This is a genomic window from Paenibacillus sp. FW104-T2 (assembly GCF_058789975.1).
On the sequence record NZ_JBYTCE010000007.1, the window covers coordinates 57,672 to 114,816 of the forward strand.

General features: G+C 49.2%; 57 protein-coding genes and 1 riboswitch (1 of these 58 running past the window's edge). Of the genes, 36 read left to right on the forward strand and 21 right to left on the reverse strand.

What is annotated here, in order from left to right:
* Positions 1–260 precede the first annotated feature (260 nt).
* From AC3WQ3_RS10875 to AC3WQ3_RS10915, 9 genes are all read left to right on the forward strand, one after another.
* On the forward strand, positions 261–1,655 hold the full coding sequence (locus AC3WQ3_RS10875) for a transcriptional regulator (RefSeq protein WP_154896499.1): 1,395 nt from the start codon (positions 261–263) through the stop codon (positions 1,653–1,655).
* A 469-nt stretch (positions 1,656–2,124) separates the two neighbouring features.
* Positions 2,125–2,316 (forward strand): aspartyl-phosphate phosphatase Spo0E family protein, encoded by a 192-nt coding sequence (locus AC3WQ3_RS10880; RefSeq protein WP_127539102.1) that lies wholly within the window; start codon positions 2,125–2,127, stop codon positions 2,314–2,316.
* A gap of 299 nt (positions 2,317–2,615) precedes the next feature.
* Positions 2,616–4,448, forward strand: coding sequence for a cache domain-containing sensor histidine kinase (locus AC3WQ3_RS10885; protein ID WP_492472265.1), 1,833 nt, complete (start codon positions 2,616–2,618; stop codon positions 4,446–4,448).
* Positions 4,441–5,217 (forward strand): response regulator transcription factor, encoded by a 777-nt coding sequence (locus tag AC3WQ3_RS10890; RefSeq protein ID WP_127539104.1) that lies wholly within the window; start codon positions 4,441–4,443, stop codon positions 5,215–5,217. The genes AC3WQ3_RS10885 and AC3WQ3_RS10890 overlap by 8 nt, the downstream gene beginning before the upstream one ends.
* Positions 5,218–5,345: 128 nt before the next feature.
* The gene (locus AC3WQ3_RS10895; RefSeq protein ID WP_492472266.1) at positions 5,346–6,638 is read left to right on the forward strand and encodes an ABC transporter substrate-binding protein; all 1,293 of its coding nucleotides are present in this window, start codon (positions 5,346–5,348) and stop codon (positions 6,636–6,638) included.
* 32 nt (positions 6,639–6,670) lie between these two features.
* Entirely contained in the window at positions 6,671–7,363 is a 693-nt protein-coding gene (locus tag AC3WQ3_RS10900; protein WP_492472267.1) for a hypothetical protein, read from the forward strand.
* A gap of 11 nt (positions 7,364–7,374) precedes the next feature.
* The gene (locus tag AC3WQ3_RS10905) at positions 7,375–8,310 is read left to right on the forward strand and encodes a carbohydrate ABC transporter permease (protein WP_492472268.1); all 936 of its coding nucleotides are present in this window, start codon (positions 7,375–7,377) and stop codon (positions 8,308–8,310) included.
* Entirely contained in the window at positions 8,294–9,148 is an 855-nt protein-coding gene (locus AC3WQ3_RS10910; RefSeq protein WP_492472269.1) for a carbohydrate ABC transporter permease, read from the forward strand. The genes AC3WQ3_RS10905 and AC3WQ3_RS10910 overlap by 17 nt, the downstream gene beginning before the upstream one ends.
* Before the next feature lie 30 nt (positions 9,149–9,178).
* Positions 9,179–10,534, forward strand: coding sequence for an FAD-dependent oxidoreductase (locus tag AC3WQ3_RS10915; RefSeq protein WP_492472270.1), 1,356 nt, complete (start codon positions 9,179–9,181; stop codon positions 10,532–10,534).
* Between the two features lie 107 nt (positions 10,535–10,641).
* Here AC3WQ3_RS10915 and AC3WQ3_RS10920 read toward each other — a convergent pair whose 3' ends face one another.
* The 4 genes from AC3WQ3_RS10920 to AC3WQ3_RS10935 form a co-directional block, all read right to left on the reverse strand.
* Positions 10,642–11,292 (reverse strand): amino acid ABC transporter permease, encoded by a 651-nt coding sequence (locus AC3WQ3_RS10920; protein ID WP_095291616.1) that lies wholly within the window; start codon positions 11,290–11,292, stop codon positions 10,642–10,644.
* A gap of 56 nt (positions 11,293–11,348) precedes the next feature.
* Positions 11,349–12,071, reverse strand: coding sequence for an amino acid ABC transporter permease (locus tag AC3WQ3_RS10925; RefSeq protein ID WP_183525781.1), 723 nt, complete (start codon positions 12,069–12,071; stop codon positions 11,349–11,351).
* 104 nt (positions 12,072–12,175) lie between these two features.
* Positions 12,176–13,018: a transporter substrate-binding domain-containing protein gene (locus AC3WQ3_RS10930; RefSeq protein WP_336783818.1), complete on the reverse strand. Its 843-nt coding sequence runs from the start codon at positions 13,016–13,018 to the stop codon at positions 12,176–12,178.
* Positions 13,019–13,057: 39 nt separating this feature from the next.
* A complete protein-coding gene (locus AC3WQ3_RS10935; RefSeq protein WP_336783817.1) occupies positions 13,058–13,786 on the reverse strand; it encodes an amino acid ABC transporter ATP-binding protein in 729 nt (242 codons plus the stop codon).
* A 460-nt stretch (positions 13,787–14,246) separates the two neighbouring features.
* Here AC3WQ3_RS10935 and AC3WQ3_RS10940 point away from each other — a divergent pair, with 460 nt between their 5' ends.
* A complete protein-coding gene (locus AC3WQ3_RS10940; RefSeq protein WP_336783816.1) occupies positions 14,247–15,860 on the forward strand; it encodes a glycoside hydrolase family 28 protein in 1,614 nt (537 codons plus the stop codon).
* 168 nt (positions 15,861–16,028) lie between these two features.
* On the opposite strand, the gene AC3WQ3_RS10945 is transcribed toward AC3WQ3_RS10940, so the two are convergent.
* The gene (locus AC3WQ3_RS10945; protein WP_127539113.1) at positions 16,029–16,880 is read right to left on the reverse strand and encodes a helix-turn-helix transcriptional regulator; all 852 of its coding nucleotides are present in this window, start codon (positions 16,878–16,880) and stop codon (positions 16,029–16,031) included.
* A gap of 212 nt (positions 16,881–17,092) precedes the next feature.
* On the opposite strand from AC3WQ3_RS10945, the gene AC3WQ3_RS10950 reads away from it, so the two are divergent.
* On the forward strand, positions 17,093–17,551 hold the full coding sequence (locus AC3WQ3_RS10950; protein WP_095361613.1) for a cupin domain-containing protein: 459 nt from the start codon (positions 17,093–17,095) through the stop codon (positions 17,549–17,551).
* Positions 17,552–17,659: 108 nt separating this feature from the next.
* Here AC3WQ3_RS10950 and AC3WQ3_RS10955 read toward each other — a convergent pair whose 3' ends face one another.
* A complete protein-coding gene (locus tag AC3WQ3_RS10955) occupies positions 17,660–18,487 on the reverse strand; it encodes an aldo/keto reductase (RefSeq protein ID WP_336783815.1) in 828 nt (275 codons plus the stop codon).
* Between the two features lie 355 nt (positions 18,488–18,842).
* Here AC3WQ3_RS10955 and AC3WQ3_RS10960 point away from each other — a divergent pair, with 355 nt between their 5' ends.
* From AC3WQ3_RS10960 to AC3WQ3_RS10975, 4 genes are all read left to right on the forward strand, one after another.
* On the forward strand, positions 18,843–20,099 hold the full coding sequence (locus tag AC3WQ3_RS10960) for a DUF445 domain-containing protein (RefSeq protein WP_336783892.1): 1,257 nt from the start codon (positions 18,843–18,845) through the stop codon (positions 20,097–20,099).
* 345 nt (positions 20,100–20,444) lie between these two features.
* Positions 20,445–20,726 (forward strand): hypothetical protein, encoded by a 282-nt coding sequence (locus AC3WQ3_RS10965; protein ID WP_154896511.1) that lies wholly within the window; start codon positions 20,445–20,447, stop codon positions 20,724–20,726.
* Between the two features lie 18 nt (positions 20,727–20,744).
* Positions 20,745–22,079: a Tle-like phospholipase domain-containing protein gene (locus AC3WQ3_RS10970; RefSeq protein WP_336783814.1), complete on the forward strand. Its 1,335-nt coding sequence runs from the start codon at positions 20,745–20,747 to the stop codon at positions 22,077–22,079.
* A 56-nt stretch (positions 22,080–22,135) separates the two neighbouring features.
* Positions 22,136–22,408, forward strand: coding sequence for a hypothetical protein (locus tag AC3WQ3_RS10975; protein ID WP_153976645.1), 273 nt, complete (start codon positions 22,136–22,138; stop codon positions 22,406–22,408).
* A gap of 106 nt (positions 22,409–22,514) precedes the next feature.
* On the opposite strand, the gene AC3WQ3_RS10980 is transcribed toward AC3WQ3_RS10975, so the two are convergent.
* The 4 genes from AC3WQ3_RS10980 to AC3WQ3_RS10995 form a co-directional block, all read right to left on the reverse strand.
* Positions 22,515–23,297: a YcnI family copper-binding membrane protein gene (locus AC3WQ3_RS10980; RefSeq protein ID WP_336783813.1), complete on the reverse strand. Its 783-nt coding sequence runs from the start codon at positions 23,295–23,297 to the stop codon at positions 22,515–22,517.
* A 30-nt stretch (positions 23,298–23,327) separates the two neighbouring features.
* The gene (locus tag AC3WQ3_RS10985; RefSeq protein ID WP_336783812.1) at positions 23,328–25,022 is read right to left on the reverse strand and encodes a copper resistance CopC/CopD family protein; all 1,695 of its coding nucleotides are present in this window, start codon (positions 25,020–25,022) and stop codon (positions 23,328–23,330) included.
* A gap of 179 nt (positions 25,023–25,201) precedes the next feature.
* A complete protein-coding gene (locus tag AC3WQ3_RS10990) occupies positions 25,202–25,858 on the reverse strand; it encodes a response regulator (protein ID WP_336783811.1) in 657 nt (218 codons plus the stop codon).
* 1 nt (position 25,859) lies between these two features.
* Positions 25,860–26,690, reverse strand: coding sequence for a sensor histidine kinase (locus tag AC3WQ3_RS10995; protein WP_492472271.1), 831 nt, complete (start codon positions 26,688–26,690; stop codon positions 25,860–25,862).
* Positions 26,691–26,978: 288 nt separating this feature from the next.
* On the opposite strand from AC3WQ3_RS10995, the gene AC3WQ3_RS11000 reads away from it, so the two are divergent.
* A complete protein-coding gene (locus tag AC3WQ3_RS11000; protein ID WP_167301679.1) occupies positions 26,979–27,146 on the forward strand; it encodes a hypothetical protein in 168 nt (55 codons plus the stop codon).
* Between the two features lie 142 nt (positions 27,147–27,288).
* On the opposite strand, the gene AC3WQ3_RS11005 is transcribed toward AC3WQ3_RS11000, so the two are convergent.
* The 3 genes from AC3WQ3_RS11005 to AC3WQ3_RS11015 form a co-directional block, all read right to left on the reverse strand.
* The gene (locus AC3WQ3_RS11005; protein ID WP_492472272.1) at positions 27,289–29,121 is read right to left on the reverse strand and encodes a bifunctional diguanylate cyclase/phosphohydrolase; all 1,833 of its coding nucleotides are present in this window, start codon (positions 29,119–29,121) and stop codon (positions 27,289–27,291) included.
* Between the two features lie 251 nt (positions 29,122–29,372).
* Positions 29,373–30,005, reverse strand: a complete 633-nt coding sequence (locus AC3WQ3_RS11010; protein WP_336783808.1) for a DUF5317 domain-containing protein — start codon at positions 30,003–30,005, stop codon at positions 29,373–29,375.
* A gap of 247 nt (positions 30,006–30,252) precedes the next feature.
* Positions 30,253–31,695, reverse strand: coding sequence for a hypothetical protein (locus AC3WQ3_RS11015; RefSeq protein WP_492472273.1), 1,443 nt, complete (start codon positions 31,693–31,695; stop codon positions 30,253–30,255).
* Between the two features lie 276 nt (positions 31,696–31,971).
* Here AC3WQ3_RS11015 and AC3WQ3_RS11020 point away from each other — a divergent pair, with 276 nt between their 5' ends.
* The 6 genes from AC3WQ3_RS11020 to AC3WQ3_RS11045 all read left to right on the forward strand — a co-directional run bounded on the left by AC3WQ3_RS11020 (position 31,972) and on the right by AC3WQ3_RS11045 (position 38,036).
* On the forward strand, positions 31,972–33,003 hold the full coding sequence (locus AC3WQ3_RS11020; protein ID WP_239305261.1) for a BMP family lipoprotein: 1,032 nt from the start codon (positions 31,972–31,974) through the stop codon (positions 33,001–33,003).
* A gap of 103 nt (positions 33,004–33,106) precedes the next feature.
* Positions 33,107–34,606, forward strand: a complete 1,500-nt coding sequence (locus AC3WQ3_RS11025) for an ABC transporter ATP-binding protein (RefSeq protein WP_336783806.1) — start codon at positions 33,107–33,109, stop codon at positions 34,604–34,606.
* Positions 34,603–35,670 (forward strand): ABC transporter permease, encoded by a 1,068-nt coding sequence (locus AC3WQ3_RS11030; RefSeq protein ID WP_492472274.1) that lies wholly within the window; start codon positions 34,603–34,605, stop codon positions 35,668–35,670. Before AC3WQ3_RS11025 ends, AC3WQ3_RS11030 begins: the two co-directional genes overlap by 4 nt.
* The gene (locus AC3WQ3_RS11035; protein WP_095291641.1) at positions 35,654–36,577 is read left to right on the forward strand and encodes an ABC transporter permease; all 924 of its coding nucleotides are present in this window, start codon (positions 35,654–35,656) and stop codon (positions 36,575–36,577) included. Before AC3WQ3_RS11030 ends, AC3WQ3_RS11035 begins: the two co-directional genes overlap by 17 nt.
* A gap of 23 nt (positions 36,578–36,600) precedes the next feature.
* Positions 36,601–37,272 carry a sulfite oxidase-like oxidoreductase gene (locus AC3WQ3_RS11040; RefSeq protein ID WP_336783804.1) on the forward strand — a complete coding sequence of 224 codons (672 nt, stop codon included), beginning with the start codon at positions 36,601–36,603 and terminating at the stop codon, positions 37,270–37,272.
* A gap of 2 nt (positions 37,273–37,274) precedes the next feature.
* Complete coding sequence (locus tag AC3WQ3_RS11045) at positions 37,275–38,036, forward strand: nucleoside phosphorylase (RefSeq protein ID WP_492472275.1); 762 nt, start codon at positions 37,275–37,277, stop codon at positions 38,034–38,036.
* A gap of 104 nt (positions 38,037–38,140) precedes the next feature.
* On the opposite strand, the gene AC3WQ3_RS11050 is transcribed toward AC3WQ3_RS11045, so the two are convergent.
* Positions 38,141–39,031: a LysR family transcriptional regulator gene (locus AC3WQ3_RS11050; protein ID WP_154896521.1), complete on the reverse strand. Its 891-nt coding sequence runs from the start codon at positions 39,029–39,031 to the stop codon at positions 38,141–38,143.
* A 194-nt stretch (positions 39,032–39,225) separates the two neighbouring features.
* On the opposite strand from AC3WQ3_RS11050, the gene AC3WQ3_RS11055 reads away from it, so the two are divergent.
* From AC3WQ3_RS11055 to nfsA, 12 genes are all read left to right on the forward strand, one after another.
* Positions 39,226–40,116, forward strand: coding sequence for a DMT family transporter (locus AC3WQ3_RS11055; RefSeq protein WP_336783801.1), 891 nt, complete (start codon positions 39,226–39,228; stop codon positions 40,114–40,116).
* Between the two features lie 137 nt (positions 40,117–40,253).
* Entirely contained in the window at positions 40,254–40,805 is a 552-nt protein-coding gene (locus tag AC3WQ3_RS11060; RefSeq protein ID WP_492472276.1) for an HXXEE domain-containing protein, read from the forward strand.
* 39 nt (positions 40,806–40,844) lie between these two features.
* Positions 40,845–40,997 carry a hypothetical protein gene (locus AC3WQ3_RS11065; RefSeq protein ID WP_492472277.1) on the forward strand — a complete coding sequence of 51 codons (153 nt, stop codon included), beginning with the start codon at positions 40,845–40,847 and terminating at the stop codon, positions 40,995–40,997.
* 123 nt (positions 40,998–41,120) lie between these two features.
* A complete protein-coding gene (locus AC3WQ3_RS11070) occupies positions 41,121–41,462 on the forward strand; it encodes a hypothetical protein (protein WP_492472278.1) in 342 nt (113 codons plus the stop codon).
* Positions 41,463–41,548: 86 nt separating this feature from the next.
* Complete coding sequence (locus tag AC3WQ3_RS11075; protein ID WP_095291650.1) at positions 41,549–41,731, forward strand: hypothetical protein; 183 nt, start codon at positions 41,549–41,551, stop codon at positions 41,729–41,731.
* A 110-nt stretch (positions 41,732–41,841) separates the two neighbouring features.
* The gene (locus tag AC3WQ3_RS11080; RefSeq protein WP_492472279.1) at positions 41,842–42,324 is read left to right on the forward strand and encodes a GNAT family N-acetyltransferase; all 483 of its coding nucleotides are present in this window, start codon (positions 41,842–41,844) and stop codon (positions 42,322–42,324) included.
* A gap of 137 nt (positions 42,325–42,461) precedes the next feature.
* Positions 42,462–42,857: a metal-sensitive transcriptional regulator gene (locus AC3WQ3_RS11085; protein WP_336783891.1), complete on the forward strand. Its 396-nt coding sequence runs from the start codon at positions 42,462–42,464 to the stop codon at positions 42,855–42,857.
* A 51-nt stretch (positions 42,858–42,908) separates the two neighbouring features.
* The gene (locus AC3WQ3_RS11090) at positions 42,909–43,109 is read left to right on the forward strand and encodes a copper ion binding protein (protein WP_336783797.1); all 201 of its coding nucleotides are present in this window, start codon (positions 42,909–42,911) and stop codon (positions 43,107–43,109) included.
* A 159-nt stretch (positions 43,110–43,268) separates the two neighbouring features.
* Positions 43,269–45,794 (forward strand): heavy metal translocating P-type ATPase, encoded by a 2,526-nt coding sequence (locus tag AC3WQ3_RS11095; RefSeq protein WP_492472280.1) that lies wholly within the window; start codon positions 43,269–43,271, stop codon positions 45,792–45,794.
* A 251-nt stretch (positions 45,795–46,045) separates the two neighbouring features.
* Entirely contained in the window at positions 46,046–47,206 is a 1,161-nt protein-coding gene (locus AC3WQ3_RS11100) for a YhgE/Pip domain-containing protein (RefSeq protein WP_336783795.1), read from the forward strand.
* Between the two features lie 215 nt (positions 47,207–47,421).
* The gene (locus AC3WQ3_RS11105) at positions 47,422–48,015 is read left to right on the forward strand and encodes a TetR family transcriptional regulator (RefSeq protein ID WP_492472281.1); all 594 of its coding nucleotides are present in this window, start codon (positions 47,422–47,424) and stop codon (positions 48,013–48,015) included.
* On the forward strand, positions 48,012–48,755 hold the full coding sequence (nfsA, locus tag AC3WQ3_RS11110; RefSeq protein ID WP_492472282.1) for an oxygen-insensitive NADPH nitroreductase: 744 nt from the start codon (positions 48,012–48,014) through the stop codon (positions 48,753–48,755). The genes AC3WQ3_RS11105 and nfsA overlap by 4 nt, the downstream gene beginning before the upstream one ends.
* A gap of 68 nt (positions 48,756–48,823) precedes the next feature.
* On the opposite strand, the gene AC3WQ3_RS11115 is transcribed toward nfsA, so the two are convergent.
* The 6 genes from AC3WQ3_RS11115 to AC3WQ3_RS11140 all read right to left on the reverse strand — a co-directional run bounded on the left by AC3WQ3_RS11115 (position 48,824) and on the right by AC3WQ3_RS11140 (position 53,646).
* Positions 48,824–49,630 carry a TatD family hydrolase gene (locus AC3WQ3_RS11115; protein ID WP_492472283.1) on the reverse strand — a complete coding sequence of 269 codons (807 nt, stop codon included), beginning with the start codon at positions 49,628–49,630 and terminating at the stop codon, positions 48,824–48,826.
* A gap of 100 nt (positions 49,631–49,730) precedes the next feature.
* Positions 49,731–50,636: an ABC transporter ATP-binding protein gene (locus tag AC3WQ3_RS11120; RefSeq protein WP_492472284.1), complete on the reverse strand. Its 906-nt coding sequence runs from the start codon at positions 50,634–50,636 to the stop codon at positions 49,731–49,733.
* 43 nt (positions 50,637–50,679) lie between these two features.
* On the reverse strand, positions 50,680–51,438 hold the full coding sequence (locus tag AC3WQ3_RS11125; RefSeq protein WP_183525705.1) for an ABC transporter permease: 759 nt from the start codon (positions 51,436–51,438) through the stop codon (positions 50,680–50,682).
* Positions 51,438–51,728 carry an MTH1187 family thiamine-binding protein gene (locus tag AC3WQ3_RS11130; RefSeq protein WP_095291668.1) on the reverse strand — a complete coding sequence of 97 codons (291 nt, stop codon included), beginning with the start codon at positions 51,726–51,728 and terminating at the stop codon, positions 51,438–51,440. The genes AC3WQ3_RS11125 and AC3WQ3_RS11130 overlap by 1 nt, the downstream gene beginning before the upstream one ends.
* A 29-nt stretch (positions 51,729–51,757) precedes the next feature.
* Positions 51,758–52,798 (reverse strand): ABC transporter substrate-binding protein, encoded by a 1,041-nt coding sequence (locus AC3WQ3_RS11135; protein WP_336783789.1) that lies wholly within the window; start codon positions 52,796–52,798, stop codon positions 51,758–51,760.
* Positions 52,799–53,007: 209 nt separating this feature from the next.
* Positions 53,008–53,120: riboswitch (TPP riboswitch) on the reverse strand.
* Positions 53,121–53,259: 139 nt separating this feature from the next.
* A complete protein-coding gene (locus AC3WQ3_RS11140) occupies positions 53,260–53,646 on the reverse strand; it encodes a VOC family protein (protein ID WP_336783890.1) in 387 nt (128 codons plus the stop codon).
* 171 nt (positions 53,647–53,817) lie between these two features.
* Between AC3WQ3_RS11140 and AC3WQ3_RS11145 the strand changes: the two genes are divergently transcribed.
* On the forward strand, positions 53,818–54,318 hold the full coding sequence (locus AC3WQ3_RS11145; protein ID WP_492472285.1) for a DUF2798 domain-containing protein: 501 nt from the start codon (positions 53,818–53,820) through the stop codon (positions 54,316–54,318).
* 230 nt (positions 54,319–54,548) lie between these two features.
* Here the strand turns inward: AC3WQ3_RS11145 and AC3WQ3_RS11150 are convergent, their stop codons facing one another.
* Positions 54,549–55,781: an MFS transporter gene (locus tag AC3WQ3_RS11150; protein ID WP_492472286.1), complete on the reverse strand. Its 1,233-nt coding sequence runs from the start codon at positions 55,779–55,781 to the stop codon at positions 54,549–54,551.
* Between the two features lie 376 nt (positions 55,782–56,157).
* Here AC3WQ3_RS11150 and serS point away from each other — a divergent pair, with 376 nt between their 5' ends.
* Positions 56,158–57,145 carry the 5' portion of a serine--tRNA ligase gene (gene serS, locus AC3WQ3_RS11155; protein ID WP_492472287.1) on the forward strand. Its footprint extends 308 nt past the window's final position, so 988 of the gene's 1,296 nt are visible here — the first part of the coding sequence; it begins with the start codon at positions 56,158–56,160; the stop codon falls past the right edge of the window.

Below are 57,145 nucleotides of genomic sequence, written 5' to 3' on the forward strand. Positions count from 1 at the left end.
CTTCTCCTTGAACTGGATTGGCCAGTCTGTGTTGTGTAATCCTATGGAAATAGTAGGATATTATGAATTGAACTTACTGTAACATGTCCGTTTCGATTCTTCTAATGGATTTTTTCTATAAGACGAAATATATTCAATATAAATGTCTAAATGTGCAGGAAATTGCCACGATTTTTATTGACCGCTGTAAAATTTAGGATTAAAATTGTACTTATCATAGAAATTCAAATTTCTGGATTTTCATTGTGGAGGTGGGAGACATGGAACCTACAACTACGATACGCTCAAATATTGAGGATTACATCAGGAAACAGGGGTATACCCTTCAATACTTTGCTGATATATCGGGGGTTAACGCCGGAACGTTAAGTGCAATTATCAAAGGTACACGGCCGATCGCCATGGCTCAATTGGACCTCATCACCCAGGGCATGAAGCTGGAAGAGGGACACTTCTACGAAATATATGGTGCTGAATGTTTTGTGGAGTCCGCACCGCACTGGAGAAGGCTCGAGCCGTTCCTGCAACGCTGCGCTGAGTTGGACAAGCTGGACTGCATACAGAGGGTAATTCAGCAAGTGACGGATGACCGCTCCTATGTGTCCGAATTGTTCGAACTTGCAGAATATATGCTCGAACGTGATCAGAAGAAGGCTGCGCGAATGCTGTACGAATGTGTCGCCGAGTGTGAGAAGTACCAGCACTCCGAACGTCTTGCACTATGCCATTATCGTATCTTCACCTTGTCTCTTGGCCAGGACCAGCATGAGAATCTCAGGGCCGCAGTTCACTTCGAGCCGTATATTAACCGGCTGGATGAAGAGCGACAGCTGGACGCAATCAGGGAATTGGCTAATACATATAGTGGATTGCGCCACTGGGATAAGGTATTTCAATTAGCTGGTGAACTAGAGCAGCGAGTTGGATTTTTGGAACAATATCAAACGAAGAAAAAAGGTTTAGATAACCATAGAGTTTCCAAGCACCCTCTATTCACCTATAGATCTTATGCGCACTTATTGATGTCTAATGTGTGGGGCGAGCGGGGAAATTACGAAAAGGCTTTGAATCTTACAACGCTGTACTCCAATGTTGTTGTTGATGACCCTACAGCAGAGGATCTAATATTTATTAAAAGATTTAAGGATTGGGCGGAAGTTAATTCCTACCTTTATAAACTGATGTTGGGTGATTACGAAGCCTTAAATTCCTATTTGGATTTTATCGATGAAGACGAAAATGAAACACTTCTTGGGTTGGTTAAGGTTATGGAAGCTGCAAATCTATACAATTTGAATGTAGACCACGCCCTCAGGAGGTTTGATCTATATATTCATCTTTTATATGAGGAAGGCAATCACGAAACGAGCTATGTTGTTCAAGTCAAAGATGATAGGTACACCAAGTTTTGGGCAGAATTAGCGTTTTATCAGCTATCTAAGGAAAGATATGAAGAAGGATTTAGGAGTCTAATGACTTGTTTGGCATCAGCTCACAAAATCAAAGATGACTCTACAATCATTTACTGTGTAGGTTTATTCGAAGAATACAGGCATCAAGCGACTGAATCTGTGAAGCTAAATTATTCAAATCTTATCAAGGAGGTTTATGGTCGATATGCTAAAAAAAGCCACGTTAGTATTAATGCTGTTTAGTTCAATCCTTTTGATTACGGGTATGATTAACCCTATGGATTCCATGAGAAGTTCTGTATCCAGTCACGGTACAGGTGGATATTAAAAAGCCTTTGATTCGTGTATAGATGTTGTTAAAATGTGGACGAGCGTTCTTTCCGAATTTAGGAAATGGACGCTCTTTTGTGAATGTATTCTAATATGAATCAATATAGGAATTGAGAGATGTTAATAGTTATCTTCCGGTAAGAGCCCGTTAATAGAAATCCATAAGTGAAAATAATCGTTTAATTCTATACAAGATGTAGAATGTGAATGCGGTTAAACACCTGAAGTTGGTTAGTCTTTAGTCTATATCTTGAATTGTTGCAAAATGCTTGGTAATGAATGAATACCTTCTGCAAATAAACTTTTTGATTTGCAAAGGAATAAAATATGAATTTTTTGGCAAACTATCCTAAAATGGTCTATAAAGAAGGGGGTGCATGCTATGAAAGGACCAAGTCAGGTTGTAGACCAGATTGAACGGAACAGGCAAGAATTAAGTCGTTTGGCGGAGCATCATGGCATGCAAGACAACAAAGTCCTTCAACAATCCATGGTACTGGACGAACTGATCAATGAATATAACCGTTTCAAATATAGAAAACAACAATATATGAACAGACAGCCGATTGCATAATGCAGTCGGTTTTTTAGTCTGAAAAAAGACGAAGGGCTATACCATCCACTGGACATTTAATGGAAACTGACTGCCCGTCTTATTGAGTGGATTCATTCAAAGAAATAGTCGACTGTAGAGCAATACAGTCGGCTTTTTTTTTGTTTTCTTTGTAGTGAGGATTTCATCTTGAAATTCCATACCAATCCCGATGTTGGCAGGATAGTCAGCCATCGTTGAAACTGGATATGATAAACGCCAATTATATCTGGCAATTTCGAAGATGATTCTCAAATGACAGGAGTGGGAGGGATCCGTGAATGGTCAAAGTACAAGGTTGTTTAAAAAGAAACTTGAACCTGCGCACCAAGCTGCTGCTATTGTTTTTGGTTCTCACTTTGCTTCCGCTGAGTTTGCAGGGGTTGGTCAACTATTACCATTTCTCACAGACAATTGACCGCAAAACGGAGCAGTTCACCATTGATATCATCCGCCAGATTAACACGAATCTGAATCGGCTGTTAAAGGACTTCGAGCGTATATCGCTCCTGCCGCTCTATGATCAGACCGTGCTGGGTATTCTGGGGAAATACAACGCGCCAATGGGAACAGCCACCTGGGCAAGATCCGACGATTACTTGAAGATGAAGCTCTATACTTCGGGTCAAGCCTATGATCGCCCGGAGATTCGCGGCATCCACCTGATCTCGAACAGTGGCATCCTGTTCTCCAATCTGGATTCCTTGGCAGTGAAGCCGGTATGGGACAGTAGGCAGGATGATTGGTTTGCAGAGCTTGGAGGCTCAGAGGGGGAATGGCGACTGCTCCCTCCGCATCATCCAAGTTATTACACAGGCAAGAATGAAGAAGCCTATATCTCCGTTGCCCGAGAGATTCGTGATCCAGGCACCCTCAAACGGCTTGGATATATTCTGATTGATATCCGGCTGGATGCCTTCCGCCAGCTGTTATCCAATCTGAATTTTGAGGAAAATGCGAGTCTCATGATTGTGGACAGCAAGCAGCGTCTTGTGTTTGAGCGAACTTCACTTGGTGGACGATCCGCGTACAATCAACTGTTACAGCATGAGCAGCTTCAAGGTTATGCCGGAAATCAAAAGGTGGTACTGGACAGGAGCCCCTATCTGTATGTACGGCATCACTCGAATTATTCCGGGCTATCGGTCATTAGTCTTACACCCATTTCTGTCATTCAAAAGGAATCAGGTGAAATGCTTACGTTCACATTTGGGTTCGCTGTTCTGTGCATGGCGGGTGTAGCCATTCTGGCGGCTCTTATATCCTATCGTGTAACAAGGCCTTTAATCAGCCTGAAGCAAAATATGATTCGCGTGGAGCAGGGTGATTTTACCCAGCGTGTGGCAAGCTTCGGCAGTGATGAATTCGGTCAGATCAGCCGGGGGTTTAACCGGATGATGGATGAGATTCACCGCTTGTTTAACGAAGTGTTCCTACTCGGTATTCGAGAGCGGGAAGCAGAGCTGTCGGCGCTGCAAAGTCAGATCCATCCTCATTTTATATACAATACGCTGGAGTCCATTAATATGATGGCCATCCGCAGGAAGCATACAGAAGTGTCCAACATGGTGACGGCGCTGGGCAAGCTGCTGCGATACACCATTGATAAGGTGGATCGGATCGTACTCCTTCAGGAGGAGTTGGCTTTTGTAGAATCTTATGTACGCATTCAACAGGTGCGTTATAACGGAAGACTGCAGGTGATTTTTGAAGTTGAAGAAGAGGTTCAGGACTGTTTGATTCCCAAGCTGATTTTGCAGCCGCTCGTGGAAAACGCAGTATACCATGGATTGGAAGGGCAGGAGGACGGGGGAATGATTTGGATATCGGCCTTGAAGTTCGATCAAGAGTTACTGCTTACCGTTCGCGATAATGGTAAAGGTCTACGCCAAGAAGAGATTGACGATTGGAACGAGTCATTCTCCCAGCTTCCCTCAAGTGAATTCCTGCGCTGTAACGCTGATGGTCAATTAGGGCTTACCAATATAGCACAGCGACTCCACCTTATTTATGGTCAAGGCGCCAGTCTGACCGTTGACGGAAGCCCCGGGCAGGGACTAGCCGCCACGATTACTATACCGCTGCAGGGGAAAGGGGATAACGTGCATGTATAAAGTTTTGCTTGTGGAAGATGAGAGGGTCATCCTCGAAGGGCTGCGGGAGTTAATTATTCGGACAGCTCCCGAGTTTCGCGTTATGGGTGAAGCTTCTGGAGGAAGAGAGGCTCTTGAATTTTTGAGAAGTGATGTGCCTGATGTGCTGATTACAGATATTCGCATGCGGGAAATGGATGGATTGACTCTGATATCCAAAGCAAGGGAAATGTATCCCGAACTGCTGATGATCATCATTAGCGGCTATGGCGAGTTTGAGTATGCACGCAGAGCAATGGAGTATGGTGTACAGAACTACCTGCTGAAGCCGGTGGAACTCCAAGAGTGGGTGACCGCCATTCAGAAAATTCAGCTGCTGCTGGACCGGAGATACGGCGTTTCGTCAAGCCAAACCCTGGATACAACGGGGGAACCCGAGTGCAGCAGTGGAGATACGCGAAAGATCATTCGGGATGTAAAGGAATATATCAGGCTTCACCCTGATGGAGATCTGCGTCTGCAGACCATAGCGGCACTTGTCCATCTGAACCCGACCTATCTAAGCCAGCTCTTCAAAAATGAAACGGGGACAACCTATTCGGAATACATCGCTGAGGCGCGCATGGAGCGGGCCAAATGGCTATTGGTTAACACCCAACTGAAAATCTATGATGTAGCGAGGTTGTCCGGTCATCAGAGTCCCAAACACTTCATGCTGGTATTCAAACAGCAGGTGGGCTGGACGGCAGGGGAATATCGGAACCGATTCGGTACGGATGAGCAGCTGTAGCACTTGACCTTCATCTAAGTCCTTGAAAAACCGTACCATTTCTATAGCTGGCGTGATTTATGAACCATTGATTCCTTCGCTATACTTTGGTTGCACGTGAACATCACTAAGCTACGAGGGGGATTTCCATGAAAAAAGCAGGACTGATGTTTATGCTCGTATTCATCATTGTTGCATTAATTGGCTGTGCAGGCTCCAATTCCGGAAGTGATCCTGAAAATGCATCCGCAGGAGATGAAGAGATTGAACTGAAGTTCATGATGTGGGGAAATCAGGCGCACATGGACGTGTATAACAAGTTGATTGATAGCTTCACACAGGAAAATCCGGGCATCAAGGTGACAATGGAATCCGTACCCTTTGCGGAATATCAGCAAAAAATCTCTGTGCTTGCAGCCGGCGGCTCGCTACCGGATATCGCCTGGGTCTCCGAGCGGATGATTCCGCAATTCAAATCCAATCACATTCTGGCAGACGTGTCCGAATTCAAGGATGATGCAGAGTTCAAATTGGATGACTATATTCCAAGTACGCTGGATCTGTTTCGGGATGGTGATCAACTGCTTGGCTTGCCGTTCTCAACCCCTCCAGTCGTCATGTTCTACAACAAATCGCTATTCGACAAGGCTGGACTTACAGACCCCAACACGCTCGCCGCTCAAGGGCAATGGACGTGGGAACGATTTGAAGAGACAGCGAAGACGATTGCCAGCAAGGATGCGACAAACCGAATCTACGGTGCCAATTTTTTTCGCGATTGGAAGACTTGGGCTGTTCTTTCCTCCTATTCCTGGTCCAATGGCAGCGGGCCATTCAACGAGGCCATGACACAGTTCACCTGGAATGATCCTTATGGTGTGCAAACCTTGGAATTGCTTGAACGGATGATGTTTACCGATGAGTCCCACCCGAAGGCGGGTGAGCAGGTGAGCTTCGATGCCGGGAATGTGGGTATGTTCTTCGACAACTACAGCTATGTGTCCAAAGCAAGAGAGATTATGGACTTCGAATGGAGTATTGCCCCGATGCCTTCAGGATCTCAGGGCAGTGTGCCCATGCTGGGTCAGGCTGGATATGCCATGTTTAATGACAGCAAACATCCCGAAGAAGCAAAGAAACTGCTGAAGTTTTTTGCTAGTGAGCAGGGAATTCAGGCCACGGCAACTTATTTTGTCCCTCCGCGGACCTCTGTACTGAATTCGGATGTTTTCATTAATCAGCCGAATAATCCTAGCAAGGAACATATTGTTCAGTCAGTGATTGATGAAATGCCTAAAGCACGCTTGATACCGGGCCATATTCGCTGGCAGGATATCGACAATGCAGTGCTGCAGGGTTTTGATCGATTATTCGCCCGCTCAGCCACACCTCAGGATAATCTGAAGCAGATGCAGGAAGAGATTCAAGGCCTGCTGCAATAATAAATAACGACTTATCGACAGGAGGCAGGGGTATGGGGAGATTGGAGGAAGCGCTGAATGGACAACACATGCTGCTTGTGGTCAGCCTGCCCGCTAATGATGCAGTACTGGCCCGGGCAGCAATTGAAGAAGGGGCTGACGCGCTAAAAGTACATTACAATGTCGGACACCGCGCCAGTGGAAATCATTTTGGTCCGCTGGATGAATACATTGAAAACTTCCGTGAAATCCGATCCCAATTTAACGGTCCGCTTGGAGTGGTCCCGTCGGGTACCCTTGATGGGACGCAACAGGAAGATGTGGCCAAGCTTTCCGGATTGGGTTTTGATTTCTATTCCATATATGCTCACCATTTACCATCCTTCATGCTGGGTGAGTTCGGTCTGGATAAAACATTCGCCATCAATGAACACTACGACCCTTCCCTGGTTAAGGAGGCAAAGCATTATGGTTTTACCGCGCTGGAGGCATCGATTGTCCCTGGAGAAGAGTATGGGACATCGCTAAGCTTCTCAGATGTCCTCCGGTATCGCCGGTTAGTTATGCAAGCAGAGCTTCCGGTGTTGGTCCCTTCCCAGAGGAGACTGGTGCAGAAAGATGTGCAAGTGCTGCACGATACCGGGGTTAAGGCGATTATGCTCGGAGCAGTCGTAACAGGTAAAACGGAGGAACAGCTGCGAAAAGCCGTAAACGGGTTTCGCAATGCCATGGACAAACTGAAGTAGAAGGAAGACGGATGAGGAGAGGAGGGCCAGAGTTGACCCATTCACGCAAGCGTTCAGGAAGAGGACCGCTCGCAAGAGAGGCCCAGATTGCAGGATGGCTTTTCGTATCTCCGATGGTTCTTGGTTTTACTCTGCTGCTGCTCTTTCCAATGGGCCTCGCATTATACATGAGTTTGACCGATTGGCCATTGCTTGGAGATCATCACTTTATTGGGCTGGATAACTACCGCGAGATCATGATAGACAAGATGTTCTGGACAGTACTGGGAAACACGGTATATTTCACAGCCGGACTTGTTCCGCTGAATATTGTGCTGGCGCTGCTACTCGCTTTGCTGTTATCCAAAAGTCTGCGTGGGATCGGAATATTCCGTACAGCCATCTTCGTTCCGGTCATGACTTCACTTATTGTGTGGGCAATTGTATGGAAGCTTATGTATGCGACAGAGTCGGGATTGATTAATCAGCTTCTGTTGATGATGGGCATCAAAGGACCAGCCTGGCTCTACAATCAGGACTTGGCGATGCCTGCGGTAATTGTCACCAGTGTGCTGAAAAATGTTGGCCTTAATATGGTACTATTCATAGCCGCAATTCAGCAGGTACCGAGATCACTGTACGAAGCGGCCAAACTGGACGGTGCAGACAGGCAGAAGACTTTTTTTCACGTGACGCTTCCCATGATTACGCCTACTGTTTTTTTGACCGTGGTGATGACGGTCATCGGCTCGCTCAAAGTGTTCGGACAGATTTATGTCATGACACAGGGGGGGCCGAGCAATAGCACCAAGGTGCTGGTCTACTATATATGGGAAAAAGCGTTCAAGCTGTTTCAGTTTGGCTATGCGTCCGCACTGGCATACGTGCTCTTTGCTATCGTACTGATCCTGACGCTGCTGCAATGGCAGCTTCGAAAGAGGTGGGTATTCAATGAAGGCGATGCCTAAGCCGTCTGTTCGTACAGCAGGGGGTGCAATCGGTACGTATTTGTTGCTGACCCTGATTTCGCTGATTATGATTGTACCGTTTATCTGGATGATATCCACGTCTTTCAAGGAGCCCCAGAGCATATTCACGTATCCACCGCAGTGGATACCGGAAACGTTCCGATTTCAGAATTATGTCGATGTTTTTCGATTGATTCCGTTTCATCGGTTCTATTTGAATAGTGTGTATATTGCTGTTGTGGTCGTGCTGGGTACGGTGTTCTTTGCTTCCCTTGCCGGATATGCATTTGCAAAAATACCATTCAAGGGCCGCAATCTGGTATTTCTCACCCTCCTGAGTGCCATGATGATTCCCCACGAGGTGACGGCAATTCCGATGTTCCTGTTCATGCGGCAGCTGGGCTGGATTGATACACATCTTCCGCTGATTTTGCTTCCGATCTTTGGGGCAGGCGGTGTATTCGGCATCTTTGTCATGCGGCAGTTCTTCATCACAGTCCCTACCGAGCTGGAGGAAGCAGCGATGATTGATGGCTGCAACAGGTTCCGGATATATGCGCGGATTATGCTGCCCATTGCCAAACCCGGCATGGCGACGCTGACGATCTTCACCTTTGTGACCATCTGGAATGAGTTTTTTGATCCGCTGATTTTCATTAACTCGCGTGAGCTGATGACATTACCGCTAGGGCTGTCCCTGTTCACGGATGAAGTGGGTACGGCCTGGCAATATCTGATGAGCGCCACAGTCATGGCAACCGTACCACTGCTGATTGTCTTTTTCATGGCTCAACGGCGATTCATTGAGGGTGTTGCGATGACAGGACTGAAAGAATAGTCGGCTAATCAATGAAAGGAGGAGTGAAAAATGAGTGAACGGATGAGCATGAAGACAGAACAAGCCGATATTGTTATTGTAGGGGGTGGCCCTGCGGGCATAGCGGCGGCCATTGCTGCCGGACGACAGGGCGTTCGTACTGTGCTGGTTGAGCGATATGGGTTCGTTGGCGGCATGTCGACTGCCGCTATGGTTTATCCTTGGATGACTTTTCACACGGAGAGCGGTGAACAGGTGATCAGGGGCATTGCTCAGGAGATCGTTGACCGACTGAAAGCGCGAGGGGGCTCTCCAGGGCATCTCCGGGATACAGTTGGTTTCGTGCATACCGTTACACCATACCATCCGGCCATTTATCAAGTGATAGCGGCCGATATGCTGCAGGAGGCAGGTGTTCGGCTGCTGTTGCACAGCTTCGTAGATGAAGTGATTGTTCAGGATAATCGGGTAGAGGCGGTTCGATTGACAAACAAGTCGGGCCGATTGGAGCTTAAGGCCAAGATATTTGTCGATACCAGTGGGGATGCGGATGCAGCTTATCTTGCCGGTGCTGCTGTCGCGAAGGGACGGGATGGAGATCATCAGTCCCAGCCCATGACCATGAAATTTCGGATGCGCGGCGTAAACCTTGAGCGTGTTAAACAGTATATTCTGGAGCATCCGGAAGATTTCTATGCCAAGACACCTTTCACAGAGCTGGATCGTATTCCGCTCACCGGGGTGAGTGGTTTTTATTCGCAATGGCAGAAGTCGGGCATTCCGATTAACCGCGATCAGGTGTTGTTTTTTACCGGGCCGGCTGAAGATGAAGTGCTGATTAACTGTACCCGGGTCCAGGGACTGGATGCTACCAATGCAGAGGATCTCACCACTGCTGAGCAGGAAGGCAGAAAGCAGGTACTCATGATTGCCGAATTCCTGCAGCGCGATGTACCTGGATTCGAGCGGGCTTCGATTTCTGCAGTTGCTCCCCAGATTGGCATACGTGAATCCAGACGGATTATTGGACATTATTCTTTGACGAGGGAAGACGTAGTTACGGGGCGAAAGTTTGACGATGTCATTGCCCGAAGTGGTTATCCCATTGATATACATGATCCTTCAGGTCAAGGCGTAGTGGCGGCTTTTATTAAAGGAGATGGGGCATACGACATTCCATATCGCTGCCTGATCTCCAGCAATATCCGAAACCTGCTGGCAGCAGGACGCTGCATCTCCACCACACATGAGGCCCATGCTACAACCAGGTTGACTCCCAGCTGCATGGCTACGGGGGAGGCTGCCGGAACATCCGCTGCATTGGCAGTGCAGCTGCAGCTTGATCCGCTGTCACTCCCGGTTGCGTTGCTGCAGAAAGAATTACGACAAAATGGAGTGGCAATATGAAATCGGAAACAATACGCAAATAATAAAGAGTCCAGTTAGACACAGATATGTGTTTAGCTGGACTCTTATGTGCATACACAATGCCTCTCGATATAGTTCTAACCGAATCAATTCATTCTTGCCTCAAGGCGCCGGGCCACGATGGAAAGGGCGTAGTTGATGACAAAATACAATACCGCTGCGAGCAGAAGCGCCGGGATGACGTAATCGAAGCTCTGACCGCCCAGGATCTGCACGTTGTGCATCAGCTCCGGCAAGGAGATGATAATGGCCAGGGACGTATCCTTCAGCAGGGAGATGAACTGACTGACCATCGGCGGCGACATGCGGCGCAGTGCCTGAGGCATAATGATGCTGCCCAGGGTCTGCATATAGCTGAGACCGGAGGAACGGGCAGCTTCCACCTGTCCGCGTTCAACCGATTTGAGACCGCTACGAACGATTTCGGCGATCATGGCGCCTTCGAATAGGCTAAGCCCAACGACGGTGGACCAGAAGACGGACATCTTAATCCCCAGCTGGGGCAGGACAATATGAATGAAGAAGATGATCAGCAGCAGCGGCAGGTTTCGAATCGTATCCACAATAACGGCGATAATCTGTGACAGGACCGGAATACGGGTATACCGGATGGTACCCAGCACGGTGCCGAGAACAAAGCTGAAGACGATTGACAGTCCTGCCACCTGCAGGGTAATCAAGAATCCATGCAGCAGGAAACGAAGGTTGGGCCAGGCATAAGCCCCGCTAAAGTCCATTGTACATCGACCTCCTTCTGTGAGTGGAGCTTAGGCTGAGTAGTGGTAGGGCTAAATCACATGGTAACCTGACCGGCCGGCTTGTTTTTCTTCGGCTTGCCCTTGCGGCCTCGTGCTTCGGCGTCGCTCTGTCCAAACCTGCGCTCCATATAATGAACCAGAAAACTGAGCGGCAGCGTTAGTACGAGGTAGAAGAGTGCAACAATGGTATACACGCTCAGCGGCTGGAACGTATCCGAATTGACCAGATCGGCAAAATACATCAGGTCCATGCCGGCAACAACGGCAAGAATGGAGGAGTTTTTGACCAGGTTGATAAATTGATTGCCGATGGATGGAAGCACGATCTTGATTGCCTGCGGCAAAATGATCAGGTTCATGGCCTGTACGTAGGACAAACCTGAAGATCTAGCGGCCTCCAGCTGTCCCCGGGGGACGGTCTGAATGCCTGCCCGGATGGCTTCTGCAATAAAAGCTGCCGTGTAGATGGTAAGACCTAGCGTACCGGAGACAAACCCGTCCAGTGAAATGCCAAGGGAGGGCAGTCCAAGGTAAAAGAAGAACACGACCAGCAGAAGCGGAATATTTCGAATGAATTCCACAAAAGCCGTACCGATCCAATTGAGCGGCTTGATGGGGGATATCCGGAAGATTGCCATGATTGCTCCAAGGATAAAACTGCCGATCAAAGCCATGATGCTTACTTGGATCGTATTGAGGAATCCCTCCAGGAAACGATCGGAATGCTTGAACAATACATCAAAATCCAATTTGCCCATGTAGGCGAAGCCTCCGTTCTCCAGATGTGAAGCGGCGACTCATGCTGTACGGGTGATTTAGTCCCTACAGATGAAAACCGCCGCTCGTTCATCGTTAATCGAGGTTACTCGGGCTTGGTGCCCAGCCATTTTTCATGTAACGTATCGTATTCACCACTGTCTTTCATGCTCTTGAGCAGGCTGTTTACTTCTTCTACAAAAGCAGTGTCGCCTTTGCGGATGGCCATTCCATATGGCTCGCTTGTGAAGTTGCCACCAACCAGCTTGTAGTTGTTGTCCGTTTGCTGCATGCCGATCAGGATGATATTATCCGTCGTCAGTGCCTCACCTTTGCCCGCTTTGAGGGCAGTGAAGGCATCCTGATAGTTGTCGAATTCCAGTACTTCGGCATCTGGAGCTTTTTCACGAATATTCTGCGCAGAGGTTGAACCTTTAACTGCGAGCACCTTCACGCCTCCAAGGCTCTCCAGTCCGGTGATGGAACTATCATTTTTTACAAGAAGGGACTGCCCTGCCTCGAAGTAAACGTCACTGAAATCCACCTGCTCCTTCCGCTCGTCCGTGATCGTCATGGTAGCGATGATGATATCGATGTCACCGTTCTGGAGCATGGGAATCCGGGTTTTGGATGTGACCTCTTTCAGCTCAACCTTGGTCTCGTCCCCAAGGATCTGTTTGGCAAGTGCCTTGGCGATATCGATATCGAATCCTTCGACCTCACCGCTTGCCGGGTCCTTCAAGCCAAAGAGCTTCGTATCATATTTGACCCCGGCAATCAGCTTGCCGCGCTCCTTAATCTGTTCAATGGTTCCTTTGGCTGCAGTATTCTCATCACCGCCACCACCACCGCTGCTGTTGGTAGCTTCTTCTCCCGTACTACAGCCGGCCAATGCCAGCGAGAGAACCAAAACAAGGACGAACGACGGCCACTTCAGCAAATTCTTCATGAGTAAAGACCCCTTTCAAAATGGAATATTCTATAATTCTCAATGATGAATTAGACGACTTAGGAACTGCTGTGCCCGCTCTTCCCGCGGGTTATCGAAAAATGCTGTGGCAGAAGCCTCTTCCACGATCCGGCCTTCGTCCATGAAGATGACACGGTCTGCCACTTCACGGGCAAAGCCCATTTCATGGGTAACGACAACCATGGTCATGCCGTTATGGGCGAGAGAGCGCATGACATCCAGTACTTCCCCGATCATTTCGGGGTCGAGCGCAGAGGTGGGCTCGTCAAAGAGCATGATTTTGGGCTCCATGGCGAGTCCCCGCGCAATAGCGACCCGCTGCTGCTGTCCACCCGACAACTGGGAGGGATAGCTGTCAGCCTTGTCGGCAATGCCAACACGGGTTAAATATTTCATTGCCGTAGCAGCTGCCTCAGCTTTGGGCTGTTTGCGTACCTTTACTGGGGCAAGTGTAATGTTATCGATGACTTTTTTGTGCGGATAGAGATTGAAGTGTTGAAATACCATGCCAATGTCGCGACGGAAGAGGTTGATGTCCACCTTTTTCTGATGTAAAGGGACACCGCTGACGACGAGTTCGCCTTCCGTAATGGTCTCCAGACGGTTGATGCAGCGGAGCAGTGTACTTTTGCCGGAGCCGGAAGGGCCAATAATGACAACGACCTCTCCTTCTTCAATGTGGAGATGAATATCTTTGAGGACATGAAAATGACCAAAGTGCTTCTGCACACCCCTAAATTCAATCAAGAGTAACCCATCCTTTCTGCAACGTTGGTTTGAAAAAGGAATAATAAGGAATAAATTGAAACTAGTTATTTAATCATACATAGTCATCCTTCTTCTGGCAATTGGTTTGTAATAAAACATGACATAAGTATGAGGTTTAATAGGGCTGTAGGCCAAAAACACGTTATATATCTGTTAAGTTGGTGAGTTGTTTGTGACGAATCCTGACAGAAAAATGAATCGAATCTCCTAGAGTTTTTACAACCTTTGGAATAGATGTATAGAGTATACTGGTGTTGATACCTATCCTATGTCCAGGGTAACGGAACAAATAACCTCAAATTCTAACGCTACATGGCAAAAAAACACAACCTTGGTCCAGATCCCGTTGATATGATGGGTGATAATACTCATTCCTGAAAGCTATGCTATGTCGATCACAGTCCAATCCCAATACAGAGAAGAGAGGATGTTCTGAACGATGAATACATACTACTCCCCATTAAGTGCAAGAGAAGGTATCCAAGCGAATACGAAATCCTATGAGGCTGCTCTACCTGACATTCCCGCTCGGGATTTCTGCATCACGGACTACGGAGCAAAAGGAGACGGCGTGACGGACAATACGGAGGTGTTCAGGCTTGCTATAGCGGCGTGTGCGGAAGCAGGTGGCGGACGAATCGTTATCCCGGCAGGAGTCTGGCTGACAGGTCCGATTGTGCTTCGCAGTCGCATTGAGCTGCACACAGAGGCGGGAGCTTTGGTTACGTTCAGTCGCGAGTTTGATCATTATCCTCTGATTGTTTCGAGCTTCGAGGGGTGGCAGGTGGTGAGATGCCAATCTCCAATTGACGGAGAATCGTTGGAGGATATCGCGATTACAGGTGAGGGAATATGGGATGGCAGCGGAGAAGCGTGGCGTCCAGTCAAACGGTCCAAGATGACCGCTTCACAATGGAGTCGATTGGTTGCTTCCGGCGGTGTTGTAGAGCATTCAGGTGAAAATGAAGAAATCTGGTGGCCTTCGGCCTCGGCCCTCGAAGGTGGCGCCATCGTCAACCGGCTTCATATGGAGCAGGAGCGTGAATTGTCCGCTTATGAGGATGCCAGAGACTTTTTACGTCCGAACATGGTCAGTTTGCGTCGCTGCAAGCGGGTGCTGCTGGATGGTCCAACATTCCAGAACTCACCTGCATGGAACCTGCATCCTTGGGCATCGGAGCATGTTACCATACGTAACGTGAGTGTACGAAACCCGTGGTTTTCTCAGAATGGCGATGGGCTGGATATTGAATCATGCCGTCATGTTGTCGTGGAGCACAGTGTGTTCGATGTGGGGGATGATGCCATCTGCCTGAAATCCGGTAAGGACGCGGAAGGCCGAGAGCTCGGTTTGCCATCTGAATATATTACAATTCGGGACTGTACCGTATATCATGGTCATGGCGGATTCGTTATTGGCAGTGAGATGTCAGGTGGTGTACGGCATGTGCGGGTATCGGATTGTACGTTTATTGGGACGGATATTGGGCTAAGGTTCAAAAGCGCCCGCGGGCGCGGTGGAGTCGTTGAAGATATTGAAATTCAGCGTATCTATATGAAAGATATCATCATGGAAGCCATCTCGTTTTCCTTTTTCTATGCGAATATGGAGGGATCAGCCCGCGGCAGCGATCTGTTTCAGGACATTAGTGAAGAGACCCCGGTGTTCCGCGATATTCGAATATCGGATGTTATCTGTGCAGGTGCAGAGATGGCTTTATTCGTAAGCGGGCTGCCCGAAATGCCTCTGGACGGTGTAGTGGTTGAAGGATATGACGTCACTGCTCGGAACGGTATACATTGTGCTCATGCGAAGCATTTGAGAATTGCCAATCTGAGAGCCCGGATTTCCGAAGGATCATTGATCCATTTACACCAGTGCAAGGGAGCTGAAATAGAGGGAATTCAGGGAAAAGGGCCTGACGGCCGGCTTCTGATTGTAACAGGACACGAGTCTGCCGGAATTGTGTGCCGGGAGGACGATGCAGATGAGGAAGGACGCCAGATTTCCATGGGTCCTGAGGTGAGAAGCGGTGTGCTCATCCGCAGATAAGAATCCTTGATACGAAAGAATAGCAAGTCGTTCGTTAATTCACCTTCAGCCGCAGTGGTGTAGCGTGTGTCTCCAGATATCATCCTGATTTTTGTGATATAGAGACACATTCATCCGGGGAGGGCTACCCACTCGGCTTCTACCTTCAACTTCCCAAGATTCCCCGTACTAGCGATGCTCTTTTCGATAGCGCAAAGGGGTGGTTCCGGTCACCTGTTTGAATGTTTTGTTGAAATGAGCCGTGTGCTCAAACCCGACCTTCTCCGCGATCAGCTGCACCCGCTCCTGGGTGGACAATAGGCGCCGCTGCGCTTCCCGCACCCGCACAACCCGTAAGTACTCACTGAAGCGAAAACCGGTAAACCGACTGAACATCCGGCTCAGATAGGATGGACTGATATAGAAACGGGCTGCCGCATCTTCCAGGGTAAGCGGTTCGTTGTAATGTCTGTTCACGTAAGCGGCAATCTCGCCGATTTTATCCTGCATTGGGTGAATTGGGCCGGGTGACATCAGGCGACTATTTTCTTCTACCCGATAGATATGGATCAGAAGCTGAGCGAGCAGGCTTCGGACAACCATCTCATAGTGAGGGCGGCGCTCCTTGCATTCGCGCAGCATCTGCCATAGCATGCGTTCCATCTCTTGCTGCTCTGATTCTGGGAGGTGAAGAAGCCTTGATCGTTCGAAAGGGAGCAGACCGCACACACCGAGTTCCATCCCGGTGGCAAACGAAGGAGAGAAACCGATAAGAATTCGTTCGAATCCGGGCCTGTTTCCTCTGGACGTTGTATGCACATCATGCGGATTAATGAGGATCAGATCACCTTTTCTCGCGGTCAGGAGCTGGCCGTTCATGGAATACACCCGTTCTCCTTCAAGCAGGTAATACAGCTCGTAAAATGAATGAGCGTGAGGCTGCGGCATGGCATTGCCTTCATGTCTGCGCATGTATTCAATGGTGAATGAATTTTCCCCAATGCGATATTTGGGTCCGATTCGATCCTCAATCATACTCATGATCAGGCTCCCTTCTACTTCGTCTGATTTACGTTTATATCCATATCATAACGGAAAATCCAGTTTGTTGTAAACGCTATCAAAAGTTTCGTTAAAATGGAATGGACCGGTTCTAAGGGTGACAAACGAACAGCGATGTTTTACAGTAGGGAGAGTGAGGCCAAACTCTGGAAGAGGGTCTCCAATATGATTTGGAAGGAAGGAAACAGGTTATGACGACACATGAATTATCGCCTCTGGTTGCTGCACTGGATATGCAGCCCCACGTTGAAGGTGGTTGGTATAAAGAAGTATGGAAGGCTTCTTATCAAATCCCGCAATCTGTTCTGCCGGAAGCTTATTCGGGCCCAAGATTCTCTGCAAGCTCGACGTACTTCCTGCTGCACCCGCATGAAATTTCCGAGTGGCACACCGTACTGTCCGATGAGCTGTGGTTGTGGCACAGCGGAAGTCCAATTGAATTGAAACTGGGCGGCAAAGGGGAAAACCCTGAGAATGAGGAAGTGCTTGTGCTTGGCATGGATCTTGCAGCAGGGCAATCGCCGCAGGTGCTTGTTCCAGCTGGGGTATGGCAAACGGCACGTCCGCTGGGAGATGAGCCTGTGCTCGTAACGTGTGTGGTTGCGCCAGGTTTCCACTATGATGATTTCAAGCTGGTTTCCAAAGGCTGATCGGTTAAAACGTTTGAACGGCAAAATCCCGATTCGGATGCAGATGCATTCGAATCGGGATTTTTTTGGTTTTCCTATATTTCATGAAGCTTGTCTAACTGACTGAGCTTAAAAGTTAAAGTTATCCGGATCCGAACCGAAGCGTTTGTTTTCGTTCAGTCCATTAATCTGTTCAACCTCATCCGCAGTCAGTTCAAAATCATATAGATCAGCATTCTCTCGAATACGCTGTGGCGTAACGGATTTGGGTATGGTCACGATGCCGTTTTGAAGATCCCAGCGCAAAATGACCTGTGCGGGGGATTTGCCGTACTTCGCTGCAATCTCCTGAAGAAGCGGGTGCTCCAGCAGATTGCCTTGGCCGAGTGGAGACCAGGCCTCAATCTGGATCTGGTGTTTATTGCAGTAGTCCCGGAGCTCCGATTGAATCAGCAGCGGGTGAAGCTCGACCTGATTCACAGCAGGTTTGATGGTGGCATCCGTCATCAGATCCTCCAGATGGTGAATCTGGAAGTTGCTTACGCCTATAGCGCGGATGCGTCCTTCCCGGTGCAGTTTCTCCAGCGCTCTCCATGTATCCTTGTATTTGCCCTTGACTGGCCAGTGAATCAAATAGAGATCAAGATATTCAAGTTCGAGTCGTTCCATGCTGGCTTCGAAGGCGGCCAATGTCGATTCATAGCCTTGGTCGCTGTTCCATACTTTGGTGGTAATGAACAGATCCTCGCGGGCAACTCCGGATTCACGAATACCTTGGGCTACACCGGTCTCGTTATTGTAGGCTTTGGCTGTATCGATGCTGCGATAACCTGCCTGAATGGCCGTTTTGACGGCTTCAACCACTTCTTCTCCATCTTTCACTTTGAATACGCCAAAACCAAGCCAAGGCATTTTGACTCCGTTATAGAGTGTCGTTGTGTCCTGCACGTTTTTCATGATCCGAATTTCCTCCCCTGTTCCTTCAATTATCTCAATATGTAATTACCCTGCTGTAAGGCAGCCAATCGTATATGATAGGCCATCTTTCCTGATTATACTAAAACCTCTTGGGGAATGGAAAAAGGTAGACAGCAATTTTACGGAAAATCAATCTGTTTTACTCTTTTTTGGCAGCTGGAGGTTTGGTTTTGGTGCTTGCGGGTGATAAGATGAAGTATACGCGATGTGGAAGCGAGAATAATGAAAAGTGCTGGTTACGGCCTTGGAATACTCACATTCGAAAAGAACGGAATATGCACGGATGGGTCCAATCGGGATCAGACGTGCGATTAATGATAAAGGAGCAAGAATGATGGCAAAACCTAAACAAACTAAAAAGGCAGCAGCCTGGTCACTCGTCGTAATGGGGGCAGGCTTTGCCGCTTCATTGCCGTTTCAGGGCAGTGTTGTAGGCAAGCTGCTGGTGGGTTCATTTGAAGCGGGATTGGTAGGGGGGCTTGCCGACTGGTTCGCTGTAACGGCATTGTTCCGCCACCCGCTCGGCATTCCGATTCCGCATACGGCCTTGCTGCCAAAGAACCGGGATAAGATGACGGAGGGCCTTGTTTCTGCGGTGGAGAACAACCTGCTCAACAAAGACAGCATTACCGAGAAAATTGCCGGTTTCAAGGCAGCGGAAATGGTACTCGACATCATGTCACGTGAACTTCACAATGATGGCGTCAAAACGATGATCGACACGCTGTGCAAACGTATTCTGGCTGGCCTGCCGCTGGAGCAGATTGCGCCGCTGGTTGCAAGCGAGATCAAATCACAAGCCGGGGCTTTCGACCTTGGACCGATTCTGGAACGGGCTTCCATTCAATTGAGTGAGCGTGGATATGACACGAAGGCATTGGACTACGGGTTGAAGCAGGCAGAAGAGTGGTTGGTGAAGCCGGAGACCATCACGTTTCTGGGTGAGAGCGGCATGAAGGCGATTAGTGGCATTCAGATGAATGGCCTTATGCAATTTGCCATGAATGCCTTCCTTGGCTATATGAATGAGGAGAAGCTTGGCAGCATTCTGCAGGGATATTTGTTTGACCAGGTGGAGGATATGAAGCGTGAGGGAAGTGCCCTCCGGTATAAGGTGTTAGGTCTGGTTCGAACTCAAGCGGTACGTCTTGCCTTGAACGAGAGTGTTCGCGGCGGATTGAACGGCTGGAAAGACAGCCTGTTGGACAGCTGGAACGCGGAAGAAACCGTGCTGAACAAGCTTACCGAACTGAGGGAAAGAGCACTCGCCGCGATGGAAGATGGAAAGTATGTGGAGACGTATGCGCTCCCTGCCATTGAGCGGGTATTGTCCGATTTGCGCTCAGACAGTGTATTACTGGATGGCATGAATGCCAAGATTGTCGAAGGCGTGACAACACTGCTGGAAAAGAATCATTCCAAGATCGGTAATCTGGTCCGTGAAAATGTTGATAAAATGGATAATGCCTCGTTGATCTCGTTGATCGAGGATAAGGTTGGACAGGATCTTCAATGGATTCGGATCAACGGTGCCGTGACCGGATTCGTTATTGGTATTGCGCTTACTGCCTTAAGGATGGTGCTGGAATAAGATTATAGGCATAGTAAATTGGAGGGCTGCCCTAATATGGGGCGGCTCTTTTGCGTGTCTGCGCAAATGCTGCAAATTTGTTGCAAAAATCAGGAAATTGGGTAATGTAACCCGAATACTTTAATGGAACCATTTAGGAAGAAAGTTATATAAAAACGATGCCGTGAGCCGATGTGGGCATGTTGATTTTGTACTATGATGCAGTTAACAAATGATTAGGGCGGATTCTAAAAGGCTGCTTAAAATTATGATCGAGGGGGGATTGGTATTCAACGTACGGGTGGGCTTAAAGGCTTCATTGCACTCATCATCATGGTTACTTTAATTTTGGGAGGCTGCAGCAATATGAAAGAAAGCGAGAAGCAAGCATTGTTCCAGGAGGCGGAAGCCAGTGTGATTCAGCACTTCAAGCAGAAATTTGAACTGGATGTCGTAATTACCAGCAAGGAACTGTTACCTGAAATGGCGGTTTCCCAGATTGGTCTGAAAGGGCATGTGAAGGACCATGAAGATCAAAGTTTCGGCATATCATACGATTACAAAAAGAAAACAACCAAAAATCTGGTCATAAGCCCGGAAATTGAAGAAGCAATCAAAGCAAAGGGCAATGACCCATACGCCAAATAAATTCAGGAGGTGTAATTATTGAGCAAACCGCCGAATATTGATGACGAGACATATAAAACATTATCCGACCTGGCCTACCAGGATCAAAAAACGGGTGATAAATTAACCGAACTTCCCGGATGGGAAGTGCTTGAAGGGACGGAAAGCAACAGATTGTCCGGCTTTGATGCCGTCACATTCTACAACCCGGAGACCAAGCAAGCAGTCATTTCATACCGCGGTACGGAGGGGAGTGCCTCTCTGGACAGATCTGTTCCCGATTTTGTTATGGATGGACGCATTGGTGGCGGCGAATTAATCCGCAAAGGCCAGCAAGAGACCAGCAAATTTGTCGATAGTCTTACACCGGAATGGCTCGACAAAGGTGTTGAGAACGTCAAGGATTTCACCGGGGTATCCAAAGTGGAAGATTGGGCCGGGGACAGAGTACGCGATGTGGAGAACTGGGCTGGCGACCGAGTGAAAGATATCGAGAAAACCGTGTCCCCAACAGGTTGGGCTAACCAGATGTATCAGGCCGAGAATTACGCGAATCATATGCAGGATAAGCATAGGGATCTGAATTTCTCGATGACAGGACATTCCCTTGGTGGGGGAAATGCACAGTATGCATCCGCGTACACAGGCATACCAGCAGTGACATTTAGCGCCCCATCCGTTATGGGTAACTTGACCCCGGAGGTACGCCGTCAGGCGGAAGCGGGTAAATTCGATGGCCAGATTACGAACTATGCGCATCCTGGCGATCTCGTAGCGAGCGGTACGCTTGGGGGATATGATCGGCATGTCGGATCAACCTATTACATCAATTCTGATTACGCGACAGCGAACGACGGTGTCAGCATCATAGACAAAGCGAAGAACTCTTTTGGCGGCGAAAACTATCACAGCCTTGATCAATATAACTTCAAGAATGGCTATATTTCCAATGAACTGTACGATCCGATTACCGGAGAGAGGATTGGTTATTCACCTCGTCTGATGGACTACTTGACTGGCTACAGCAAAAACATGGGGCCACGCCTATCGAAAACAGGTGTAGGCGGGGGAGCTGCAGGAGCTGCTTCCGGTCTGATTCAGGTAACGCCGGAAGAACTGAAGAGCGTCGCTTCCCGCTGGAAGCAAAATGCACAGCAGTGCAACGCTGAGCTCAATCAGGTGCGCAGCCGTATGGCTCAATATCTGCATACCAGCCGCAGTCGCAGACTGGAGCCCATTGTAACCCAGCTTGATGCGTCGATTAACGAATTAAGTACATGGCATATGAAGCATACGAGTCAATTCCTCGACTTCATTGATCAGAAAGCAGATGCCTTCCGCCAGGCGGATGAGAGTCCGGTTCATTTTAATTAAACAACGGAGCTGCCAGGAGATCGATAATGATATGTACATAAGGGGAGGGGATAGGCATGAGTGGACAATTGCTGGTGGAACTGAATGACCTTCGAATTGCGGAGAAGGAGCTTACACGGCTGCTTGCCCGCCTGCAGGCAGATGAGCAGGAAGCCAGAGCCCTGTATGCACGGCTGAATGACTGGAAGGGTCAGTCGGCTGACTACACCAGGCAGCAGATTGAAGGATTCTTCGCCGGGCTGTCCAGTCGAATCCATTCAATTGAACAGCAGAAGCAGAGCTTGCTGCAATATATTGAGATCATGATTCAGACGGATCAGGAACGCTAATCGTAAATTCTGAAACTATGGATGGGAAATCTCATCTAACAAGAAAGAGCCTTGGCATCTGCCAAGGCTCTTTTGTTACGTTTAACCATATTTTGAAGACTGCGTGTTATCTCTTTTTGTGGCGTGTTGCGAGTGCAATGCCCAGGAAGGACATAATCAATGCCAGAATCGATACGATCAGTGTTGCCTGCTGCAGCTTCAATGTACCCGGATCTGAATCCGTATTATTCGGCTCACCTGTAACCGTGTCGTTCAATGCATCGCCGAGCGTGGTATCATCGTCAGCCTTGGTATCGTCTGCAGCATTGTTATCTCCAGCAGCTGCTTCGTCATCGCTTGCATTGCCAGCTGTACCTGCGCTGTCATGGCCACCTGCTGCGGCTTGATTGCCTGCAGCTGCAGGATCTTCGCTAATAGCCGTAATACTGTGAGGTGTGCTGTCACTAGGTTGTCCTGTCCATTCTACGATACTGCCATCGCTATAGTATTGGAACGCATCCCAGGCTACTTCAGTTGCTGCATCCGGATTTTGTGCGACAAAGTTGAACTGTTGGAATTGTCCGGCGAGGATCCCCTCGTTATCTCCATCCACTTCCCAGGTAATCGATGTTACTTCATTTGAGCTGTTTTTCTCCGTAGTGATTTTCCATCCAGCCAGTGGCTGATATTGCTTGAATGCTACACCTTCCGGAACCTTCATCGTAATCTTGGTTGTTGGCAGATCCTTCTCGGAAGGGATCTTGATCGTGTATGTCTGCCATGCTCCGGTCTGTGCAGCCGCTGGGCTGACAGTGACGTGAGCACTCGCGAAGCCGGCGAACAGCATGAGCGCTGCAGCACCCGCCGCTATAGTGGATGTAAGTTTGGAAGTCCAGGATGTTCTTTTCAAAATAAATTACCCCTCTCTTTTTCTAAAAAATTATGGATTCGCTGTGTCGATCTCGAACTCGGTATCCAGTGAATCCAGGGATCGAGTGAGCAGGTGAACCTTGATGCTCCATCGTCCAGGCATGGAGATGTATTCTTCCGCCTGATATACGCCTGTATCGTTTTTTGGAATGGTGATTTCATAGATGCCCATGTCCATATCCAAGTGAGTCAGCGTTAAGGTGATCTGTTCCAGATCATTTACTACGCTGCCGTCAGGTGCTTTTACGCCAACCTCGAACTGATTCTCACCTGTAACATTGGGGCTGACCTGGAGCGTGATCGCTGAGCCATCGTCTGTGGTTTGCACTTCATTGAATGGACCAGCAGCTTCAGGTTGTCCGGGGGACAGATGGGTGAGTACAGCGGCCAGAGCCAGTACAACGGCACCTGTAGCTAGTTCTGCCTTAAGACTACCTGCCAGCCGGTTGCCTTTTCCATGTCTGGCCGTTCGGGCATGACGCCATGCGAATGCAATCATCACCAGCAGCAAAACGATCTTGGCGAGCAGCACGTAACCGTAAGTAGTGGTGAACAGGGACGTCAGTACAGGTTCGGGCAAAATAACCAAACTGCTATAGATCCCTGTAGCAACCAGAGCGGCTACAGCACCAATGCCCCAAGCTGCAAAGCGGCGGATAGCTCCCCAATACACCTCTCCTCGTACCTTCGGAGGCAGTTTGTCAGCCAGTGGAGGCAGACAAACTGCCATGGCTGTCAGGGCACCAATCCAGAATGCTGCTGCAATCAGGTGCACATAGTCCATGGTTATGGCAAGTGTACGCTGCTCGGCTGCAGCAGGATGGCCTGTCATAGCATGCGTGAGCAGCCATCCCAGTACAAGTACCAGTGAACCGTAAGATGACCAGATGCGGATCTTCAATGAGCGATCCCGGTCATATCCTGACAGGATTGTGACTGCAAGCAGCATCAGAATGAGCATTTGTGCCATCCAAATGAGGCCAAACGACGTTAGCTTCAAGGCACTGCCCATCAGTGCCCAGCTGAATTCATGGATAGCTACCCCTGACTCGTAAATCGTATTCAGCGGCAAACTGATGATTGCGGCAACAGAAGCTGCGGCATAGCTGATCCATAACAGCTTATAGCTGCCTGGCACCTCCATGGGCTCTCTTGCCATGGATGCCGGAGCAATCCGGAAGAGAAGGAAGGCGAGCGTGCCCAGGATGACAGACAAGGCAAGATATTGAATCCAATCGGTCAGCGACAGTATCCATTTGATTGGGCCGCCTGTTTGACCCGTGCCGGAGGTCAGGTCCGCCAGACCCGCAGGGGCACCTGACGGTTCCCCAATATGGAATACATAGGCTCCCTGAATGGGATGGCCATCAGCCGACACGGCTTTCCAGCTGACGGCATATGTACCGTTGCCAAGTCCGCTGCGCAGCCCCGTTTCAAGCACATGAGGACGCTCGGCGTCTATCTGCACGTTGCCGTCATCCGCTTGTGTACCGTCAGGTGCGGTAATTTTAATATCATAGAAGGCCGTTTGCAGCGATTCATTGAATTCCAGTGTCAAGCGCTCTGGAGCAGTGGCTACCAGCTCGTCCTCCCCTGGCGAGGCCTGAACAATATAAGCATGGGCTGAAGCCCATTGCGGCATAACCAGACAACACATGAGCAGCAGGGAAAGCATTACGGCCCAGTGCCGTTTATCCCATCTCATCGTAAAACGTCCTAAACTCAAAAAAACATCACCCTCAGGTTATAGAATTGTAGTTATTCTTCGGATGCCGATAACAATCTATACCATTATAACTTTGTCCAAAATAACGGCGTATGACTACATCGGGCTATAAAAAAACGATTATATTCCAAGAATTGTGACAAAAGCATGAATGCTTGCTACTTGCGCAGTTTTCGTCCGGCAAGGCCGCTTTCAAGTGCGTAGCGAGTCAGCTGAACACGGTTTTCGAGCTGCAGCTTCTGCAAAATATTTTTGAGATGATTTTTCACCGTTTGATCGGAAATGCCGAGCTGGTCTGCTATTTCGCGGTTCGTATACCCGGCGGATACCCACTGCAGAATCTCAAGCTCCCGTGTGGTAAGCGGGTTATCCGGCACATCTTCACTTCGGGGCGCAGGGAACTCCTGCAAAATCCGGTACGCCAGTTCCTTGCTGAGCGGTGCATCGTCTGATACGATCGCGTGCAGATATTCCAGCCAGGTGGAGGGAGCCAGGTTTTTGAGCAAATAACCCTGGGCACCCTGTTTCAGTGCTTCGAACAGATACGTTACATCGTCGGAGACCGTCACCATAACGATGATCACGTAAGGATAGCGGAGCTTGATCAGCCGAGTGGCTTCGAGACCATCCATATCGGGCATCTGTACGTCCATCAGAATAAGATCGGGCATCCACTGTTCGGTAAGTTCCAGTGCTTCCTGTCCATTTGATGCCGTACCAATGACTTCAAATAGGCTGTCTTCCGACAAAATGCTGCATATCGCTTCGCGCGCATGGGCATGGTCATCGACAACCAGTACACGTACATGTTCCATGTTAACCATCCCCTTTACCTATCGTCATTCGTGTTAAGCCGGGTTCGGAATGCAGAGAAAAGGACCAGCCCATCTGAATGGCACGCTCCTTCGTAATCCGCAATCCATATCGGTCCTTGAGGTGAAATGGATCGCCACTAACGCCTATGCCGTTATCCTGGATGCGAACAAACCAGGAGAGAGAGTTGCCCTCCGCTTCCACTTGAACATAGGAGGCCTGAGCGTGTTTGCGTACGTTAATCAGAGCTTCCCGAATGCAGGCGAGGAGCTCAACTTGTTCTTTTGGCGTAAAGAAATGACTGTCCAGTTCCCAATGAACCTGAGCTCCCGGTATCGTTTCCTGTGTTAGCGATTCGACCTGTCCCTGAAGTGAAACTCCTGTAGGCATGGCGGTATGGCCGGGCACATATCGCAGCTGGGCAATGGCCTGCCGGACATAGGTATTTACTTCGTGTACGGTCTTGCGGATTTCCTGAATTTCATGTTCGTGCCCGGTGCCGGCCATACTCCGCTCGGCTTTGTCAGTTTTGACTGACAAGAGAAAAAGGGATTGCGCAATCCCATCATGAAGTTCGCGGGCCAGCTGGTCCCTGGCCTCAAGGGCTGCCTTGGAGGCACGTTCCTGTTCCAGCGCCGCTCTTGCGCCTTCCAGCATCTTGAACAGTCGGCTCAGCAGCGTTACGCTGACAAGGTATACGATAACGGGAGTGAGCCAATTCCCCGCATCCATGGAGAGATAGGGCATTAAAAATTGATGACGTATGTATTCCCAGAGACCAACGGTTAATGTGGGAATCAGCAGGATCATCCACTTGATTTGTTTGTAGGACATGCATCCAGAACTCCTTTAATATCGACTCTTCGTACGAATCTATGCCCCATTATAACCCAACCTGTCCCTGGCACCTAGTCTGTTGATCTCGGAGGATGTATAGGTGGATACGGGAGTATATAGAAGGATATCTAAGAACGACATGTCGTGACAGAATGTCATGGAGTGTGAGGCTGGATGTATACGGGAGAGGGGAGCTGTGCCTGTTTTCCCTGAGGCGGAAGCTTCTTTATACTTATATAGAACGTGAATTCATGACAAACCATGTTAAGGAGTGAACGCAACAACATGAATCAAGAGGTATTGGAACGTCGTAGTGAGTTGCTCAAGAAGAATATTCATCAGATGCTTCTTCAAGACAATCAGCACGGAATCAGTCGCCAGGATAACATGTTTTTGCAGCAGATGATCAAAGAGCTGCATCAAACTTCACATGAGCTGAACACCACCCGTTAATTGGAATTGGTTCGTTAAGAACTGTCCTGAATTCCAAGATTGACTCATTGATGAAAATGAAAATGGCGCTATCCCCAATGGACCGGGGGTAGCGCTTTGGCATTATATAGGGATTTTGTGGACAGCCGTACGATGGCGTGCGTTAGGATAACAGCTGCTGTGCTGTCTTCTTCTGAATGTAACGGATGAAAAGCTCCGCCAGCTCAGGATCGAATTGGGAGCCTGCACATGCCCGCAGTTCGTTGATCGCTTCATCCACCGTTTTGGTTTTCTGATACGGTCGTTCGGTGGTCATCGCGTCGAATGAATCAATGACAGTCAGCATTCGGCACAAGCGGGGAATTTCACGGTCTCTTAAACCGTAGGGATATCCTTTGCCGTCAAACCGCTCATGATGCAATTCAATATACGGGATCAGATCGTTGAAACGTTCGTTGGTCATCACCATTTTTTTGCCCCAGGTGACATGTCCTTTAATCGTTTCCCATTCCTCTGCGGTAAGCTTTTCCTTTTTGTTCAGGATGGACCACGGAATCTCCAGCTTACCGATATCATGAATCAAAGCACCCAGTACAAACTGCCGTTTCTCCGCATTGTCGAGTTCCAGTAGCTCACTGAGATCCAGGGCGTATTTATATACTCTTTTGGAGTGTTTGAATGTGTCGATATCCTTGTACCTGAACAGGTTCAGTTGTTGCTCGATATCCCGCACATCCTGCACCAGGTCAATTTCATGTTCCATGCCGTCATTGCTGCCATGACGATGGACATTGTTTTTGCCTTGTTTTTTGGCATAATAGAGCGCCTTGTCAGCTTGGTCCACAAGCTGTGATTTATTGTACATATCGACCTGGTATCGTGCGACCCCGGCGGAGAAGGAGAGACAGCCATGCGGAAACACCTCGACCCCTTCAAACGGAGTATCGTTCAGCTGCTTGCGCAGTTTGTTCATAAAGGTATAGGCCTCGTCGAGCTCCATGCCTGGCATGAGCAGTGTGAATTCTTCCCCGCCATAACGAAAAGCAGTGACTCGGGTACCCTCCGTCTTGCGGTTTAGAAATTCTCCTAGCAGAGCAAGCAGACTGTCACCCTGCAGGTGACCGAAGCGGTCATTATACTTTTTGAAGTCATCAATATCGATTAGCCCCAAGGAGAGCGGGGTTCCTGCAGCACGGGCAGATGCGAGCTCGTTTTCCAGCATGTTTTCGAAGTGGCTGTGGTTAAAGAGACCGGTTCGTTGATCGGTATTTGCCTTTTCTTCAATGTTCTGGTACATCAGGAACAGCTGTTTGAACGCGTGAGATAACAGAATGCTGAGACTCAAGTAGAGCAGCAAGCCCAGAATGCCATTATGAATGACCAGTATGGTCAGCACCAGTGCCAGAATCAGTGTACATAGATAGACGAGCAGCGACTCGGTCACGAACGCACGTTTCATCTGCTGCAGAGCATCCTTGGTGGAGAAATGAAAGAATAAGCCCAGCGTGATCGTATTAATGATAAAGTATGCGGCAAGTGCTGCAAAATAAGGAAACAGGTTATACCCGTCCAGCGCTCCTGGAACACCGCCAGTCCATGTAAATATGGAAGCCGCTCCTGCAATCATAAGGCTGTAAATGCTGAAATTAACAATGTGTTTCCACCAGGCAAGCTGGCGATCCTTGATTAATAAAATGAGGGAAACGGGCAGGAGCACAGACAGGCTGAACGCACCGCCGAACATGAAGATACAGGCAAGATACACGGAAGAGTCCATGGATTGCTGATTACCCTTGGGTGGGATCTGAAAGGTGAAGTAATCCAGAATCAGCGCGGCACCCAGCATGGTATAGACCATAACCCATTCCCCAGTGGAGAGGTGCAGATAAGACAACTTGTTCATATACAGAAAAATACCGATGCCTGCACAGCTGAGCAAAACAACATACATGCTGCTTCGGTCTGCTTTATGGATAAGACTACGAATAAAGTTCATACAAATTCTCCTGCTTGGTTTAGTCGGCTCTTGATGTATAGATATCGGTTCGTACTATTTAGATGTATAACATAACAAGTTACCTGGTAAAAATCCAGAAAGAAAAAACAGGCCGCTGGCAGCCTGTTTGTCTTGGTTGGCAAGTATGTACTAGCCGCCCAGCTTGTATCCCGAAGTCAACGCGACAACGACAGAAGCTACGATGATTGCATTGATAACGATGCGGGAATATTTAATGCCTTCGAATTTTTTCATGGAAAAGACCTCCCTTCCTTGGAGTCTGTCCTAATCTCTTCAGGCCGGATGGGTGTCGCTGGCGTTGCAGCCTTGCCGGAACGATTCACCATCATGTACTGGATAAACAGGAATATACCAATGTTCATGACCACATCGCCGATGCTGATCACCTGGGTCCGCGGATAAGGACTGGAGAGCGGGATGATATCACCCAGGAAGGATAGGTGGGTAGATGCATCCATCATATAATGTTTCGATACCGCTCCACCTTCACGAAGCATATCCACATAGTAAGGTCCGAGTACAGCGGAAGCCTCCACCGAGACAGGCATGCGTCCACCATTCACCGCCATAACGATGAAATTAAGGAACACGCCAATCCAGATCAGCGTAAATCCCCGGTGATGCCGATTCAGCCACAGAAATGCAAGGCCTGTAACGTACACCGCCGCAAACAGATACCCGTTGATAGATGCAACCCAATCCAGTCTTTCCTGTAAGAAAAAGATAAGGAATTGGGCAAGCAGCAACAGTGGGAATATCCACCCGCCGCGAAGTTGAAGTGTTGCAAACTGGTGGAGACCATACCGGTACCCTCCCCGGAACAGTCCAACGATCAAACCGAGCAGAATGCCGTCATATACCATGATTAACTCCTGTCATTCAGATATGTGTCATTGCGGTTTCTTTTTGTGTACATATGTTATTCGACCTTTTACTGGTAAATCCTTCAAAGGAGAAATGATTTTGAAGAAGAATTTTGCAAAATAATAAATGAAAAGCCGTCTTTGCGGAACCATGGATAGAATCCATCGCGCGGTTCGCGAAAAACGGCTGTTTGTGTGACAAATTACGAGATTAATTCTAACAGGTTACAGGGTGCGCTAGCATGTTTTACTCCGATTCCCCGTTCAGATAATTGAAGAAAGGCTGATCTACCCAGAAGTTGTAGCTGGTAATGTCCGCATCTGGAGCAAGCTTCCGGAAGCCTTCCTGAATGCCTTTGGCATTCTCCTTCAATGAGAAGGATTGAGCGTAATAGTTGCCGAGTGCAATTTTGTTGTTGCTAATGACCGGGTAGTCCTGAACAGCTGTAGGTGAATAATACAGTGGTTGCCACCAGGAAGCATAAATGAGGGCAGAGGCATCATCGCTGTTCTTTTTGGCATATTTCAGAATAATGTCATTGAAGCGGGCCTTGTCCGCCGTGTTGTTGAATTCGAATTGAATGTCATATTCCTTGGCATACGCAATATAATTACCATTTTCAATTTGGGTCACCTTGTAATCCGGCGTTTCCTTGGGCTCACCCCATTCCTTCAAATAGATGAAGGCAGAGGTTTTCGGCTGGAATTGCACATCGGCATCAATGCCCTCGCTGCGAAGCAGGCCAATCAGCTGCACGGCGTGTTTGATATCGTCATGTCCATAAGTCAACGTCAGTTCATCGATAAAATTGGAATCGAAGCGGCTATCCTTCAGGTTGTAGCCTGTAACGAGGTCTTCCCGTAATGCCTGATCCACAATTTCTCTTAATTCGGGTGCTTCAATCAGATCCGCTGTGCGATACGCGGCATACAGTTTGGAGTAGATGTCGGCATCGCCAGAGCGTCCGATCTCGTGCTTGTATTTTCCCTGACTGGTCAATACCCGGCCAAGCAAGATGTTGGCAAAATCAGTACTCGCCGCTCCGCCCTTACGCAGAGCAGAATAGAGGCTTTCCGGAACCAGACCGGTATCGATGGCGGCGGCGAGCTCCTGAGCCGCCTGACCCTGAACGCGATTCGGGCTGATGCCAAGCTTGGTGAGCGCTTGCTTTGTTTTCTCTTCCGGATATGTATACGCAAGTTCCTTGAATCCAGCTGCCTTGACGGCAATGAATACCGCAGCATACGTGCTAAGGGTGTCATTGGCACGAACTTCTGTACCAGACAGGATACCATTATTATGTAGGGTGATGGCTGCATCATAAGATGAATCTACCGAGCTCAGATCGGTAAAAGCAGGAGCCTGGGTCTGACTACCGCTGGCTTCTTCCGTAGAGTCCGCTGCGGAATCTGCTCCAATAATAGCTGCTATGGCTTGAATGAACTCACCCTTGGTCAGCTGCAGTGGCAGCTGGATGCCGTATTTGGCCTGCAGGAACTGAGCATAATCGGCTGCACTCTCCGTATACACGGATGGAGTCTGGGATAGGGTTGCTTTTGCGGTTTGCGATGCAGATGGCACGACGGGCGAAGCGGATGCAGCGGAAACCGAAGCGGGCAAGCTCAGGCTGCCGATCGTGACTGGCGCGGCGAGCAGAGCCGCCAGTGTGAACTGGGTGATTTTTTTCATATGAATAGCCTCCTTAAGATATGGTTGGAAAATGAACAGTTTGCGCTATAATCCTGACAAAACCGATGTGAATTTAATAATTGGATTGACTTTAGCACGGCGAAGCCACCCATGTCAACGGAAAAAAGCCATTCTGGAGCGCTTCCCAAAGTATCTTCGTAGGTGATGAAATAATTATATTTAATTTGAATGTTTATGCACAAAGATTTATTGACAAGGATCGACAGTATCCGCTAGGATTATTAAAAAAAGATGTGGAAAAGGGGAATCTTCAAAATGAAAAGAGGCTTATCGTTCGTCTTATCGATCATCATGTTGGCAGTTTTGCTCGCGGCTTGTGGAACTTCGGCTTCCAAAGACGAACAATCGGCCCAAGGTGGCGACAGTGAGAAATCACTGCGCATGGCACTCGTACTTCCTGAAAAAATCGGGGTAAACCCGTTCTTTGTACAAATGGATGAAGGTTTCAAAAAAGCAGGCGAAGAGTTTAAAGTGGATACCAAAACGATCGAATCCACAGACCCGGCAGCATTCGAGCAAAATCTGCGTGCTGCGGTTGCGGAGAACTATGATCTGATTATTACAGCGACATTCCAGGCAGAAGATGCACTGAAAAAGGTGGCTGCCGAGAATCCGGACAAGTCTTTTGCCATTGTGGATACAACGGTTGATCTGCCTAACGTACGCAGCGTTGGTTTCCGTGAATACGAAGGAGCGTATCTGCTTGGTGCAGCTGCCGGACTATCTACCAAAACGGATAAAGTCGGCATGATCGCAGCGATGGACGTTCCATTGATCAAGAAATATACCGAAGGTTTCAAAGCGGGCCTGGAATCCGTTAACCCGGATGCAGAATTCCTCGTAAACTACGTTGGTGGCTTCAATGACCCGGCCAAGGCAAAAGAACTTGCATTGGTACAATTCGGCAAAGGGGCTGACTTCATCGCTGGTGCATCTGCAGTAGGTGACCTTGGCGTATTTGAAGCAGCGAAGGAAAAAGGCTTCTATACATCCGGTCAGGATACCGATCGCACGGTTGAAGATCCGGAGCACATCGTATTGTCCCAATTGAAATCCACAGATACGGTTGCTTATGAGACGGTGAAGGATTTCGTAGAAGGAAACTTCAAAGCAGGTGCTGTAAACTATGGCCTGAAAGAGGACGGTGTCGGTCTGACTTTCGTTACACGTGATAGCGAATCTGCACTGAGTGATTTTGTTGGACAAGAAGTTATCGACAAGGTAAAAGCAATTAATGAAGATATCGTATCCGGCAAAATCGTTGTGAAAGATCCATTGCAACAATAGTTTTGATTGTTTGATGGAATGGTATTGAACAGCCGGCTGCCCGATCAGGCAGCCGGTTTTGCTGCTATTAAATGCCCGAGACCGAAAGGAGCGAACGCGAGATATGCTGTTGGAGATGGATCAGATTACGAAGAAATACGGCGGTTTCACCGCCAATCGGGATATCCGTTTTAATTTGCGTGAGGGAGAGATCCATGCCCTTGTTGGTGAGAATGGAGCGGGCAAAACAACCCTGATGCGTATGCTGTACGGAATGGAGCAGCCCACGTCAGGTACGATCAAAGTCCGGGGGCGCGAGGTAAGCTTCGCCACTCCGTCTCAAGCCATGGCAAGCGGTATTGGCATGGTGCATCAGCATTTTATGCTGTTTCCTTCCTTTACGGTGGCCGAGAACATTGTCATTGGCCGCGAGCCGGCTGCAGCGGGCGTATTTGACCGTAAGCAGGCAGCTGCTCAAGTGAACGATCTGGGCCAAAAATACGGCATGCCCGTTGACCCATGGAAAAAAGTATCCGAATGTCCTCTCGGCATGCAGCAGCGTGTAGAGATTCTCAAAGTGCTGCATCAGGGGGCGGATATTATCATCCTGGACGAGCCTTCAGCGGTACTGACACCACTGGAAGTCAAGGAATTGCTGGCGAATATGAAATCTCTTGCGGCGCTGGGTAAGACCTTCGTATTGATTACCCACAAATTGCAGGAAGTCATGGACGTGGCTGACCGGATTACAGTTCTTCGCGATGGTCAGGTGACGGGCACATTGGAGGCGAAGGACACCAATGTAGAGGAATTATCCCGGTTAATGGTTGGGCGTGAATTGGTACGGCTCGACAAGCAGCCATCCGTGCCTGCAGAAGCCGTACTCCAGGTGGAGGGCGTGAGCTTGTCCGGAGCGAAGGATCGCTCGGCGCTGAAGGATATCCATATGGAAGTTCGAAAAGGAGAAGTCGTTGGCATCGCAGGCATCTCGGGTAACGGTCAGTCCGAACTAATCCAGGTTATTGCTGGACTGCGTAGTGCAGACAGCGGCCGTGTCCTGCTATCGGGGCAGGACACAACGAATTGGCCTGTTCGCCGCATTCGGGAGCATGGACTTGCTCACATTCCCGAGGATCGGTATATGTGGGGAGCAGCCAAGGATGCAAGTGTGCGTGAGAATGGACTCATGGGACATCATCACCGGCTTCAGACACGAGGCGTTATTAAGGCCAAAGCTGCACGATCCATGGTAGAGGGCTGGATCAAACAGTTCAGCATCAAGACCGGTTCCGCAGAGACGAAGGCACAGTTTCTGTCAGGAGGTAATCTGCAGAAGCTGATTGCTGCACGTGAATTTGCGCAGGATGCTCCGTTCCTTATTGCAGCGGAACCGACACGTGGCGTCGATATCGGAGCCATGGAGACGATTCATGCCGAGCTGCTTCGCAAACGCAACGAAGGTGCTGGCGTGCTGCTCATTTCTTCCGAGCTGTCCGAGATTTTGCAATTATCCGATCGAATTATTGTGATGTATGAAGGCGAGATTGCCGGGGAACTGAAGGCAGATGAAGCCACGGAAGAACAGATTAGCTTATTGATGGCAGGAGGGAAAGAGCGGGTATGAATCGGGTAAAAGAAACACTTCGCGGACTCGTACAGCCGCTGCTTGCCATAGTAATCGGTTTGCTTGCAGGAGCTGTGGCAATTCTGGTTGTTGGCGGGAATGTCTTCGAAACATATGCAGAGATGTGGAAGGGGGCCTTCGGGAACTTCTACTTCTTCACGAACACACTGGCTCGTTCGACACCCATTATCCTTGCTGGACTGGGTGTAGCACTCGCGTTCCGTGCGGGATTCTTCAACATGGGAGCCGAAGGACAGATGATTCTCGGAGGGCTCAGTGCTGCGCTCACGGCGCTCTATCTGCCAGGCCCAGGCTGGCTTGTCTGTATTGCGGCCATTGTGGCAGGAATCCTGGCCGGAGGAATCTGGTCTGTAATTGCCGGCTGGCTGGATGCCCGGTTTGGCATGAACCTGTTGATTACAACACTGCTTCTCAATTATATTGCCATCTATTTTGGCGGGTACATGGTATCTTATCCGTTCAAGGATCGTACCGGATCCGCAGCGATGGCGCAGACACCGATGATTGATCAGGGAGTCTGGCTGCCGAAGCTGTTTCAGGGCATGGGACTGCATGCCGGTTTCATCATTGCCATTGTAGCTGCAATCCTGATCTACTGGTTTACACACAAAACGGTAACCGGTTATGAGATTCGCATGCTCGGAAGCAATCCGTCGTTTGCGACGTATGGCGGGGTACGCCGGATTCGAATGATGATGCTGTCCATGGTGATCAGCGGTGGATTGGCGGGTCTGGCGGGGGCAGGCGAAGTGCTGGGAACACAGTACCGTTTCCTGGATGGCTCGCTGTCATCTGCAAGTTACGCATGGAGTGGTATCATGGCGACACTACTCGCCCGCTCTCACCCACTCGGTACGGCTGTAGCGGCCATTTTGCTTGCTGCCCTGCAGACAGGTGCCATGGGTATGGAACGAAATACGGATGTGCCGCTTGAAGTCGGCAGTGTTATCCAGGCCGTGCTTACGTTATTTGTATCAGCCCAGATCGGGTATTCATTCCTGAAGCGGAGAAAGGAGAAAAAATCCAATGCAGCAACTGTTTGATGCAGCCATGTTCGGCTCGACCTTGCGGATTATGACTCCGATCCTGCTTGCAGCGCTCGGCGGGGCATTATGCTCCCGTGTTGGCCTTTTCAACGTGGGTCTCGAGGGACTCGTGCTGATCGGTGCTTTCTCCGCGATTGTCGGCAACTATTTGTTTGGCAATGTACTTCTGGCCGTTATCTTCTCTATTATTATTGTGATGTTGTTCTCGGCGCTGTTTGCCTTTATTAGTATTAATCTCAAGGCAAATGCCATCGTGGTCGGGATATCACTCAATTTCCTGGCGACAGGTCTGACGACCTTTGCACTACGGGCGATTTTTGATGTAAAAGGTGCATACTACGACAAGGACATGGTGGGACTTCCCAAATGGGATATTCCACTGATTAAGGACATTCCTTGGGTTGGCAGCGTATTTTCCGGGCACAGCCCGCTCGTGTACCTCGGAATCATACTCGTTATTGCATTGCAATTTTATTTGTTCAAAAGTGTATCAGGTTTCCGTCTGCGTTCCGTCGGCGAGAATCCCATTGCAGCGCAAAGCATCGGGATTAAGGTACGTGGCATTCAGTATGGCGCGGTTCTGATGTGTGGTATCCTGTGTGCTCTGGCTGGCGCTCAGTTGTCACTCGGTCAGGTGACGATGTTTACGGAGGGCATGACCGCAGGTCGCGGCTTCATTGCATTGGTAGCTACCATGCTCGGCCAAGCGAATCCGCTGGGCGTCATGGGCTCAAGCGTGCTGTTCGGCTTCATGGAAGCACTCAGCATTCGTCTCCAGGGCTTCTCTCTGCCAACACACTTTACGTTGATGCTGCCGTATATTGTGACGCTGGTGGCGATGTTCTTTTTCAAAGACCGTACGTATGCACAAGATGCACTGAAAGCGGGCGGAAGCTCGCGTTAATGTAAAAAGAAGGAGGGTTACCATTGCATAACAAGGCTGAACGTCTGAAAAAAACCAAAACGCCTCCGCCCAAAGCGGGCGTCGAGCATGGAGATCGGCTGCCGCCGGGACAGATGCTAACCGAGAAATTCCCGATTTTGCATGAAGGTGAAGTGCCTGAATACGACCTGTCCACCTGGGATCTGAAAGTGTTCGGAGAGGTAGAGGAAGAGAAAGTGTTCTCTTTTGCCGAGCTTCAGGCCATGCCGCAGGTAAATACCGTGAGCGATATTCACTGTGTTACCCGCTGGTCCAAGTTCGATACCCCATGGGAAGGCATTCGCTTCTCGGATTTCATTAAGCTTTTGGGCGTTAAACCTGAAGCCAAATATGTGATGATCCATGCTGATCATGATTATGAGACGAATGTACCGCTCGAAGAATTGATGCACGATGACGTATTGCTTGCTTTCAAGTATAACGGCGAGCCGCTTACACCGAAGCATGGCTATCCACTTCGCTTGGTGGTGCCGCAGCTGTACTTCTGGAAAAGTGCAAAGTGGATACGCGGTCTGGAGTTTATGACCGAAGATCGCAACGGTTTCTGGGAGAGCAACGGGTTTCATCACTTTGCCGATCCGTTTAAGGAGCAGCGCTTCTCGGGCGAAGATCTGCCGATTCCGGAAGACGAATGGACGAAAAAGGAGTTTGATTAACAATGTTAATGCCTATTTTGCAGATTCATTCAGAGGACATGCCTGCTTATGCCATAGTCTGTGGTGATCCCGCTCGTGCGGAGAAGATCTCCCAGAAGCTGGAGCAGGCGAGAGAACTGGCGTTCAGCCGGGAATATCGTACATTCGTTGGGCTGTATGAAGGGGTGCAGATGGCTGTTGTCAGCCATGGTGTAGGTTCTCCCGGAGCGGCCGTCTGCTTCGAGGAACTGATTCGGGCAGGTGTGACAACCCTGATTCGAGTCGGAACAGCTGGCTCCTATACGGCAGATTATCCTGCGGGCAGTATCATTGTCAGCACGGCAGCAGTCCGTTCGGACGGATTGACCCGTCAGCTCGTGCCGGATGGTTTCCCCGCAGTTGCGGACATTGGAGTCACCCAGGCACTCATTGAAGCTGCACAGGAGAAAGGGAACACTGCGGACCAGGCAATGAATGCAGGTAAAGTCGGTGTAGGCATTACCGTTACACTCGATGCATTCTTCACAGGGGTGGAAGAGATTCCTCACCGCAAATATAAACAGGCTGGCGCGCTTGCAGCCGAGATGGAAATTGCAGCACTATATATCGTCAGCACATTGCGAGGTGCGCGTGCCGGTGCGATTGTGGCCATTGATGGCTTCGCCGACAGCGATCTGGCTGCCGAATATGATCCGCATACAGATGCGGTAGCACATGCGGTTGAGCGCGAGATTAACGCGGCTCTGTGTGCACTTGCTGCGCTCGCTCGGCAGGATCAGGTGTAAGCAGCATATACTGGAGTGCAACAATAGGGCAATAACCTGAAATGATATAAAAAGGCGTTCACTTGGTCACGGTAAATGTGACTAGTGAACGTCTTTTTTTTCGTTTAGTTCTGCTGCCCGAACAATTGCTGCGCCGTCTCGATGAACAAACGGGAGGCCGGGGAAGCTTCTGCCAGGGAAGGGACCGCAATTTCAATATGGCGATAAGCCTTCGGTTCGGTAGGAAGTGCTTTTACACCAGGAGGGAGCCAAGATAGAGAAATGGCAGGCAGCAAGGCGGTTCCGAGTCCCTGTTCAATCATGTTAAGGCATGTATTAATGTTATGGACGATAAACCCAAAGTTGAGTTCCGCTTCCGCACGTTTAAACAGATCTACGATCGGCACTTCATATCCACCGTTGCACACAATCATGGGATGTTGATTCAGCATCTTCACAGGCAGGATCTCCTGATTGGCAAACGGCTCATCCTCCCGAAACACAGCCAGCATTTCTTCGTTGTAGAGCGGCAGTGTTTCATAAGCCTTCTCTACCGGCTCCTGATCCGTCACAATAATGAGTGCGACGTCAATTGCACGTGAGTTAAGCCATTCCTGAATCTCATGAATGTTTCCCTCATGCAATTCAAATTCGATGTTCGGGTAGCGGTCACGGATGGATCGGATAATCTTGGGCAGCAGATGAGCTGATGACATGGGAAAAGAACCGATGCGAATCGTACCGATTTCCAGTCCCTTCTCGGCTGCAACGACCTGCTGCACTTTATCATATTGCTGTAGAATCCGGCGGAAAATGACAAGTATTCGTTGTCCTACATCGGTAAGCACAATGCCGTTCCGCCGGTCCCGTATGATCAGGGTAACGTCCAATTCGTTTTCCAGCGATGAGATAGCCCGGCTAACCGCGGGCTGCGTCATGTTCAGTTCCTGTCCGGCACGAGTGAAGCTTCCGGTCTCGGCAATTTTGACGAATAACTGTAATTGTGAATTGTTCATAACAAATATGATATGCTCCTTATGATTATCATGCATTTCAATTATTACGTTCGTTATTGTATCATGGAGACACAGAACGATCAACGGAGGATACTGGCCTGCCGGATCTGAATGTAGCTGGTTGAGACACATGGCATGCTCAGGGACTTGGATGAATTAGCCCTGAAGCTGTGCCGGATAGGAGAGGTTAATTTATGGCTTTATCACGTGCAAAAGCAGGTTGGATCCTGGCTTTTCTAGTACTCATGTGGGGAGTAAATTGGCCCCTGACCAAATACGCTTTGAACTATACACCACCGCTTTTATTTGCAGGCATGCGCCTGTTGATTGGCGGACTGGTGCTCGGTATCTATGCTTTTCCAAGGTACAAAACGCTGCGGCTTCGGGAAACCTGGCATATCTATGCGATCTCGGCGGTGCTGAATATCATTTTCTTCTATGGCTTTCAGACTGTAGGTCTGACGGAAGTACCCGCAGGGTTATTTTCCTCCATCGTATTCCTGCAGCCTGTACTGCTCGGTATTGGAGCTTGGCTGTGGCTGGGCGAGTCGATGTATGGGCTGAAAATTGCCGGACTGGTCCTCGGTTTTGCAGGAGTGGCAACGATCAGTATTGGCGGCATGACTGGCAAAGTATCACCTGAAGGGGTTATGCTCGGACTGTTTAGTGCCATCAGTTGGGCCATCGGAACTGTATATATGAAGAAAACATCGACGAAAGTGGACGGAATCTGGATGACGGCCATTCCGATTCTGATTGGCGGGGTTGTCTTGACATTGACGGGTACTGCGACAGAGAACTGGGCTGAAGTCCAATGGGTACTTCCATTTATATTGGATATGCTGTTCATTTCGGTCTTTGTCATTGCGCTGGGATGGCTTGCTTTCTTCAAGCTGGTCAGCTCAGGAGAAGCGAGTAAGGTAGGATCATTTACATTTCTGATTCCGTTGATTGCGCTGTTCTGCAGTGTATTATTCCTTGGGGAGTCCGTGACCGTTAATCTGATTGCAGGTTTGGTTATGATTATCGCCAGCATTCTGCTCGTAAACATGAAGATGAAGGGCAGCAAAGTGGCCAAAATATAAACATGTGGCGAACCTCTTCGCACCCGGCTATCTTAGCCGGACGAGAGGCTCGTCATTTTTTGTATATGTTAGAGCTGAATTCTTGCAAAAGAAAGGGAGTGGACAGGAGATAGCGAATAAATGGTTAGAGGTATTGAATGGATAGATCAACTTGGAGGTGTCTGGGTTCACCTATGTCGCTCACAACGCTCATCTGGTTATTTCTTATTGCTTTTCTGCTGCATGATCTCGAAGAGATTATTTGGGTAGGTCCCTGGATTCGGCAAAACAAAGCGAAAGTTCTTCAGCGTGTCTCGCCGAAGGTCGTCAATCGTCTTCAATCGATGCTTCGAATCAACAGCAGCCAATTCGGTGTAGCCGTACTGCTGGAATTGGTTGTCTTCATACCCTTTGTATATATTGCGGCAGAGTATGGTCATTATTTCATGTTTTTGGCGTTTAACACGCTCTTTTTGCTGCATGTATTCACACATGTCGGGCAGAGTTTATATCTGAGAATGTACACCCCGGGGGTAGTTAGTGCTGTCTGTATCACACTGCCGTACGGAATATATCTATTATACCGGCTTCTTGCTGAAGGAATTGTAACATGGGCCGAAGTGTTCTTGAGCATACCCGTGGGCCTTGTAGTTCTGCCCATTGTGATGTTGGGTCATGAACTTGGGCGAAGACTTGTACCAGATACATAGGTCAATAATAAATTTCAGATATCGGGAGGAGATTAGCATATGAGTTCAGGTTGGAGTGAATTTCGTGTCATCCCTTATGAGTACAATGATCAGGTACGGCAGATTGATGAACAGCTGCTTCGACTGGTGGCTGAGCGGAAGCATATAACAGGAGCGGTTCAATACCATCCACCTCAGGAGATCATCGATTAATGGGCAGCATCTCTGGATATGAAGGAGGAAGAAATCCGTTATGTCCTGCGTAGTGTACAACCTATGCCCCCACAGCATTTTTTCCCGTCTGAAGAGCTTCAGTTGAGGGGTGTTGTTCCGATTATGAAGAGAACGATCCAGGATTCCTGCGAATATCTCATCACGCATTCGATGCAATATGAGACGGAGAGTATCGTTCATGTGGAGATACATTATAAAGGAAATGTAACGGATCGTGTACATGTAGTGCCCCATTTGGCGTTAGAAGTGATTAGTGAACAGAACCATATGTCGACGAGACATAGCAGTCGTGGAGGAGGCGGCGAGACACATATAAGTTTTCGGGTCGTGCCTGCTCTGCCTTCCTCTCTTGAACATGTTCAATTTTCACTGGTCCCTTCAATTACGGAACTGGAACATAAGATGGAAGAAGTTATTTTGGATAAACAGGTGGATTTCGAATAGCCGCATGGCGAATGGGAATGAAAAAATTGGGTAAGTTATATAAAGGAACATCATTATGATGATGAAATATAAAGGAGGACTCTAAGATGACACAGAATAATCAACCTCAAGACGAGGCGGAAATTCGCAACAAGCTGGACGAAGACGGGGATTCCTTGATGGAGAAAAAGAAAATCATGAACGGTGTAGACATCGAACCGGAAGCGGACGATTGGGCAGCTAAGCCATCACCAGTTGCATTTAATGAAGGTAAATCCTCCAAAGAATAAGAAGAAACGAATGAGTCGTTTCTGATGAAGCAGATACCGCTGAGGTATCTGCTTTTATTACATTTTGTTGTATAATAATGTAAATTAAAGCAAAGGAAGGTGTGATTCAAGTGGATCGAATCCAGATTAGAAAGGCAGCGGCCCCCGACTATCCTGGTGTTTCCCTCTTAATGGATGAGCTGCATCAAATGCACGCCCAGGCTCGGCCTGATGTGTATCGAGCATTGCAACCCAGAATGGAGAAGCAGGAGTTTGTATCATTACTGGAGACGGATAAGCGTTATCTGTATGTTGCTGAATCGGTAGGCACGGGGGATATTCTGGGGTACGGTAGTGCGCAGCTCAGTTTGATTCAGGGAGTTGAACTGCTGTTGGATCGCAAGATGCTGTATATTAATGAATTGATCGTCGGAAGTGATGGGCGGGGTCAAGGAACGGGTAAGAAATTGATGCATGCTCTAATTGAACTGGGCAGGGAGCTTCAGGCAGATAGCGTAGAATTAACAGTTTCCACATTTAACACGGGTGCGCAGGCCTTTTATGAACAGATGGGTCTGTCTGTCCGAAGCAGCAGGATGGAATACATACTGTAATGATGACTTGCACAATTTATAATATGCAGAATTTTAAAGAGATCTGTATGGCTATAAAGAAGACATTAATTTTATTCTTGAATACCCCCATGGGGTATGTTACACTGTGAAAAGAACGAAGAAAAGGGGTGTTCATGATGGATCATCAGAGCCATCCCAAGGAACCCTTGGAACCATCTGTAACGCTGTCCGATGAGAATGCAACCGGTCAACAAGCAGCGGCATGCCATGCCGAAGGCAGTGACGGGAAGCATGTGCGCAAGAGCCATCACTCGCAGGAGATGAAGAGCAATCTGATCTCCCGTTTAAACCGGGTCGAAGGCCAGATTCGCGGGATCAAGGGATTGATCGAGAAGGACACGTATTGTGATGATGTGCTTACCCAGATTGCAGCTGCGCAGTCTGCACTAAATTCAGTGGGCAAGCTGCTGCTTGAAGGCCACATGAAGAGTTGTATTGTTGAACGGATTCAGGCAGGGGAACATGAGGTAGTGGATGAACTGCTCGTAACGGTAAGAAAGTTGATGAAGTAATTGTTAAAAGAATAAAGCAATCATTTATATATCCCAAGGAGGAATTGAATCATGTCTAACGTTACGCTTAATGTTACTGGAATGTCGTGCAACCACTGTGTAAAGTCGGTTGAAGAAGCGGTGAAAAACGTCGGTGCCAAGGGTCAGGTTGATCTGGCAGCGGGAACCGTTGCGGTGGAATATGATGAGCAGCAGGTCAAAGTGGAGCAGATCAAGGCTGCCATTGAAGATCAAGGGTACGATGTAGTCTAATCCATGTTGGCTTAAACGGATTTCTTAATGTCTATGCGCTGAACCAAGATGCCGATATACATCAGACAAGAGGAATCGTCGTTTAAGCCTGATTTTTTGCCTGAATTATACCCTATAGGGGTATGCGAATAGAAGGTTCATATGAAAGGAGACGCCATCATGGATAAAGCATCATCAAGGGATCATGTACCTGGATCCGGATTGCAACCGGATGGAACCCAGACCACGCTGCAGATAACGGGAATGACGTGCGCTGCCTGCTCCACACGAATCGAGAAGGGGCTATCCCGTATGGAGGGCGTTCAGCAGGCCAGCGTTAATCTGGCCATAGAACAAGCGAGTGTAACCTATGATCCGAAGACGGTAAGTGTCAATGCATTGCGGGATAAGGTGGAGGCACTCGGATACGGTACAGTAACCGAGTCGGTTGATCTGGATATTACAGGCATGACGTGTGCTGCGTGCTCTGCCCGAATTGAGAAGGGACTTTCCCGTCTTCCGGGTGTATCCCGAGCGAATGTGAATCTGGCGCTGGAGACAGGACACGTTGAATTTGCAGCAGGAGCACTGAAACCTTCCGATATCACGGCCAAAATCAAACAGCTGGGCTATGGTGCCGAAGTGCAGCAGACGCAGGAAGAAACCTCATCCGTACGCGAACGTGAGCTGCAGCGCAAAAAATGGAAATGGATGATCTCCGCCTTATTATCCATACCGCTGCTGTGGGCCATGGTAGGCCACTTCTCATTTACATCATGGATTTGGGTGCCGGATCTGTTCATGAATCCATGGTTCCAGCTGGTACTGGCAGCACCGGTGCAGTTCGTTATTGGGTGGCAATTTTATGTCGGGGCTTACAAGGCGCTGCGTAACGGAAGTGCCAATATGGACGTACTGGTCGCTCTGGGTACAAGCGCGGCATTCTTCTACAGCCTATATCTTACACTCACGAGTGGAATGGTACCTCCAACGGCTGCTATGGATCATGGCGGGATGGGCACGAGTGCGGGTGCCACTATGCCCTCGGTTGAACTGTATTACGAGACTAGTGCGATTTTGATTACGTTGATTTTGCTTGGAAAATGGTTTGAAGCCGTAGCGAAAGGTCGCTCGTCCCAGGCCATCAAAAGCCTGATCGAACTGGCCCCTCGTGAAGCCCGGGTCATCCGGGATGGCCAGGAAGTGGTTGTGCCTGCAGCTTATGTAGCCGTAGGTGACATTGTGCTGGTGCGACCGGGGGACAGTATCCCAGTGGATGGAGTTGTGGAAGAAGGGCAATCCTCGGTCGATGAATCCATGCTCAGCGGCGAAAGCTTGCCTGTCGATAAAAAGCCGGGGGATGCCGTTACGGGTGCTACACTGAATAAAAACGGTGCACTAAGGCTGCGCGCAACACGAGTCGGCTCGGACACCGCATTATCTCAGATCATTAAAGTAGTTGAACAGGCACAGGGGTCCAAAGCACCCATTCAGCGGATTGCGGATGTTATTTCGGGGATCTTTGTCCCCATTGTGGTTGGCATTGCTGCACTGACATTCTTGATCTGGTATCTGTTTGCTAGTCCCGGTGACTTCGCAGGATCTCTGGAAAAAGCGATTGCCGTACTGGTCATTGCCTGTCCATGCGCCTTGGGTTTGGCAACACCAACATCTGTCATGGCTGGATCAGGACGGGCGGCTGAGTATGGCATCTTGTTCAAAGGCGGAGAACATCTGGAATCGGCACAGCAGATTCAGACGGTTGTTCTGGACAAAACAGGGACAGTCACTCAAGGTAAACCGGTGCTGACGGATGTGATCACAGCACAAGATTGGACAGAAGTAGAACTGTTGAAATGGGTTGGAGCTGCAGAACAAAGCTCGGAACATCCGCTAGCGGAAGCTATCGTAGCAGGAATCCGCGACAAAGGGATCGTATTGTCCCAATCAGAGCAGTTTGAGAACATACCAGGATATGGCGTTCGGGCCAGAGTACAAGGACAGGAAATTCTGGTTGGAACACGGCGGCTGCTTGCCGATGCTCATGTGGAGGTATCGGAGGCAACCGCTCGCCAGATGAATGAACTGGAGGAGCTCGGCCGCACAGCGATGCTGATAGCAGTCGATGGCCGCTGGGCAGGTATTGTTGCTGTGGCAGATACAATTAAGGATACATCACGCGAAGCCATTCAACGGCTGCAGGCGTTGAACATCGATGTCATCATGATTACGGGAGACAATGAGCGTACGGCACGTGCCGTGGCGGAGCAAGCAGGTATCCATCATGTCCTGGCAGAAGTCCTGCCTGAGGGTAAAGCAGCCGAAGTGAAGAAGCTGCAGGATAGCGGGCTGAAAGTAGCAATGGTTGGTGACGGCATCAATGACGCACCTGCCCTGGCTACAGCAGATATCGGTATGGCCATCGGGACTGGAACAGACGTAGCGATGGAAGCGGCAGATATCACGCTGATGCGAGGTGATTTGAACAGTATAGCGGATGCGATCGAGATGAGCCGGCGCACCATGGGTAATATTAAGCAAAACTTGTTCTGGGCGCTTGGCTATAACGTCATTGGTATTCCAATCGCTGCAGTAGGTTTTCTGGCTCCTTGGCTGGCTGGTGCGGCCATGGCATTCAGTTCCGTATCGGTGGTATTGAATTCACTGCGTTTGCAGCGGTTGAAGCTGGAACGCAATCCAAAGTAAATTGCAGGATAGGCGTGCTATTACCTTCAGCCTAGCCTGAAATGGAGCGCGGTTCGCTGCGGTGAACCGTGCTTTTTCTTGTCTTTTTATGAAAAAAGGAAATGGACTTTATGAAACGAGAATGATGTTTCTGAACATTTCAGAAATAAGTTGACAATAATGACATATGCCATTAAAATTTAAACAATTGTTTGATTCAAACGATCGTTTAAATCAAATGTGAACTAATCTATATTGGAGGATCTTATTCTATGCTACAGGCATTACGCATTTTATTGAAAAAACCGCCAGTGATTGTGGGGATCGTAACAGCACTTATGTTCCAAGTGATCTTCAGTGTCATCTGGATGACTGCATACTCCGGCGTGAACGACCGCACGACTGAATTGACAGTAGCCATTGTGAACGAAGATGGCGAGATGTCCCAAGGTATTGCGGATAGTTTGACTAAGACGCTGCCTTTCCATACGGTATCGGATCTCAGTTCCGCTGAGGCATTGGATCAGCTGAATCACCACCAAGTTCACATGGTGCTGAATATTCCGGCTGGCTTTAACGAGCTTCTTCAGACTGCAGGTTCCACAGCTGAGATCAAGTACACCATTAACGAAGCTAACCCGGTGACGATCAAAAGCATGATGCAGGGCGTTTCTCAAAGTGTGACGAATACAATCAATAAGCAAGCGACTGCGCAAGGCGTGCAGACCGTACTGACAGCTGCAGGGGCACCTGCGGATCAGGCGGCCGATGCTGCTGCCAATCTGGCTACCCGGGTTGAAGGCACAACAACTTCGATTAATCCGGTGAACGGCATGAATAATCAGATGGTACCGATGATGATGGTACTGGCTTCTTATGTCGGCGCCATGATCATGGGTATGAATCTGCAAACGGCTATGGGAATGCTGTCAGCAACTCACTCCCGCTTGACCCTGTTTGGAGCGAGAATCGTGATTAACATCGCATCCGCTCTGGTTGTATCACTTCTGGGTTCATCGCTAATTGTTGCGCTCGGAGGACAGATTGCCCAAGGATTCATCGCGTTCTGGTTGTTCCAGGCTCTGTTCCTCTGCACGTTCATGTTCTTCTCGCAGTTCTTCCTGATCTGCTTCGGACCTGCAGGAAGCCTGTTCAACATTATCTCACTGTCCCTGCAATTGGTATCTTCCGGTGCAATGGTACCCCGTGAGCTGCTTAATGGTTTCTACAGCGGCATCGGACAGTACTTGCCTGCAACGTACGCAGTTCAAGGTATTCTGAGCGTTCAACTTGGTGGACCTGGCGTTCAGTCGGCAGCCGGATCTGTTGCGATCGTTCTGGTCATCGCGGTTGCCCTCTCCCTGGTAGTGACCTTGCTCAAAAAACGGCGCATGCCAGCAGGGGCACCAAGCCCGGCTCAAGTGAACAGCTAATATTACAGATGTAAATGACTCTATAGTATTGGAGCAGGCACCCCGGTGGATCTCAACCGGGGTGCCTGCTGTATATCAGGACCAGTTAGAGCTCTGACATGATATGGTCATGCCTTGCGCTTTGAAAGTTAAACTTTCATAATAAATAGATGAAACAGCTGGCTGCAGCCCCGGAAGCTGGAGCAAGATAAGAACGGACAAGAGGAGCGAACGGAATGACGGAACCGGAATTGGATATCAAAACGAGGATTTTGCTCGCAGCCAAAAAACTTTTTGCGCAGCAGGGGTATGACGGGACAAGCGTTCGTCAAATCTGTGATGAGGCGGGTGCCAATGTGTCACTGGTCTCGTACCATTTTGGCGGCAAAGAAAAGGTGTTTGAAGCGATATTTGAGCACTTCTTTCCTGATCACATGCTGACTGATTTGGCTGCAGAGTCCATGTCCCCTGTGGAGGGTATCAGCAAAATTGTAGGTGAAGTCGTGAAGTTCACGATGACGGACTGGGAAATGAGCGACATTGTACAGCTTGAAATTACACTGAACACTCATCGCACGGCCACCGTATTTCGGTTCCTGGACCCTGTCTGGACTAAAGTGAATGATTTGCTGCAGGAAGGTAAAGACCAGGGTGTATTCCAGATTGATTCCGTATCTTATGCAATGCTTCAGGTCATGGGTGTGGCTCTGGCACACAAACGTGCCAAAAACTCACGGTTTACGTTTAACTATGAGGATATAGATACAGATAAGCTGGCTGAACAGACGATTGAGTTCGTACTACGAGGATTGGGAGTGAACCAGACATGAATGAAACCATTGAATTGATGATGAAACACCGCTCAGTGCGGAAATTCAAGCCGGATCCGGTAAGCGAGGAGCAGCTTGCGACAATCGTGGCTGCCGGGCAGATGGCTTCCTCTTCAAGCAGTGTACAGGCATATAGCATCGTTGCGGTGACGGAACCAGAATTAAAATCGAAGCTCGCTGCACTCGCAGGCAACCAGGCTTATGTGGAAGAATGCCCTGTTTTCCTCGTGTGGTGTGCAGACCTGTATCGTCTGAGTGATGCGGCGAAGCGCCACCACCCGGAGAAGGAGTCTTATGCTGATTCCACAGAGAATTTTATGGTAGCAACGATCGATGTGGCTCTTGCCTCCCAGAATGCCGCTCTGGCTGCTGAGTCGCTCGGTTTCGGGATTGTATATATCGGCGGTCTGCGTAACAAGATTGAAGAAGTGACTGAACTGCTGGGACTGCCGGAAGGCGTATACCCTGTCTTCGGCATGTGTGTCGGTATAGCCGACCAGGAAACCGGCATACGTCCGCGTCTGCCGCTGAATGCTGTTCTCCATCGTAATCGCTATGATGCCGAAGAGACGCTCCGAGGCGTGGAAAGTTATGACGAAACCACTACAGCCTATATGAGAGCCCGCACGAATGGTGAACGTACGACGCCGTGGTCCGAATTGATGGCCAAACGTCTTACCGAGCCGGCACGTCTGCAGATGAAATCGTATCTCGAAGGCAGAGGGTTTATGAAACGTTAATTAAGGTCAACGAAAAGGGTCAGCCGGGAAATCCAGCTGACCCTTTTGTCGTCTATCTGTGCTGTACATTAAGGTAAACGGTAGAACCGCTTCGAGTTCTGGTAAAAGAGACGTGCTGCCCGCTCGGTTCCCATGCCCGTAATCTCGCTCCAGGCCTGAATCACCTGCCTCGTCATGGCGGGATGTGTCATCTGTCCGTGAAACGGCCCTTCGAAAGGCCAGGGCCCATCCGTCTCTGCCATGACCTGTTCAGATGGATATTGTCTTGCCAGCTCACGAATCTCCTCTTCATACTGAATGTCTGGCGTGAAAGAGATGAAGTACCCATTATCCGCCATTCGCCGCACGGTTTGACGGGAACCCTTGAACCAGTGGAAATGGGCGCGTCTGACTTGATATTGTTCCAGCAAGTCGCATACGATATCGGCATCCTCGTAAACGGCATGAAGCACGATGGGTTTGTTATGCCGCTTGGCGAGTTGAATAAAGCGTTCGAGCAGCTCAATATATCCACTCTGATCAAAAGCAAATCCTGCCTGTTCTGCTTCCTGGCGATTGTAGTAGGGCAGTCCAACTTCCCCGATGGCTACCGCTTGTTCGATATGCTTTTCAATCCAGTCGAAGAAAAGATTCTGATCCTGCACCGATGGCAGGGGCTGTTCAGGATGGAAGCCAAAAGCCGGATAGATGAATCGGGGATTCTGTCTCGCCAGCTCCAGATTATCCTGTGCCGAGGTGATATTCATGGAAACGGCGATGACAGCCTCAACCTGTTGATCCGGGAAAGATTGCAGCATATGCTGCTGTTCCTCCACAGTATATTTGTCAAAATGGATATGTGCATCAATCAGTGGTGCAAAAGCTTGGGAATGCATGAAGTAGCCCCTCCTAGTCATCTTTTGTCTTTTGAAGGTTGATACGTGAATATGATGAATGCGGATCACTGTTTTGGAAAAATATAACGAAAAACCCGTGCTATGGAGTTAGCCGGGCTTTTTTCTGTTCTTCTTTCATCCACTCCGAAATCTGCCGTTTGCGTTCAAGGAAAGCCTTCTCTTCCGTTATTTCTTCACGTCTTGGACGATCAAAAGGGACATGTACCTCATGCAGCACGGTCGCAGGTCGGTTGGATAACACATAGATTCGATCCGCAAGCAGCAGTGCCTCTTCGATATTGTGGGTGATAAACAGTACGGATCGGCGGTTTTGTTCCCATATATCGAGCAGCCATCGCTGCATGTCACTGCGTGTCAACGCATCGAGGGCGCTGAAGGGCTCATCCAGCAGCATCAGTTCCTGCGGACTGAGCAGGGCACGTAAAAAGGCTACCCGCTGCTGCATACCGCCCGATAACATGTGCGGATATGCCTGTTCAAACCCGCCCAAACCGACGCTGGAAAGCCACTTCCGTGCTTCCGCAAGCGCTTCTGCCTTGGGTGGCGTATGTGCTGACACTTCCCCGGCAAGCAGCACGTTGTCTTCAATGGTACGCCAAGGAAAGAGAGCGGGCTGCTGCGGCATATAGCTGATTTTGCCCCGCTGCCCGGTCACATTCTGTCCGTTCATGAGAACCTGGCCTGTTTGGGGTTTCAACAACCCGCCAATGATATGGAACAACGTACTCTTGCCGCATCCGGAAGGCCCAACGATCGCTACGAATTCGCCCTGCTCTACGGTCAGGGATAATCCGTTCAGGACTGACAGCTTGTTCCGTCGTTCCCGGAAGGAAGCATGGACGTCCTGTACTTCCAGTGCAGGCAGGCTCTGCTTACCCGAATCGGAGGTAGCGGTAGAAGCAGTGCGGAGTGATTCTTCTCGAGGTGAAATTCCGGCGCTTCCGCCTGGTGCAGGAGGTGCCTGTTCGTTATATTTGAGTGTCATCTCACATTCACTTCCTAACCTTGTATAGTGCTTCTGCTGCGATTCAGCGCTTCTGCGGTCGCCAGCGAACGAGCAGCTTCTCCAGCAGGGCAATGAACAGGAAGAGCAGCAGGCTGAGCGCGACAATAATCATAATCGCAACGAATAGACGATCTGTCCGGTAAGCGGACTTCTGAAGCATCATGTAATATCCGATCCCTTTGTCGGCTCCGATCCATTCAGCAATAATGGCACCCATGACGCTGTAAGTCGCGGCAATCTTGATGCCGGAGAAGATGGAAGGCAGTGCGTGCGGGAGCTCCAGTTTCCAGAAAATTGGGCCGCGTCTTGCTCCTGCCATGCGCATGTAATTCATCATGGCAGCATCCGTACGTGTCAGACCGTCCATGGCAGCGACGGCAACGGGGAAGAAGCAGACCAGGATGATGGTAATCAGTTTGGGCAGCAGTCCGAATCCGAACCAGATCAGCAGGAGCGGAGCGAGCGCAATTGTCGGTATATTTTGACTAAGAATAAGTAAAGGATACAGGGCAGATTTCAGAAATGGAATCAAATGCAGCACCATCGCGATCAGCAGCCCAACCAGCGTGCCAGCGGCGAAGCCAACTAATGTAAGTTGAATGGTCGCCCAGGCATGCATGCCTAGGCGTTCTGCTTGGGAAGCGGCTTCGTGCGCGATGTCCGAAGGTGCAGGCAGCATCCATTTCTCAATATGAAACAGGGAAACGGCGCCCTGCCATATGGCTATAAAGAGAATAACCGCCACAATGGGCGGCCATACACTTTTGAAGTACGTATGCATTAGCGATATTTCTCCGTCAGGGTATCCATGCTGAAGCCGTTCGGGCTGTGGGCGATTTTGATCTGGGAGATGATGCTTGGACTGCCAGCCTCCACGAGCACCTCATGCATTTTACGGACAACTTCCAGCAGTTCCTCCAGTTCACCCTCCATTGTGGTGTCGAGCGGATTGACCTGATATTTCAAGCCGGATTGCTGAATCACTTCGATGGCCCGATCTACATAAGGATACGAATTTTCGCCATTCGGCGTTTTGGGAATCACTTGAATGCTAAGCAGTGTACTTGCCATGAGAGATCACGGCTCCTTTCGATTCAACTTTATTGGGGTAAAAAATCGTTCGTATAGGCTTGGGATACATCGATCTGCTCATCAAGCAGTTTTTTGCTAAACATCCAGTCCGTGTAGTTCTGCCACACTTCCTGTTTTTGCTCACCCCAGCGCGGAGCGTCATCCTTGTATTTCGGGCTCAGCCATTTCTGACTTGCCACCACAAGGTCCTTATCGAGATCAGGTACAGCCTTGATTAAAATGTCTGCCGCTTCTTCGGGATGATCAATCGCATATTGATACCCTTCGGAAGTAGCCTTCATAAACGCCTTCACCAGCTCCGGGTCATTCTGAATGGTCTGCTCGTTCGTCACGAGTACAGGCGTGTAATAGTCCAGCGCATCGGAATAATCCTTCACATACAGCATGTCGAGGGGTTCACCGCGCAGCTCGGCTTCAATGCCGGTCCATGCATAGAAAATCCATGCAAAATCAATGTCCCGTTTCACTGCGGTAAAAAAGTCGGCGTCGCCCATATTGATATTCTTCACTTTGGACACATCGGCGCCTTCGCCTTCCATAATGGATTGCATAACTGCTTCTTCAACGGGTGATCCCCAGCCGCCATAGGATTTGCCTTCGAAATCCTTGGGTGATTTAATGTTTCGGTCCACCGGAGCGGCGAATCCTGACGTATTATGCTGAATGACCGCTGCAATGGAGACGAGCGGAACGTCCTGTGTACGGGCCTGTGTTACGCTCTCCTGATAACTTACCCCAAAAGGAACTTCGTTTGAGGCTACCATCGTATCTGCACCGCCGGCTCCCGGCTGCACAATCTCGACATTCAAGCCTTCTGCCTGGTAAAATCCTTGATCCACGGCGGCATACAGCCCGGTGTGATTCGTATTGGGTGTCCAGTCGAGCACGACTTTAACATCCTTCAATGCTGCGCCGTCACCTTCGCTGCTGTTTTCAGTGGTGCTGCTGCCGTTTTGTCCTGCAGGTGCTGCTTCCTTGCTGCCGCATGCAGCGACGGTGACCAGTGTCACACACAAGAGCAGGAGTCCGATCATTTTACGCCATCTCATCTTGTTTTTCTCTCCTTCATATGGTCCGGCCAGTGGCGCGGGGTACTCCTTGGCTTCATATCCAAGCATGGTGCATAAATCCTTCGATTTATACCAGCTATGATCCGGATGACGTACTTTTTGTGTCAAAAAGATACCATCAAAAAAAGCGCCCCGTAATCCGGGACGCGTGCAGGCGTTAGAGAGGTGGCTGCAGCACATGGCTGGGCCAATTCGATATACTCCGATTCCTACGCTGGCATGATCCAGATCAGGTCTAAGGGTTAGTATCTTGATGGGATACACTCTCAGCCGGCCAATTCCGACTCCCCTGGGAAACTATGAAGTTACGGGCATTACTAGGTGTAATTATAGGCCAGGGGCCGGAATGTGTCCAGTCAGGAACTGGATGGAATAGTCAAGGGTGATTTGCCTGTGGGAATGTATTGAATAGGTGCAAGAACAAGGACGTAGTCCGTGACTTAACGCTGGAAGAACTCAATCCATTCTTTCTCCGGTCCATAGATGAAGAAGTAGCGATAGCCATTGGGCAGCGTAATGATCTCTCCGTCAATAAACTCGGCCTTCGTCTCCTGAATACGCTTATATTCCGCATCTAGGTCCTCCACGTGGATGGCAAAATGGTGCACCGTTCCTTCCGAAGGCAGTTTATCGCTGTATCCCTGAATCAATTCAATCTCCGTTTCATCGCTACCATGGAAGCCAAGGAAAGCGAGCTGAATAACACCATTCGTGTGGGTTACGCGATCTTTCAATTCCAGTCCTACGATCTCCGTATAGAAACGCAGTGTTGTCTCCAGATCACGTACAGCAATGCCGATGTGGTCAATACGTTTTTGAAAACCCATCATGAGACCTCCCAAATTCAGAAAATTGTTTCTTACATATTAAGGGATATGATAGATTTCTAATTCCGAGTTGTCAAATGTGATTTAATTTAAATTCACAGAATGTTCACTTATGTGGAGATATTCGCGATCTTTATAATTGGCAGAGTAAACAGAGAGGATGAGAGAGAGTTGCCAACCACGAAGAAAGAACATATTTATTTTGGCTTGATGATGTGTACAGGAATGGTCATCGTGATGATGTCCTTCAACCTGATTTACAACGGATTAATCGGTAGATTATCCCCACTTGAATTACTGTTTCAGTTTGTTTTGTGTTTTGCTATTGCTTTCCTGGTGGAATCCTTTGTTGTCGGTCCGGTAGCCCAGAAAGTTGCTTTTTCACTGCCGTTTGACAAGTCCAACAAGCTTCTCGGTATAGTGGCCATGTCTTGCTGCATGGTTGTTGGCATGGTTTTGATCATGTCCTTTTATGGTATGGTCACGTCTTATTTTGCGAATCAGTTGGTGGGTAAACCGCTCCTCGAAACCTATCTTCACACCATCGCTCGTAACTTTAGCCTGGCCCTTCCGCTGCAGCTTCTCATTATTGGGCCCCTTGTTCGCTATGTATTCCGTACATTTATTAAAGGGAAAGAAGTGGTAGCTCCCTTGATCAACAATGAAGCTTAGTAAACCTGCTGAATGTAATTCATAAATTAATGCTAATTTTTTTTTACTCCAGAAATGAAATAAACTGCCGCAAACTATTTCCTGGGCAATCATGATGTAGACCATTGAACAGCACGAGTTTCACTCTACAGTGCGATTGTTGAAGCAAAAAGGGCTCCGAAGCATGCGCTGCGGAACCTCTTTACATTATAGCTTAACTGGTGAATTTAATACGATTCGCAAGACGGTAATCAAACGGAACCTGCATGTTGTCTGCTCTGCCACTGATAAGCAACCAAGCTGATTACAAGCAGACCTGCAGAGAATAGCGCAAGCATCCATGTGGATTGATTGATGTCCAGATGATCCAGACTCCAACCGGTAAGCAGAGGCAGAATGGCGCCGCCGACTCCGCCAGACGCAATCAGTATACTGGGAGTAGACTCTTCTGTTCCTGGCAGCATTTTGCTGGCAAAAACGAGAGCAATGGAGAAAACCCCTAAAAACGCCAGTCCAAGCAGGAGAATAATTAGAAAAGCAGACCAGATCTGGTTGGTAAACGGAAAAATGGCCATTAACAGCACAGCTGCCAGACAGCTGTACAAAATGTACACGCGATACTGGAACTTTTCAGCGATATATCCGGCGAAGAGTCTCCCAATAGACATCGCGATCCAGAAACAGGTAACACTAAGAGCTGCCCCAGCTTCCTTCATGTTCATTTTTTCAATTAGAATGGCAGGCATGAAGTTGGCAAGACTCATCTCCGTGCCGACATAGAGAAAGAAAAATACTACGAATAAGATCATCAGGGCCAGATTACGACCTCGATAGATTGAACTGGTAGTGTCACGGTCTGAAGGAGACACACCATCAGAAGCTTCCACCGCATGGATGTGTCCAGCAGCGGCATCTGGCTGGCGCCTGCCGAGTGCATGATCCAGCTCCCCGAATGACATTCTGGCCCAGAAGAGGAATGTCAGTGCTGAACAGACGGCAACGACGAGGAAGGACATGCGCCAGTACCCTGCCGAGATCAGACCGCTGGCGATCAGCGGCATGACCATGGCTCCGATGCCGAATAATACTTCAAGCCTGCTCATCGCAACTGCGGTATTTTCTTTGATGGCCGCAATGATGATGGTTCCGATTACGGCTTCAATCATGCCGAATCCAAAACCGGCTGCGGGTGCAATGACAAACATGAGGCCCCAGGGAGGCAGCAGCATATAGGATAACTCTGCAATGCATAGCAGAGCTGCTGCGATAAGTAAGCCGCCGCGTTTGCCAAAGCGACGATTTAACGGAGGGGATAACAGTACACCGCCCAGGAATCCGGCAAATTGGGCAAAGATCAGTGTTCCTCCCTGACTGTAATCTTTGCCATAATGTTCTAGTGCGACAGGCAGAATGGAACCGAGGACCACGTGTGCAAGTCCGATAAGAAAATAGGACAGACAGCCGATCCATAACAATTTTTTCATGGAGAACTCCTTCTATACCTATGTACAATTTAAGGTCAGCTTAGTTTGGCTCATACGTCCGAGTACAAACAAGTCTATCATAACAGCATGTGTAAGGATTTGGTAGGACTTGCAAAGTGGTTTATGGTTCGTATATACTGAGACACAACAATTACAGATCGGAACCATGCCGTTGAAGAGCATCCAACTCGGAGGCGTTATCGCCAGGGGAGCGAATCCATCCCCAAGTTAACCGGAACCGCCCGTTATCGCGGACCAAGAGGCTGGAACAGGGTATCCTGATTCGGCAAGTTGGGTGGCACCGCGAGCAGAGCGCTCCTCGTCCCAAGGGATGAGGGCGCTCTTTGCATTTTTTTAGCCAAAGGAGACGGTGACCATGTTGGACATGAAGTGGATTCGGGCCCATGCAGATGAAGTGCAGGCGGCGGCAGACGGGAAGAAAATCAATATTAGCATTCGTGCATTACTGGAGCGGGATGAGGAGCGCAGAGCGCTTTTGCAGGAAACAGAAGAAGGACGCAGAATGCGGAACACCTTATCAGCGGATATCGGAAAATTGATGCAATCCGGGGACCGTGAACAGGCCGAAGGATTAAGAACTCAGGTGAAACAGCTGAATGAGAAGCTGGAACAGGTCGAAGCGAAGCTTGCGGACGTGCAGGAGGAAGTGACCCGGCTGCAATGGCTGGTGCCTAATGTCGTATCACCAGATACGCCGTTTGGAGCATCGGACGAGGATAATGTGGAGCTGCGACGTGTAGGAGAAGCGCCAACATTCGCTTACACAGCCAAGGACCATGTGGAACTCGGGGAGCTCCACGATCTGATTGATATTCCGCGCGGGGTGAAGATTGGCGGGACACGAAGCTATGTACTAAAAGGGGCAGGGCTGCTGCTGCACCGGGCGGTACAGCAGCTCGCACTTGATTTGCTGCTGGGGCATGGGTTCACCCCTATGGAAGTGCCTCTCATGGTCAGGGAGGATGCACTTGTGAACACGGGATTTTTCCCAACAGGACGTGATCAGGTCTATGAGCTGGCAGGGGAGGACAAGTGGCTGGTCGGAACCTCGGAGGTACCCCTCGTATCGTATTATGCCGATGAGATTGTGGATGTACAGAAGCCGATCAAGCTGGCTGGTATATCGACGTGTTTCCGCAGTGAGGTCGGGTCAGGCGGCCGTGATGTGCGAGGACTGTACAGAGTGCATCAGTTTGCCAAAGTCGAACAGGTCATTCTCTGTGCACCGGATGCAGAGGAATCAGAGCGTATGCTGCAGGAAATTACCGGACATGCTGAAGAGCTGCTGCAGTTGCTGGAACTGCCTTATCGTGTGGTGGCGGTGTGTATTGGAGACATGTCGC

Coding starts and splice junctions, on each gene's coding strand:
- AC3WQ3_RS10875 (WP_154896499.1), top strand. CDS start 261: ATGGAACCTACAACTACGATACGCTCAAATATTGAGGATTACATCAGG.
- AC3WQ3_RS10880 (WP_127539102.1), top strand. CDS start 2,125: ATGAAAGGACCAAGTCAGGTTGTAGACCAGATTGAACGGAACAGGCAA.
- AC3WQ3_RS10885 (WP_492472265.1), top strand. CDS start 2,616: ATGGTCAAAGTACAAGGTTGTTTAAAAAGAAACTTGAACCTGCGCACC.
- AC3WQ3_RS10890 (WP_127539104.1), top strand. CDS start 4,441: ATGTATAAAGTTTTGCTTGTGGAAGATGAGAGGGTCATCCTCGAAGGG.
- AC3WQ3_RS10895 (WP_492472266.1), top strand. CDS start 5,346: ATGAAAAAAGCAGGACTGATGTTTATGCTCGTATTCATCATTGTTGCA.
- AC3WQ3_RS10900 (WP_492472267.1), top strand. CDS start 6,671: ATGGGGAGATTGGAGGAAGCGCTGAATGGACAACACATGCTGCTTGTG.
- AC3WQ3_RS10905 (WP_492472268.1), top strand. CDS start 7,375: ATGAGGAGAGGAGGGCCAGAGTTGACCCATTCACGCAAGCGTTCAGGA.
- AC3WQ3_RS10910 (WP_492472269.1), top strand. CDS start 8,294: ATGAAGGCGATGCCTAAGCCGTCTGTTCGTACAGCAGGGGGTGCAATC.
- AC3WQ3_RS10915 (WP_492472270.1), top strand. CDS start 9,179: ATGAGTGAACGGATGAGCATGAAGACAGAACAAGCCGATATTGTTATT.
- AC3WQ3_RS10920 (WP_095291616.1), bottom strand. CDS start 11,292: ATGGACTTTAGCGGGGCTTATGCCTGGCCCAACCTTCGTTTCCTGCTG.
- AC3WQ3_RS10925 (WP_183525781.1), bottom strand. CDS start 12,071: ATGGGCAAATTGGATTTTGATGTATTGTTCAAGCATTCCGATCGTTTC.
- AC3WQ3_RS10930 (WP_336783818.1), bottom strand. CDS start 13,018: ATGAAGAATTTGCTGAAGTGGCCGTCGTTCGTCCTTGTTTTGGTTCTC.
- AC3WQ3_RS10940 (WP_336783816.1), top strand. CDS start 14,247: ATGAATACATACTACTCCCCATTAAGTGCAAGAGAAGGTATCCAAGCG.
- AC3WQ3_RS10945 (WP_127539113.1), bottom strand. CDS start 16,880: ATGAGTATGATTGAGGATCGAATCGGACCCAAATATCGCATTGGGGAA.
- AC3WQ3_RS10950 (WP_095361613.1), top strand. CDS start 17,093: ATGACGACACATGAATTATCGCCTCTGGTTGCTGCACTGGATATGCAG.
- AC3WQ3_RS10955 (WP_336783815.1), bottom strand. CDS start 18,487: ATGAAAAACGTGCAGGACACAACGACACTCTATAACGGAGTCAAAATG.
- AC3WQ3_RS10960 (WP_336783892.1), top strand. CDS start 18,843: ATGGCAAAACCTAAACAAACTAAAAAGGCAGCAGCCTGGTCACTCGTC.
- AC3WQ3_RS10965 (WP_154896511.1), top strand. CDS start 20,445: ATGAAAGAAAGCGAGAAGCAAGCATTGTTCCAGGAGGCGGAAGCCAGT.
- AC3WQ3_RS10975 (WP_153976645.1), top strand. CDS start 22,136: ATGAGTGGACAATTGCTGGTGGAACTGAATGACCTTCGAATTGCGGAG.
- AC3WQ3_RS10985 (WP_336783812.1), bottom strand. CDS start 25,022: ATGAGATGGGATAAACGGCACTGGGCCGTAATGCTTTCCCTGCTGCTC.
- AC3WQ3_RS10990 (WP_336783811.1), bottom strand. CDS start 25,858: ATGGAACATGTACGTGTACTGGTTGTCGATGACCATGCCCATGCGCGC.
- AC3WQ3_RS10995 (WP_492472271.1), bottom strand. CDS start 26,690: ATGTCCTACAAACAAATCAAGTGGATGATCCTGCTGATTCCCACATTA.
- AC3WQ3_RS11000 (WP_167301679.1), top strand. CDS start 26,979: ATGAATCAAGAGGTATTGGAACGTCGTAGTGAGTTGCTCAAGAAGAAT.
- AC3WQ3_RS11005 (WP_492472272.1), bottom strand. CDS start 29,121: ATGAACTTTATTCGTAGTCTTATCCATAAAGCAGACCGAAGCAGCATG.
- AC3WQ3_RS11010 (WP_336783808.1), bottom strand. CDS start 30,005: ATGGTATATGACGGCATTCTGCTCGGTTTGATCGTTGGACTGTTCCGG.
- AC3WQ3_RS11015 (WP_492472273.1), bottom strand. CDS start 31,695: ATGAAAAAAATCACCCAGTTCACACTGGCGGCTCTGCTCGCCGCGCCA.
- AC3WQ3_RS11020 (WP_239305261.1), top strand. CDS start 31,972: ATGAAAAGAGGCTTATCGTTCGTCTTATCGATCATCATGTTGGCAGTT.
- AC3WQ3_RS11025 (WP_336783806.1), top strand. CDS start 33,107: ATGCTGTTGGAGATGGATCAGATTACGAAGAAATACGGCGGTTTCACC.
- AC3WQ3_RS11030 (WP_492472274.1), top strand. CDS start 34,603: ATGAATCGGGTAAAAGAAACACTTCGCGGACTCGTACAGCCGCTGCTT.
- AC3WQ3_RS11035 (WP_095291641.1), top strand. CDS start 35,654: ATGCAGCAACTGTTTGATGCAGCCATGTTCGGCTCGACCTTGCGGATT.
- AC3WQ3_RS11045 (WP_492472275.1), top strand. CDS start 37,275: ATGTTAATGCCTATTTTGCAGATTCATTCAGAGGACATGCCTGCTTAT.
- AC3WQ3_RS11050 (WP_154896521.1), bottom strand. CDS start 39,031: ATGAACAATTCACAATTACAGTTATTCGTCAAAATTGCCGAGACCGGA.
- AC3WQ3_RS11055 (WP_336783801.1), top strand. CDS start 39,226: ATGGCTTTATCACGTGCAAAAGCAGGTTGGATCCTGGCTTTTCTAGTA.
- AC3WQ3_RS11060 (WP_492472276.1), top strand. CDS start 40,254: ATGGATAGATCAACTTGGAGGTGTCTGGGTTCACCTATGTCGCTCACA.
- AC3WQ3_RS11065 (WP_492472277.1), top strand. CDS start 40,845: ATGAGTTCAGGTTGGAGTGAATTTCGTGTCATCCCTTATGAGTACAAT.
- AC3WQ3_RS11070 (WP_492472278.1), top strand. CDS start 41,121: ATGAAGAGAACGATCCAGGATTCCTGCGAATATCTCATCACGCATTCG.
- AC3WQ3_RS11075 (WP_095291650.1), top strand. CDS start 41,549: ATGACACAGAATAATCAACCTCAAGACGAGGCGGAAATTCGCAACAAG.
- AC3WQ3_RS11085 (WP_336783891.1), top strand. CDS start 42,462: ATGGATCATCAGAGCCATCCCAAGGAACCCTTGGAACCATCTGTAACG.
- AC3WQ3_RS11090 (WP_336783797.1), top strand. CDS start 42,909: ATGTCTAACGTTACGCTTAATGTTACTGGAATGTCGTGCAACCACTGT.
- AC3WQ3_RS11095 (WP_492472280.1), top strand. CDS start 43,269: ATGGATAAAGCATCATCAAGGGATCATGTACCTGGATCCGGATTGCAA.
- AC3WQ3_RS11100 (WP_336783795.1), top strand. CDS start 46,046: ATGCTACAGGCATTACGCATTTTATTGAAAAAACCGCCAGTGATTGTG.
- AC3WQ3_RS11105 (WP_492472281.1), top strand. CDS start 47,422: ATGACGGAACCGGAATTGGATATCAAAACGAGGATTTTGCTCGCAGCC.
- nfsA (WP_492472282.1), top strand. CDS start 48,012: ATGAATGAAACCATTGAATTGATGATGAAACACCGCTCAGTGCGGAAA.
- AC3WQ3_RS11115 (WP_492472283.1), bottom strand. CDS start 49,630: ATGCATTCCCAAGCTTTTGCACCACTGATTGATGCACATATCCATTTT.
- AC3WQ3_RS11120 (WP_492472284.1), bottom strand. CDS start 50,636: ATGACACTCAAATATAACGAACAGGCACCTCCTGCACCAGGCGGAAGC.
- AC3WQ3_RS11125 (WP_183525705.1), bottom strand. CDS start 51,438: ATGCATACGTACTTCAAAAGTGTATGGCCGCCCATTGTGGCGGTTATT.
- AC3WQ3_RS11130 (WP_095291668.1), bottom strand. CDS start 51,728: ATGGCAAGTACACTGCTTAGCATTCAAGTGATTCCCAAAACGCCGAAT.
- AC3WQ3_RS11135 (WP_336783789.1), bottom strand. CDS start 52,798: ATGAGATGGCGTAAAATGATCGGACTCCTGCTCTTGTGTGTGACACTG.
- AC3WQ3_RS11140 (WP_336783890.1), bottom strand. CDS start 53,646: ATGGGTTTTCAAAAACGTATTGACCACATCGGCATTGCTGTACGTGAT.
- AC3WQ3_RS11150 (WP_492472286.1), bottom strand. CDS start 55,781: ATGAAAAAATTGTTATGGATCGGCTGTCTGTCCTATTTTCTTATCGGA.